Below are 57,671 nucleotides of genomic sequence, written 5' to 3'. Positions count from 1 at the left end.
TCAGGTGCAGGATCGGCAGCACCGCGCCGTCGTGCACCGGGTCGAGGAACTTGTTGGCGTGCCAGGAGGCGGCGAGGGGTCCCGTCTCCGCCTCGCCGTCGCCGATGACGCAGACGGCGAGCAGGTCGGGATGGTCGTAGGCGGCGCCGTAGGCGTGCGACAGGCAGTGCCCCAGCTCTCCGCCCTCCTGGAGTGAGCCCGGGACGGCGTGGCCGGTGTGGCTGCCGAGGCCGCCGGGGTGGGAGAACCGGCGGAACAGGTGTGCCATGCCGTCGCCGTCACGGGCGGCGTCCGGGTCCCGTTCGCCGAACGTCCCGTCGAGCCACGCGCCCGCCAGGACTCCGGCCGCGCCGTGGCCCGGCCCCCACACGCACAGCGTCCGCCGGCCGCGCTCGCTGATCAGCCGGTTGAGGTGGGTGTAGACCAGGGTCAGTCCGGGGCACGTGCCCCAGTGCCCGAGGAGCCGCGCCTTGACGTGTTCGGGGCGCAGGTCCTCCCGCAGCAGCGGGTTCCCCCTGAGATACAGCTGTCCGGCCGCGAGGTAGTTCGCAGCGCGCCAGTGCGCATCGAGCTGCTCGCAAGCGCGTTCGGTGAGACGATGGATGCCTGTCATGGGCCCTCCGGCGAAGGGGTGTGCGTCACGGCGGTTCCGGAGCGGGTTACCGCGCTGCTCCGGCCCACACACCCGCCTCCGCGCGAGCCGCGACCGGGGCAGGCCCGGCCAGGCGCAGGTCCGGCGAGGCGAGGAGGCCCAGCGATGCGGACGATGACCGGACTGCTCGGCTCACTGCCGCCGGGCCACAGCGAGCGACTCCGTGCCCTCGGTCGCCCCGTCTCCTTCCCGGCCGGGGCACGCCTCTTCGAGGAGGGGGCCAGGGCGGATCGGTTCTGGATCATCCACACCGGGTCCGTCACCCTCGACCAGCACATTCCCGGCCGGCGTCCGCAGGCGGTGGAGACCGTCGGGCACGGCGAACTGCTGGGCTGGTCCTGGCTCTTCCGCCCGTACACCTGGCACATGGGCGGCGAGGCGGGCAGCCCGGTGCGCGCACTGGAGTTCGACGCGGCCGAGGTGCGCGGGCTGTGCCAGGAGGACCACGAACTGGGCTACGCGCTGGCGCTGGCCGTCGGTGAGATCATCTCGCACCGCCTCCAGCGCTCCCGCGCCCGGCTCCTGGAGGCCTTCGGGCCGTACGGCTCGGGCTGATCCGCCCGGCCGCGGCTCCCCGGCCACACCGACCCGAGCCGACGCCGCGGTGCTCACCGACTGGGTCAGCGGCCCCACGGCGAGGAGGACCCGGCCGCCTGGGAAGCACTCCTGGCCGTTCCCCGGCGGCCGGGTGCCGGGCGCCTCAGCCGAGGACGCGCAGTTCGTCTCCGCGGCGCACCGTGCCCGCGGTCCGCGGGACCAGGTTCTGGCCGAAGATCAGCCGGTCCCCCGACCGGCGGTGGAGGGCCAGGGTGCGCAGCGGCTCCTTGCCCCGTCCGCCCGTCGCCTGGTCCGTGGTGGTGACCACACATCTCCCGCTCGGCCTGACCACCTCGAACTCCACCTCCCCCACCCGCAGGCGCCGCCAGCCGTCCTCCGCCCAGGGCGCCGTGCCCCCGACGACGAGGTTGGGCCGGAAGCGGTTCATGGGCAGCGGGCCCTCGTCCGCGTGATCCCCCTCGGCGATCAGGGAGTTGAGCGCCTCCAGGGACGACTCGGCGGTCAGCAGCAGCGGATAGCCGTCGGCGAAACTCACCGTGTCCTGTGGGCGTCCGAAGCGGGGATCGACCGAGCGGTCCCGTTCCGGGGCCGTCATCCGGACCAGCCGTACCGGCGTGCCGATGTACCGGGACAGCCACGCGTCGGCCCGCGCGCCGGCACTCCCGGCCCGCACCGGGCTCCCGAAGACCGTCACGTCGAGCGCCGCTCCGGCCGGCCCGGGCGCGTCCACCGTGAGCCGCGGCATCCCCGGGGCGTCCAGCGACACCCCGCCCTCCGCACGCTCGAGTGCCACGACGAGGGCGAGGCGGGGTGCGTCCCGCTGCGTCAGCTGACGGCCCTCCCGCACCACCATCCAGCGGCGGTCACCGGCCAGCCCCCACGGTTCGACCTCGGCTTCCCGTCGGGTGGTACCGGCCAGCGACTTCACCGGATAGACGTGCAGCGCGGTCAGTATCGGTGTCGGCATGGTGACATCGTGCCACCCCGCCGCACTCAACCCACCGCCTCGGCGGGGCCGTTGCGGTGCGCGGGAGGGTCAGTAACCGGCCCCCGGGTACGCGCGCCCGTACGGGTCGCCGTACGCACCCGGCGCGCTCGGTGCCGGCATCTGCCGGGGCGCCGCCGGACGCGGGGCGACCGGCCGCATCTGCGGCTGCTGCTGGTAGGGCTGCTGTCCGTAGCCGGGGCCGCCGTGCTGCGGGCCGGGATGGCCGTAGCCGCGTTCCCCGGTGTTCTGCTGCGGGACGAACGGCGCGGGCGCCTGGTGCAGGGGGGCGGGCTGCGGCGCGCCCGGCTGGGGGGCCGCGGCCTGCGGGTGGCCGTAGCCGCGTGGCGCGGTGTGCTGGGCGCCGGAACCGGCGGCCAGCGCCGGCAGGGCGGCGGGCAGAGCGGGCAGGTGGCCACCGGTGTCGTACGCGGCCGGCACGCGGATGGGGGCTATCTGCGGTGTGCCCCGCTCAGCCACGAGGCTGTCGTAGATCGGGGTGTCAGCAAAGGCGGGGGCACCGTAGTAGCCACCACCGTAGGTGCTGCGGGGGGAGGGGGAGGTCATGCTCCATAAGTTAAGCCGAAGATGTGCCGTCTGAGGAGCCTGGTAAGGGGGCATTTTACGAGGTCTGGAGAGTCGGCCTCTGCTACATCTGAGCGAACCGGGGAAAATCGGTCATCCCGTTCCGTAGGGATGTTGTAAAGAGTCGATCTTCCTGCGGTAACGCGCGGAACCCCGCACCCGCGGTGTCCGCTCCCCGGCCGGGCGGTGGCCGTCCCGGCGCCCTCGGGCCCGCATCCGCGCGGCGTGCCCCGAGCGGCACCTGCCACCGCGCCCCGGCGTTCTCCGCGTACGCTTCTCCGCGTGAAGATCGCACTCGTCGACTCCGGAATCGGGCTCCTCCCCGCCGCCGCCGCGGTGCGCCGGGCACGCCCGGACGCCGGGCTCATCCTGTCCAGCGACCCGGACGGCATGCCCTGGGGTCCGCGAACCGCGCACGACATCGCCACGCGCGCCCTCGCCTGCGCCCGCGCCGCCGCCGAACTGGACCCCGACGCGCTGATCGTCGCCTGCAACACCGCCTCCGTCCACGCCCTGCCGGCCCTGCGCGCCGCGCTGGAACCCGCCCTGCCCGTGATCGGAACCGTCCCGGCCGTCAAGCCGGCGGTGGCCGCCGGGGGGCCCGTCGCCGTGTGGGCCACCCCCGCCACCACCGGGAGCCCCTACCAGCGGCGGCTGATCGCCGACTTCGCCGACGGCGTCGACGTCACGGAGGTGCCCTGCCACGGCCTGGCCGACGCCGTCGAACGCGCCGACGAGGCCGCCGTCGACCTCGCCGTACAGGCCGCCGCGGCGCTCACCCCGTCCGGGGTCCGCGCGGTCGTGCTCGGCTGCACCCACTACGAGCTGGTCGCCGGGCGCATCCTGGCGGCCGTGCGCACCCCGGGCGCCCCCGAGCCCGTGCTGCACGGCTCGGCGGAGGCCGTCGCCGCGCAGGCCCTGCGGCGCGTACGGCCCCGGAACGACGCCTCGGCGCCCGGGGAACCGTCGCTGGTGGTCCTGCGCAGCGGCCGCCGGGAGAGCCTGACCGACGCGGCGCTCGGCTACGCCGCCGGACGCGGCCTCGTCGTCCCGAGCCCCGCCTGACCGGGCGGCGCGTCCCGGCGCCCCGCTCCACCGCGCGGTGGACGGCGTAGGGTCGGCGCATGCCCGTGCCCGAGTTCATCCGCGCGTTGCGGGACGTCGTGGGGCAGCGCCTGCTCCCCCTCGTCGCCGTGACCGCGATCGTCCACGACGACGCGGGACATGTCCTGCTCGGACGGCGAGCCGACACCGGGCTGTGGTCCGTCATCAGCGGCATCTGCGAACCGGGGGAGCAGCCCGCCGAGACGGCCGTGCGCGAGGTCCTCGAAGAGACCGGCGTGCACTGCGTGCCGGAGCACCTCGTGCTCGTCGAGAGCAGGGAGCCCATGCGCTACCCGAACGGCGACGCCTGCCAGTTCCTCGACATCACGCTGCGCTGCCGTGCGGTGGGGGGCGAGGCACGGGTGAACGACGACGAGTCGCTGGAGGTCGGCTGGTTCGCCAGCGACGCCCTGCCGCCGCTTGAGGAGTTCGACCTCTTCCGCATCAACCAGGCCACCGGCGATGGCCCCGCCTGGTTCGCCCCCGCCCCGCCACGCTCCGCGCCCGGGTAGCGGGTCCCGCTCGCGGTCAGTCGTGCCGGTCTGCCCGCGGGGCGCCGTCCACCGTGGTCGGGGGAACGTCCTCGGTCTGCGACGGCTGGTCGTCCCGCATGGCGAACGACGCCAGGCAGACGATGAGTCCCACGCCGGCCGCGGCGAGAAACCCTGTCGCTATCGATGTCGCTCCGATCACCGGTCCTACGATCAGCGGTGCGATGAACTGACCCAGGAAGTTGGCGGTGCCCGACAGAGACATGACCTGTCCGCGGAGGGCGGGCGGGGCGGACTCTCCGATCATCATCGCCAGCGCCGGAACCGCGACACCGCTGCCCAGGCCGAACAGCACGGTGGCCAGGGTCAGCAGCGCGGGGTGCCCCGCCATGGCGATGATCAGCAGCGCGAGGGTCCACAGCGCGAGGGCCGCACGCAGCAGACTGACGTAGCCGAGTCGACCCTTCAACGTGGCGTAGCACAGGCCGACCAGACTCCCCGAGACCGACGTGCTCGTCACCACGAGGGAGATCACGAAAGGGTCGGCGGTGCCGAGCTCGGTGAGTCGTTGCGGAAGGAAGACCGCCAGTACGTACAGCAAGAAGGAACTGAAGAGGGAGAGCGCGTAGAGGGTCAGAAGACGGGGCTGTCGTCGGATGAATGCGATCGCCCCTGTGCCGGCCTGCCGCGGCGGAGGCGCCGTCCTCGGCAGCGTGGCCAGGACCGCGATGCCCAGGGGGATGCCGAGCAGGTACACGGCGAAGGGGCCGTGCCAGGACAAGGTCCCCAGCCCTCCACCGACGAGCGGCCAGACGATGCCGCCGAGGCTGATGGCGGTACCCCGCCATCCCGCCACCTTGTCGCGCATGGTGCCCCGGTAGAGCGCCAGCAACGCCACCGTGGTGCCGCTGAACAGGGCAGCGGCACCGACGCCGAACACGAACCGGCTGATGATCAGCGTGGTGTAGGACTCGATGAAGACGCCGGCGCCACCTGCGATCCCGTAGAGCACCAACCCGCCCGCCAGCGGTAACCGCACCCCCCAGCGGTCGATCGCCCACCCCACACAGGGGCTGACGATGGCGAGGGAGAGGCCGTGCGCAGTGAGGATCAGTCCAGCCTGCGTGCCACTGACCCCCAAATCGCCCCTGATGACGCTGACCACCGGTGCGATGACCGTTCCTGCCATGATCGTCAACGTCGAGCCGAGCAGCAGGACGAGCAGAGCTCCCCGGCCGGGGCCGAGGGATGTGGATGCGGCCGATGGTGAAGCTGGCGTATGCACGGACACTCCGTAGGCGATGCGGAAGAAGCGAATGGTCGGAAGGGCGGCCCCATGAAGTGCCGTGAGAGCCGAGACGGTGCGGAACTCAGCCGATCCGTGCGGTTCGCTCATCGACCGGGGAGACGGCAGACTGCTCGAGCATGGCCACTAGGGAGGCTGGAGGAGGCATGCTTTCCACCTCTAGACGCAGGCGCCGTGCCGCGCCGCGGACAACGGAGTCTTCTAGCGCGGACCGCACCACTTCGGCAAGTCCTCGGTGCTCGTGTCCGCTGTGCAGCTGTAGGGCCCCACCGTAGGTCGGCACGACTGCGTTTCGGTGAGCTCGGCTTCCTCCTGCCGGGAGAACGATCTGCGGCACGCCCGCGGCCATACAGTCGAGGGCGGTGGCTGCGTCCGCGCTATGGGCGACGGCGTCGCAGGTCGCGATCAGGGCAGCCACCGGAAAGCGGCCGACACGTGCGTCGAGCGGCAGGAATCCGCTGAACTCGTCCGGGCCCGACGTGCTCGCTATGAGGAGTTCGACATCAAGGTGAGCGGCTGCTTTGATCAGCCGCGTCGTGTGGTGGTGGGCGGCGGACACGCCGTCTGTCTCCGGGAGCACGAACAGTACGCGTGGGCGATCGCCCTTGAGGTGCATCCACGGTTCGACGAGCTGTTGCGTTCCGCAGATGATGTGGCGCATGGGGAGTGTCGGTTCGGCCCCCTGCTGACTTATGGAGCGCGGCATGACGCTGATCGTCGCCGTGAACCGCGTCCGGAAGTTCGGCCCCCCTGCCCGCAGCCTGTGTGCGAGGTCGGAAGCCTTGGCTTCCTCGACGCCTCGGGCCTCGTGGAGCCCTAAGGCCAGGTGCATCCATGGGAGCTCTTCGTGCCCCGCGAGGGGCCTCATCGTCGCAGCGGTGCAGGAGACGACAAGGTGTGGTGCCCATGAGTTCACGAGTTCGCTGAGTGATTCCGCCGGTTGCGTGGCGATTTCGGTCTGGGTGCGACTCGTCTCGGACGCCGGTCCAGTGGAAGCCGCAGTGTTGTGAGGGGGAGTGTCCCACCGAACCACAGGGGACGCCGGCAGACCGTAGGAGAGGATGAGGGGAACCGCGGAGGACGGACCGGCCATGATGACGTCGTGCCCTGCGTTGCGGGCGGCTTGGGCCAGCGGGGTACTGGCAGAGATCGCTCCCGGCCGGTGGTCAACCGCGAAAAGGATCCTCATAGGGCGATGCTGACGCACTCTTCTGGAGGACTGATCGCGTCTCGGTGGAGAGCACGTCTACGGAGCGGCCCGTCAGTGGTGCAACCAACGGGGTGGCCCGAGGGCACCTCTGCCGTGCTCCCGCCACCGGCCCAGGCGCGGTTCCCGACGGACTCCGCGACTGCGCCTCGAACGCGATTCGACTACCCCTTGCCAGCGTCAGACCCCCATGGCACACGTGGGAGGGATGGTGCCCGATGGCCGAGCATGACGCGCTTACCCCAGACGAGGTCGGCGAGTTCTACGATGACCGGGGCTGGCTCTGGGAAATCTTCATGGGGCAGAACCTGCACATCGGCTACTGGGATGACAAGAGTCCCGGAGTGGATCCGAAGGACCGCTTGACCGACGTGATGGTCGAGCGTGTGGGGATCGGGCCCGGACAACGATTACTGGATGTCGGGTGCGGTCGGGGCCGACCGGCGATTCGTCTGGCGAAGTCCACCGGCGCAAGCGTGAAGGGCATCACGGTGAGCGCGGATCAGGTGGAGGGCGCGACGCGGGAGGCCGAAGCAGCCGGAGTGGCTGAGCGGGTCGACTTCGAGCGGGCGGACGCAATGGCCCTGCCGTTCGGTGACGCCACGTTCGATGCCGTGTGGGCCATGGAGTGCGTGATGTATCTGACCGATCGGCAAAAGGCGATCGAAGAGATGCAGCGAGTCTTGGTGCCTGGCGGTGTGCTGGTTCTCTCGGACTACGCGGAAACGATGCCACTTTCCCCCGAATGGCGTGATGTCCTCGCCGAGAGCTTCACTGTGGACGCACTCCCCACACCACAGGACTACCTTCGGATGCTTACCTCTGCCGGTTTCACCGTGCAGCACGACGAGGACGCCGGATACCACCTGCGCAGGTCGGCCGCCCGGATCGACCGCACAGTCGAGGAGAACTATCACAAGGTCGTCTCCAAGGGCGGCGCCGAGTTCGCTGCCGAGTTCAAGGCCATGATCGGCAAGGTTGCTCAGTTGGAGCGGGATCTCCTGGGATATCGCATCATCACTGCGCTCAAGAGTGCCTGACCATGAGGGTTCTCTTCGTCGCTGGCGGGACTTCGGGAGTGATCTTCGGAATCGTTCCTCTGGCTCAGGAGATGCGCAACGCCGGCCATGAGGTGCTGATGGCCGCTCCGGAGAACTGCATGCCGACCATCATGAACGCGGCCCTGCCCGCTGTGCCGGTGTCCTCGAAAGCCATGCAGGAAGCGTTGGTCGACCGGCGGGGGGTGCGCGTTCCCATCCCGGAAGATCTCCACGAGCGGTACATCTTCAACGGACGAACCTTCGGCCGGTATGCGGCCTCCTGTCTCGAGGGACTGTTGGCGCTGGTCGACCGTTGGCCTCCTGACGTGGTGGTGGGCGGGGCCCTGGCCTTCGCCGCTCCGCTCGTGGCGGCCTATGCGGGCGTTCCCTATGTCAAGCAGGCCATCGACATGGGGGAGCCTCGGACCATCGATCTCGCCGCGGCTGCGGAGTTGGCCCCGGAGATGGAACAGTTGGGCCTCTACGACATGCCGCGGCCCGACTTGTTCATCGACATCTGCCCGCCCAGCCTGCGACCTTGGGACGCGCCGGTCGCCCAGTTGATGCGGTATGTGCCTTACTCGACCCAGCGACCTGTGCAGAGTTGGACGTACCGCAGGAGTGACAGACCGCGGGTCCTGGTCTCCGCAGGGAGCCGAGTGACACCCGACTCCGACTTCGGGATCCTGCGAGGACTCGTCGACAAAGTCTCTCAATTGGATGTCGAGGTCCTTGTCGCCGCTCCTGAGGACGTCGCTCAGCGGCTTCAGCCGCTTCCCCCTCATGTCCGGGCGGGGTGGATCCCCTTGCCCCAGGCGGCGCCGAAATGTGACCTCGTGGTACATCACGCCGGAGGGAATACGACGATGGGGTACGCCTCTTATGGTGTGCCGCAGATACTCGTGCCCTATCTGCCGTATTGCGTGGACTACAGCGAGCGCTTGAGTCGGTACGGTGCCGCGACGATGATCCTCCCTGAAGAAGACTCGGCGGAGAATATCGTGCAGGCCTGTGCCCGAGTGCTGACAGACCCGGCCTACCGGGAACGCGCTGCAGATCTCGCCGCCGAAATATCCGGCCTGCCGAATATGTTTGAAGTGGTCGGTACTGTGGAATCGCTGGTCGCCCGGCACGTCAAGGCCTGACTGTACAAGGAAGCTGCCATGCGACTGCTCTTCATAGCCACGCTCGCTAAAACTCTGCACGAGCTGACGGTCGGGACCGATCTCGCCGATCAGTTGAGCACTGTCGGAATCGAGTCGCATTTCGTCGTTGATGCGGGCAACGAGGACGCAATCCGGTCCGCCGGTTACCCTTACTCCCTGGTCCACGACGGCATGGGGCCGCGGGTGCGTGAGACTGTAGCGGCCGTGGTGCGTCGTGTGGCCCCGCGCGCCATCATACTCAGTGACTACCTCGGTCATTGGCTCCAGCACAGACTGAACTACGAAACCGATCCTTGGTATGTGTGTGACCTAGGCCCGCCGGTCGTACCCATCGATTTGTACGACCTCCCCCGTACCGGTCGCCGCGTGGAGGTACTCGGCCGAGTGGTCGACATCGACCGGCACGACGAGGACATGCCTACACGTCTCCTGCCCGTTCCCGTCAACCGCCCTCAGACGCCGTACAAGCGAGCCGGCCAGTTCGTGCTCCCCTACCGAGCCAATGGCGACATCGTTCCTTCGACAGCCGCTGAGCGATTCGAGGTGCGACGTTCGCTCGGTGCGGCGCCAGAGGAGCGTCTCCTGATGTTTCCTACACTTCCGTGGCAGCACGCGATGCGCACGCGAGCAGGCCCGGCGACTCGTGAACTCGCCGAGCGGGTGCCCCGGCTGTTCGGTCACTACCTCCGGCGCCTTCCCCAGCAGACCCGCTTCGTCATGACGGGCCCCTATCTGGAGGGTCTCGGCCTCCCCTCGGAACGGTGCCATGTGGAACCAGCTCCTACGGTGGCGCGGTACCACCAGATTCTCGGTGCGGTCGATGGGATTTCGTCGGTCTTCCTCACCTCCTACGCGCTGGAGCGGGCCATTCTTGCCGATGTGCCGGGCGTGCTGACCGTCAACTCTGTCAGAGCCGACGGGCCTGAGGACGTCATGGCACTGAAGGGTCGATTGGGTGGGCCGACATCCGCCGTGCACAGCTGGCTGAACTCCTTCCCCGGGCCCGTACCTCCCTTCTACGCCTGGCCGCTTCGGTGGACCGCCTTCCTGCGGGGGATGCTGCGAGACAATCCCTTCACTGAGACCGTCCTGCTCACCGAACTCCTCGACGAGGAGGCGGTCGTCGGGGGGCTCGAGGCAGTGCTGTACGACATCGGTACGCGAGAACGACTCGCCGAAATGCGAGCACGCTATCGCGACGCCATGGGCGGGCTCCCTCCTGTCGCGGAGGCCTTCCTGTCAGCCATTGAGACGGGGGTGTAGCCCGCCGAGCCGGTTCGCCACGCCTTCCGTGACCTCGTACGCACTCCCCAAAGGAACTAGCCGATGGTCCACGTATCCTCTCTCGCCTCGCCCGCCTCCGCAGCGGACGCTACCGCTGTTGCCGCTCGGTACGCGGATGTAGCTGACACCGAACGCCGCCTGGCACCGCCCGTCGTCGAGGCCGTGGTGAATGCTGGCTTTCCCGCGCACTTCGCACCAGTTGTCCATGGTGGCGCGGAAGGTGATTTCGCGACTCTTCTCACCTCGGTGGCGACGGTGGGGCGGGGCTGCACGTCTGCGGCGTGGTGTGCTTCCGTCATCGCGAGCGCCGGACGCCTGGTCGCCGCGCTTCCGGCCCCGGGCCCCGAAGACGTTTGGGAGAAAGGGGCGAGCACCGTCATCAGCGCGGGTCTCGCACCGACGGGCACGGCGCGACCGGTGCGGGGAGGGTGGCGGGTTAGCGGCGGTTGGGCGTACGTCAGTGCTGTGGACTTCGCAGACTGGGCGCTGCTGGCCGCGCGGGTGCCCGAGCACCGAGGGGGCGCCGCCCACGTGCGGGTATGTGCCGTTCCCCGCTCCGACTACCGAGTCGAGGACACATGGCGCACCATCGGTCTACGGGGGACCGGCAGCCACACGGTGACACTCGACTCCGTCCTGGTACCGGAGTACCGCTCCTTGCCTTTGGACGTCCTGTTGGCCGGCTCGGCTCCTGGGGAGTCATCGGCATGCCACCGGATTCCGTTGAAGGCGGCGAACGGTCTTACGCTTGCCGCCCCGCTGCTCGGCTCGGCGCGTGCGGCCTTGTCCCGTTGGTGGCAGATCGTCGGCAGCAAGGTCACGGCCTCGAGGGAAGGTGTCACTCCGCCTGCGGAAGCCGCCCCCTTCGAGCATCAGTATGCGCGGGCTGAGGGAGAGATCGATGCTGCCCTTCTTCTGCTGGAAAGTGTGGCACGGCGTGTCGATGAGGCGCACTGGTCTGCTCACACCATTGCCCGCAACGGACGTGACTGCGCCTTAGCTGCAGACCTTCTGGCCGGCACTGTGGGGAAGCTCGTGCGCACGGCGGGGACCCGTGCACAGGACGAGTCTGAGGAACTGCAACGTCGGTGGCGGGACGTGACCTGCGGTGCGGGACACAGCGGCTTGCAGTTCCCTCCCGCAGCCACCGCCTACGTGCGTTTCATGACCGGATGGGAACCACCGCGCACCCCGTGAGACGAGGAGCTGAAGCTGCAGGGCCCGCCGCACGGCTCCCCGTGCGGCGGGCCCTGCAGCACAAGCGCCTCAGAAGATGTGGTCGTGCGTGATCAGACGCGAGGCCACACGGACGGTGGTTCCCTCGACCGCGAGAACGTCGTGCACCAGGCAGCTCGGGTTGATTTCCGGTCTCTCACCGGGCCGAATGGTCGTGACGAGCGCGTAGGCAGTGGACTTCACCGTGCCGTCGCATTGAGCCGTGAGCGCTATCTGGTTGAACCAGTGGCGCCGACGGACGGTGGCCGGATCGTATTTCCGGTGGAAGTCTACGAGTTCCTGCACGATTGCCGGGCGCCCCACGGCCGGTTCCGCGTGTGGGGAGTGGCGGAAGACGCCGCTCTCGGTGAACGAGGCTGCGTAGTCTTCGAACCTCCGGGCGTCCAGGCTCTGCATCTGGTGAGCGTAGAAGTGCAGTACTTCGGAGTAGAGCGAACCGGTGATGATGATCGCGCCGGTCGGCCGTCCGTTCGTCGCTATGGTCATGGCTCTCCGTAAGTTGTTAGGCGGCCCGGGAGGGCCGGGTGTGGCTTATGGTTCTCTGCCATCAGTGGCTTCGAAGGAGTGGCCGCCCGGCTCTCCGGGGCGCCCTGGCTGCTGATTGAGATGTGCGCGCTTCGTGCGGTCGCTGATTACGGAGATGACAGCGGGGCGTTCCTCGGGCCGACGGCATGCCGTGCGGAACGAGGAGGGGTGAGTGAGCGAGCGAAGGACCCAGGTCTGGGCCGGCATCGATGCGGGTAAGGGCCACCACTGGGCCGCAGCGGTCGACGAGACCGGCTCGACGCTGTGGTCGAAGAAGATCGACAACGACGAAGCGGCGATCCTGACCGCGATGGGCGAGATCCTGGACCTCGCGGACAAGATGTCCTGGGCGGTGGACATCTCCGGAACGTCCTCCGCGCTGCTGCTGGCCCTGCTCGCAGCCCACGGCCAGCAGGCCGTCTACGTCCCCGGCCGCACCGTCAACCGCATGTCGGGCGCCTACCGGGGCGAGGCGAAGACCGACGCTCGCGACGCCTAAGTCATCGCCGAGACCTCCCGCCAGCGACGGGACTTCGCCACCATCGACGTGCCCGCCCAGCTGGCCGCGGACCTGGCGCTGCTGACCGCCCACCGCTCGGACCTGGTGGCCGACCGGGTACGGATGATCAACCGCCTCCGCGACGTACTGACCGGGGTCTTCCCCGCCCTGGAACGGGCCTTCGACTTCAGCTCGCACAAGGGCGCGCTGGTCTTGCTCACCGGGTACCAGACGCCAGCCGCCCTGCGGCGCCGCGGTCGGGCCCGGCTCACCGCCTGGCTTGCCGGCCGCAGCGTCCGGGGCGCCGACACGGTCGCGGCCACCGCCCTCGAAGCGGCACAGGCCCAGCAGACTTCCCTGCCCGGTGAGGACGTCGCCGCGCAGATCGTGGCGGATCTGGCGGCGCAGATCCCGGCACTGGACGACCGGCTGAAGCGGGTCGACCAGCAGATCCGTGAGACGTTCCGCAGTCATCCGCAGGCCGAGATCATCGAGTCCCTGCCCGGCATGGGTCCGATACTCGGCGCCGAGTTCGTCGTCGCGGCAGGCGACCTCACGGCCTACACGGACGCCGGCCACCTGGCCTCGGCGGCCGGCCTGGTGCCCGTCCCTCGCGACTCCGGCCGACGCACCGGCAACCTGCACCGCCCCCAACGCTACAGCCGCCGCCTGCGCCGGGTGTTCTACATGTCCGCGCAGACCAGCATCATCCGCGACGGGCCGAACCGGGACTTCTACCTCAAGAAGCGCGCCGAGGGCTGCAAGCACGTCCAGGCCGTCATCGCCCTCGCCCGCCGACGAGCCAGCGTGCTGTGGGCCCTCCTGCGTGATGAACGAGTCTTCACCCCCACCCCACCCGCCACGCAAGCGGCTTGACTTCGTCATTGAGACTCCTTCTCTGGTCATGCCGCGCACGGCACCGCGTGTCACAGGCCGCTGACGACGACGGCCGAGTTGAAACCGTGCCGCCCACGGGCGATCACCATGGCGTGGCGAACTCTCTGTTCGCGGGCCTCCCTGACGAGGTCCAGACCGTACTTGGCTGGCACTTCCGAGCGCGTAGGCGTGGCGGGAACCGTGCCATGACGCATCGACAGCAAGGCGGTTGCCACATCCAGCGGGCCGCCTCCGGCGTAGAGACGGCCGTAGTGCGCCTTCGGCACCGTCACCGGTACACCGTGAGCACCGAACACCGCACACAGAGCCTCGGCCTCCGCGGCGTCGAGTTCGGCGGTTCCGGCGCCGTCGGCGAAAACGGCGTCGATGTCCTTCGCCACCAGGCCCGCGTCCTGCAGCGCGGCGGCCATCGCACGACCGAGATTCGATTGGCGACCGGTGCCGGGTGCCGGATCGAAGGTGGAGGCGTATCCAGCCAGGACACCGTGGTGCAGCTTCGCTTCCCGCTCGACGGCGCATTCCGCGTCTTCGAGGACCAGAAAGGCACCGCCTTCCCCCGGCACGAAGCCGGAGGCGTCCGTCCCGAAGGGTTGGTAGGCCAGGGACGGGTCCTTAACGGTGGAGACGAAGCCACCGGCGAGTTGCGATGCGTATCCCCACGGGTCGAGAGCCGAATCGACCCCACCTGCGACGACGGCCCTGGTGCCGTGCCGTATGGAGCGGCGGGCCTGTCCCAGCGCGTCTAGACCGCCGGCCTGCTCACCCACCAGGGCGGTACCCGGCCCGCGCAGGGCATGGCGGATCGACACCTGGCCCGTGTTCACGGCGTAGAACCAGGCGTAGGACTCGTACACACTGACGGATCTCGGGCCCTCGTTCCACAGAGCGTGGAACTCCTTATGGGTGAACGCGAAGCCACCGAGGGCGTTGGAAGTGACTACACCGATGTCGTAGTCCTGCGTCGTGGTGTTCGGGAGGCCGGCCTCGGCCAAGCCCCGCTGGGCGGCCACGAGCGCCAATTGAGTCGATCGGTCGGTGCCGGGGAGTAGTCGGCCCGGGAGGTGTGCCCCTGCGTCGAAGTCGTCGATTTGCCCGGCGAGGGACGAGGGAAAACCAGCGACGTCCAAGTTCTCAAGCGGGCGTATGCCACAATTGCCGTCGAGCAGTGCTTTCCAGTACGCGTCCGTCTCGATGCCGTTGGGCGCCAACAGCCCTAGACCGGTGATGAGGACCGTCGTCATATCCTAGCCCCTTCCGCCGCGCGCAGCACCATGGCACTTTGGAAGCCTCCGAAACCGCTGCCCACGGTCAGCACGGTGTCGATACGCTTCTCTCGCGCGTGGAGTGGCACGTAGTCGAGGTCGCACTCGGGGTCTGGGGTGTGCAAATTGGCGGTGGGAGGAATCACGCCGTGCTGGATCGCGAGGGCGCTGGCGGCGATCTCGAGTGATCCGATGGCCCCGAGCGAGTGGCCGATCATGGATTTGATGGAGCTCACTGGCACGTCGTAGGCGTGGCTACCCAGTGCTCGCTTGAAAGCGGCTGTCTCATGCCGGTCGTTCTGCTTGGTGCCCGACCCGTGGGCGTTGACGTAGTCGACCCGCGATGCCGGAACGCGGGACTGGTTCATCGCACTCCCGATCGCCGCCGCCATTTCCCGACCGTCCTTTTTCAGCCCCGTCATATGGTACGCGTTACAGCGTGTAGCGAATCCGGTGATCTCCGCATAGACGTGTGCGTCGCGGGCTCTGGCGTGCTCGTACTCCTCCAGCACGAACATTGCGCATCCCTCGGCGAGGACGAAGCCGTTGCGTGAGCCGTCAAACGGTCGAGAGGCCGCCTCCGGCGCGTCGTTCCGCGGAGTCGTCGCCTTGATCGCGTCGAAGCAGGCCAGCACGATGGGAGTGATGGGTGTGTCCGTGGCCCCCGCGAGCATCATGTCGGCGGTGCCTTCGCGAATCAGCTCGACGCCGTGGCCCACGGCGTCGAGGCCTGACGTGCAGCCGTCGGAAACCATGGTCACCGGACCCTCGGCGCCGCAGACCCAGGCCACCTCGGCCGGCATGATGCCAGGGCTGAGGTAGTCGAACATGTGGGGTGAGAGGTATTGCGGGTCCACCACCCAGTCCCGACCACTGTCCGACATGACGAGGTACTCGTTCTCCAGACTTGTCGCCGAGGCCACCGCACTGCCCAGGGCGACACCGACTCGATGGGCCTCGACGTAGCCCTTGTCCAGCCCGCTGTCGGCCAGAGCCTCACGGGTGCAGACGGCAGCGAACTGAGTGGCCCGGTCCATACGGCGGATCTCGCGTGGAGTGAGCCCGTTCTCTCGCGGGTCGAAGTCGACCTCTGCGGCGACCTGCGACCTGAAGGACGAAGCGTCGAACGAAGAAATGGAGCGCGTCGCCGTTCGCCCGGAACGAAGTAGGTCCCAGAACGCTTCGACGTCCGATCCCCCCGGAGCGCGCACGCCCATTCCCGTGATGACGACACGACGTCTCATCGGTACCCCCTGAAGACAGACATCAGTGGTCCCCTCCTCGGGCTGCTCACGTGGCAGCCGTGTTCCCCCGGCGTGGTCGTGATGAGGCGACGCTGCGTTGCCCGTCTCAAGAACGGCTCGCGATCGGGTCGTTTGGTGCAATACAGGCCACAGCGGCTCAATCGAGATGCTGTGTGGCGAGTCGATCTCGCCTCGAGGGCGGCTCGAGAAGTTGCTGCCATCCTCTGCCCGGCGCTGCTCGGCCCGCCGCGCGGCGACGAGTCGGGAGCGGGCCACGTCACCTTCGGAGCGGAGTTGGGTATGAGTGTGCACAACGGCAGAGTGGCGCTCGTCACCGGAGCGACGAGCGGTATCGGTCGTGCGGTCGCTGCTCGCCTGGCTGCGCAGGGAGCGTTCGTCTACATATGTGGCAGGGATGAGCAGCGTCTGGCCGAGACGCTCGTCGACCTACGGGCCGCCGGCCTGCAGGTCGACGGAGCGGTGTGCGACGTCACCGACCGGGGAGATGTCCAACGGTTGGTGCAGGGCGCGGTAGGTGGCCACGGGGCGATCGACGTCCTCGTCAACAACGCTGGTCGCAGTGGCGGAGGAGCTGTGGCCGAGATGTCGGATGAGCTCTGGTACGACGTCATCAATACCAACCTCCACAGTGTCTTTCTCGTAACCCGCGAAACGCTCAGCGCCGGGAACATGCTGAGCAGGGGGTGGGGGCGCATCGTCAACATCGCGTCAACCGCTGGAAAGCAGGGAGCGGTGACCGCTGCCCCGTACTCCGCTTCGAAACACGGCGTGGTGGGTTTCACCAAGGCTCTCGGACTCGACCTGGCCAAAACCGGGATCACGGCGAACGCCGTATGCCCTGGCTTTGTCGAGACACCGATGGCCGAACGGGTGCGTCATCACTACGCACAGTCCTACGGGATCTCCGTTGAAGAAGCCGCCGAGAAGGTCACCGCGCGGGTACCGATCGGACGATACGTGGACGTGGACGAGGTGGCCGCGATGGTCGGCTATCTTGCGTCCGAGGAAGCCGGATCGGTGACCGCCCAGGCGCTCAACGTCTGCGGTGGGCTGGGCAATTACTGAACACCTCCCCGGTTGGGGTCGACGACCCTGGCACGGGGCCGAGCGAGAATGAGGCATTTTCATGAAGGCAGCTGTGTTTCACGAGTTCGGCGGACCTGAGGTGCTCGTCACCGCAGACGTCGACATCCCCGAGCCCGGCCCCGGTCATGTGCGTGTACGCGTGCGGGCAGCTGGAGTCCAGGCCTATGACGCGGCCGTACGCGGCGGTTGGACTCCGCCCGGAGCGTCGATCACCTTCCCCCAGATCGTCGGCAACGACTTCGCCGGCACGGTAGACGCTCTCGGCGACGATGTCGGTGAGTTCAGCGTGGGGGATGAGGTCCTCGGTTGGGCGATCCTTTGCTGCTACGCCGAATACCTCGTCGTTCCGACGAGCCAGGTCGTCAAGAAGCCCGCCACCATGCCGTGGGAGGTCGCCGGCGCCTTCTCGGCCTCCGCGCAGACGGCTCACACCGCACTGGAGGCGCTTGGTGTGCGTGCTGGCGATACCTTCCTGGTGCACGCCGCAGCCGGTGGGGTCGGCAGCGTAGCTGTGCAACTCGCAAAACTGCGGGGTGCGCACGTTATCGGCACCGCGAGTGAGAGCAATCATGCCTTTCTTCGTGACCTCGGCGCCGTTCCGATCGTCTACGGCGACGGATTGACCTCGCGCGTCCGTGCTGCTGCCCCTCAGGGCGTCTCCGTGGCTCTCGACGCGGTGGGCGGCGCCGCCCTGGACACGTCCGTGGAGCTGATCGAAGACAGGAAGAGAATCGCCACACTCGTTGACTTCGGGCGGGTCGACGAACTCGGGGTGCGTGCCGTGTTCAGCCAGCGGGACAAGTCCCGTCTCGCCGAACTCGCCGAAATCTACGCGCGGGGCGAACTCCGTATCGAGGTGTCCCGTACGTTTCCCCTCGATCAGGCACACGAGGCTCACCGTCTGATTGAAACCGGTCACGCTCGCGGCAAGACCGTCATTACGGTGGCATGACGTGATGCCCCCGTGCTCGACGATGAGGCCGTCAATGGACATCGACCTGCATTTCGACGTTCTTTGCCCGTGGTGCTACATCGGCGAGCGTCGTATCGCGGCAGCCATAGAGAGTTTTTCCCACCGGGAGGCAGTGAGACTCGTCCGACGCGCCTACGAGCTGGCGCCCGACCAGTCCGCGAGCCCGGGAGTGACCGCAGCCGGGGCGATGGAGCACTGGATGAGTCCGGCCGACGTGCCGGCGAGAATCGCACTCATCCGTTCCCAGGGAGCGGACGAAGGAATCGAGTTGAACCTTCATCTGTCCCGCCCGGTGAACACCTTTGACGCGCATCGCCTCGTTCAACTGGGTGAGGCCCGTGGTCGAGGCAGTGAGGTCGTCGAGGCCTTGTTCCAGGCGTACCACACCGACGCGGTGAACGTAGCGGACCCCGACGTGCTCGCCGAGCGTGGAGTGAGAGCGGGCCTTGATGTCACTGAGGTCTGGCGCTTGCTCGACGGCGACGAGTACGCGGAGCGGGTCCGTTCCGACGAGGCTCTCGCGGCTGCTCGTGGGGTCCGCAGTGTGCCCTCGGTATGCGTTGACGGTGCTCGCCCCGTTTCCGTAGTGAAGAAACCGGGCGATTTGCTGCTGGAACTCGAGAAGGCCTGGTCGAAGTGGCAGAAGAAGGCCGATACATCCGGCTGAGACAAATGTGCTGTGAACGCTGGACCGACATTCCAGCACCTTTCCAGGGTCAACGTCAAGGGTGGCCACGGGCGGTCTGCTCCGCCCGTGGCGAGAGAGAAAGGACCACTTGTGCGACGTACAACGATACTGGGGGGCTTAGTCGCCTCCCTCGGTATGGTGACGGCTTCCGCCCTCCCTGCATCGAGCTCGACGGCAGGAGGTTCCGAAACGGTGGCTGACAGCGTCGGTTCGACGGTGCCGTACGTTTGCCGGACTCGCTACGCCGGTGAGTGGATACCCGTCGAGTACTCCCGGACCTTCACCACCACCGCTCCCGCCCAAGTGGCGCCGAGGCAGTACTTCAAGGTGACGTTCGACTCGTCTCCGATCAAGGCGGTCGCCGACTACAACAAGTTGCTCAACAGTGTGTCCATGAACTACGAGACGCCAGCCAACGCGAAGATCATCGGCTACTGGCTCTCGGGGGGCAGCAACCTGGGATCGGCACACCAGTGGGTTGAGCGCAGCGGAAGCGAACTGCGTGTCAAGTCCGACGGTGAATGGGCTGGTGGCGTCGAGTTCGACTTTCCGAACCTGAACGTCATTCTGCGTGCTCCCGCAGGGCCGGCTTCTTTGACGACCGGCGTCGGTGGCTCGGGGTTCGACGACACCTCCTTCGGCTGGTATCGACTTCAGCCCGTCACGAACGAGTGGGACCCTTTCGAGTGCTATGCCGACCCGGCCGAGCCCGTGGTGTTCTCCACCACACAGGTCGCCCCCTGACCTGATCGGTGACGGGGGCCGGGTGCCGACACGACGTGGTGCTCGCCCCCGGCGCCACCCAGGGCTTCTCACCCGCTGTTCTGACACCTTGTCCGGAGGAACGTCCACATGCGTGCCGTTCGCATCCACGAGTACGGAGCCCCCGACACCCTCCAGGTGGAGGAGGTGCCCATTCCCCAACCCGGGCCCGGTCAAGTTCTGATCAGGACGGAGGCCATCAGCGTCGGCTTCGCTCAGACTCAGATGCGCCGCAACATCTTTCCCGCACCGATGTGGCGGCCCGAGTTTCCCATCGTTCTTGGCGGCGACGTCATCGGGCGGGTGGCCGCTGTCGGCCCGGACGCGCCCGGAGTGGGTGTGGGCGACCGGATCGGCGCCTTCACTCTGCACGGCGCCTACGCTGACTACGTGGTAGTGGACGCAGCCACGCTGGTGTCCGTTCCTGAGGGCTTGGACGCAGCGGTGGCGACGGCAATCCCCTCGCCAGGCCCCATCGCTGCGGGAACCCTGGCAACGGCAGCGTTGCGGCCCGGCGAATCCGTTCTTGTGCACGCGGCGGCCGGAGGTATCGGGCACTTGGCGGTCCAGCTGGCCAAGCGTGCTGGAGCCGGGCTCGTCATCGCGACCGCAGGCGCTCCGGGAAAGCGAGAGTTCGCCCGGAGTATCGGTGCGGACGTCGTCGTCGACTACCGCCAGGAGTCGTGGGCCGAGACGGTGCGGGAGACGGCCGGTGACCGTGGGGTCGACGTCATCCTGGACAGCGTCGGCGGCGAGGTTCTGCGTCAGGGCGTCCAGCTCTTGGGCCCCTTCGGCCGTCTTGTGTTCTACGGTTCGGCGGGTGGAGGGCTCGATGTGCCCCGAATCTCTCCCATGGAGCTCATCGGCATGAAATTCCTGACAGGGTTCGCGTTGTCCCAGTGGCGCGCGGCCCGTCACGCCGATTACCTACGCCACCACGGGGTGCTGGCCGGGGCGCTCGCCGAGGGATCGATCACGCACGCGATCCACGCCACGCTGCCCTTAGAGCGTGTGGCCGAGGCGCATCGCATGATCGAGGAACGCTCTCACATCGGCCGGATCGTCCTCCTCACGGAAGCGACGGTTTGACTGCCGCTCCTGTGGGAGGCCGGGCACCGCGGTTCGGACGGCAATTCTGCGCTCTGCCGTACCGGTCGCTCCGTGAGGCCCTTCCATCCGCTTGAGGCGCTATGTGGCGGGGCATGTCGGTGTCCACGTCGCCAGGCCGCGCGGCTACGTCTTGCGGTAGGTGTAGGCCTCCTCGGCGGCGGCCGCCACGGCGGCGGCGTCGGCACCGGCCGAGGCCGTCACCAGCGCGGCCACGGCCCCCTCCACGAAGGGGGCGTCCGCCAGCCGCGCCCCCGGGGGGAGTTCGTCCCCGTCGGCCAGCAGCGTCCGGACGGTCAGCACGGCGCTGCCCAGGTCCGCCAGCAGGACCACCCCGGCTCCCCGGTCGGCCCGTCGGGCGGCGTCCGCGATGAGTTCGGCGCTCGTGCCCAGCCCGCCGTCGGGTGTACCGCCGGCCGCCACGGCCGGCGCCGTCGCGCCTCCGGCGGCCAACCCGGTGGCCAGCCGGGCGACGGACTCGGCCACCTCGCGACTGTGGGAGACCAGCACGAGGCCCACCTGCGGCTGAGCGGTCACGGGGTACCACCCTCTCCGTCCGCCGCCCGCGCGGTGCGCGCCAGGGCGGTGAACAACAGCGCCGACGACGTCGCCCCCGGGTCCTGGTGGCCGATGCTGCGCTCGCCCAGATAGCTCGCGCGCCCCTTGCGGGCCCGCATCGGGACCGTGTCGCCCGCGCCCTTCTCCGCAGCCCGCGCCGCGGCGTCGAGGCCGTCGCCGAGTGCGTCGAGCGCGGGCAGCAGCGCGTCGAGCATGGTCTTGTCACCGGCGGTGGCGCCCCCGAGTCGCGCGACGGCGTCCACGCCGGTGCGCAGCGCCCCGGCCAGCTCCCCGAGATCGACCTCGGGGGCGTCGTCGAGCGCCTTGCCCGTCCGGCGCAGGAGCGTGCCGTACAGCGGCCCCGACGCCCCGCCGACGGTGGAGACGAGGGTGCGCCCGGCGAGCACGAGCACCGCTCCCGGTGTGGGCGGCCGCTCCTCCTCGACGGCCGACACCGCGGCGGCCAGCCCGCGCCGCATGTTGGTCCCGTGGTCGGCGTCCCCGATGGCCGAGTCGAGCTCGGTCAGCCGGTCCGCCTCCTCCTCGACGGCCTCGGCGACTGCCGTCAGCCAGTGCCGGAAGAACGCGGCGTCCCGAGGTGCTCCCGTCGGCTCCCGCCCGTCGCGCATGTCCCGCTGTTCGCCCACGAACCCGCTCACCGTCCCCAGCGCAGCGCGGGGGTGGCGACCGGCGCGTCCCACCACCGCAGCAGCTCCTCGTCCACCTGGCAGAGCGTCACCGAACAGCCGGCCATGTCGAGCGACGTGACGTAGTTGCCGACGAGCGTGCGCGGCACCGCGACGCCGCGCTCGCCCAGTGCCCGCTGTACCTCGGCGTTGAAGCCGTACAGCTCCAGGAGAGGCGTGCCGCCCATCCCGTTGACGAGGGCGAGCACGGGGCCGTTCGGGGGATCGTCGGCCAGCAGCGCGTCGACCGTCGCGTCGGCGATCTCGCCGGACGTCATCATCGGACGGCGCTCGCGTCCCGGTTCGCCGTGGATGCCGATGCCCAGCTCCAGCTCACCGGGCGGCAGGTCGAACGTGGGCCCGCCCTTGGCCGGGGTGGTGCAGGCGGTGAGCGCCACGCCGAAGCTGCGGCAGGCTTCGGCCACCCGCCGGGCGACGCGCTCCACCCGCTCCAGCGGTGCCCCCTCGGCCGCGGCGGCACCGGCGATCTTCTCCACGAAGAGCGTGCCGCCGGTGCCCCGCCGCCCGGCCGTGAACGTGCTGTCGGTGACGGCCACGTCGTCCTGCACGAGCACCTTCGCGACCCGCACGCCCTCGTCCTCCGCCAGCTCGGCGGCCATGTCGAAGTTGAGGACGTCGCCGGTGTAGTTCTTCACGACGAACAGCACGCCCTCGCCGCTGTCCACGGCTGCCGCCGCCCGGGCCATCTGGTCGGGGACCGGGGAGGTGAACACCTCGCCGGGGCAGGCGGCGTCGAGCATCCCCGGGCCGACGAACCCGCCGTGCAGCGGCTCGTGCCCGCTGCCGCCGCCCGAGACGAGCGCGACCTTGCCCGCCACCGGCGCGTCGCGCCGGACCACGACGCGTCGCTCCACGTCCACGGACAGCTCCGGATGGGCGGCGGCCATACCGCGCAGCGCGTCGGTCACCACGCGTTCGGGCACGTTGATCAGTTGCTTCACGGCAAGACTCCCGTCGGTCCCGGCGTAGGCGGTCCACCGGTCACTCTTCCACTCGGACGGCCGTCCCACCACAGCACCACGCGGGTCCGGCCGTCGCGTCGACGGCACGCGGGACGGGGTCCTCCGCGCGTGCCCGGCTTCCCCCGGCATAGGGTGGCAGCGTGTCAGGCGAACGTGATCTGTCGAAACTGCTCAGCGACATGCGGCCCGATCTGCGCCACGGGGCCTACGTCTTCACCACCGTCGTGGGCCCGGCGCCCGACGGCGTGCGGCCCGTCGCCTCCGTCACCGAGGACGAGGGCAGCACTCTGGTGATCACCAAGGAGGAGGCGGACGCGGCGGGCCTCCCGTACGACTACGTCGCCGGGTGGATCACGCTGCGCGTGCACTCGGCGCTGGCGGCGGTCGGGCTGACGGCCGCCGTCTCCACCGCCCTCGCGGAGGCCGGGATCAGCTGCAACGTCGTGGCCGGATACCACCACGACCACCTCTTCGTGCCCTACGACCGCTCGTCCGTGGCCGTCGCCGTCCTGGAGGACCTGGCGGGCCGTCCGCGCTAGCGGCCCGCGTACCATGGCGGCATGTCCTTCCTCCGCCGCCGCAGCCCCGCGTCGCCCGCCGGTCCGGACTTCGACGTCCTCGCCATGGACCCGGAGGACTGGCCGGGAAACCTCGGAGCGGGGCTTCTCCCGGCGCCCGACGGCAGCTGCCAGGGGGTCTTCCTGCGGTACGACCTGTTCGGCGGCCGCGGCCCCGCCATGATCATCGGCAATCTGCCGGACGGCTCGCCCGCGCGGGACATCGAGGAGGGCGAGGTGCCCTTCGAGGTGGCCCAGCTGCTCGCCGCGCTGGAGATGGACGAGCCGGTGACCGTCACCGGTACGGAGGACTGCCCCGTCATGCATGACGGGAACCTGCTGATCGTGCGCCGCATCACCTGCACCGAGGGCCGGATCGCCTGCGTGCAGTTCGACCGCAGCGACGGGGTCCTCGTGACCATCGCCAGCTGGGACCGGCCCATCACCGACGACCTCTACCAGCTGCTCAAGCCGCTCCCGGCGGAGCTGTTCCAGCAGCGCTGACGGTGGCCGGGCCGGGGAGCCGTCACCGCTCCCCGGCCTCCACCAGCCGCACGTCGGCCGCCCTGACGAACGCCGTCCGGTGCCCGAACTGGATCTGCCGGTAGGGCTCGCCCCGCACGACGACGTGGCCCGAGGGGTCGAAGGTCCGCGCGACGTAGTACTCGCTCGGGACCCGCGGCCCCGCCGCGTACCGCTGCCCCGCCCGCAGCCGGTAGGGGAGGGGCGAGACCTCCTGGGGCGGGACGCCGTCCGGGTAGGCATCCGCCTGCGGGTAGGCCCGCCCGTAGACCGGAACGGAGTCCGCGCCCGCCCGGGGGGTGACCGCCGTTCCGCGTGCCGGTACGGCGGCCGGGCGGGAGGCCGGGTCGTGGAACCACGCCTTCGCCCCCAGGTACCAGATGGCCGTCCAGTCGCCTTCGCGTCCGGCCACGGCGTACGTCTGCCCGGTCGAGGCGCGGGCTCCGATGTCGCTGACCCCGTCGGTCGCGTGGCCGCCGTCCGGGTGGAGCCCGACGTCCCGGACGAGGGGCGCGTCGGCCCGTGGCGCGGTGTGCAGCCGCACCGCGCCCGAACCGTGCGCCGGGCACCTCGCGCCGGTGCCGTCGCACCGCGTGAAGACGGGCCGGTGCGTGGCGTAGTCCGGGCGGATGGTGACCAGCCCGGTGTCCGACCCCGTCCGCTCCGCCGGGGTGAACGGGGCGCCGAGCAGCTCGAAGTAGTGCGCCCAGTCCCAGTAGGGGCCCGGGTCCGTGTGCATGCCCCGGATCGCCGCCGTCGTGACGCCCGGTACGTTGTCGTGGCCCAGGACGTGGTGCCGGTCGAGCGGGATGTCGTTCTGCTCTGCCAGGTGGCGCACGAGGCGGGCGGACGACCGGTACATCGCCTCCGTGTACCAGGCGTCCGGGTCGGTGAGGAAGCCCTCGTGCTCCAGCCCCACCGACGTGCTGTTGACGAACCAGTTCCCGGCGTGCCAGGCCACGTCCTCGGTTCGCACGTGCTGGGCGATGTGCCCGTCCGAGGCGCGCAGCGTGTAGTGCCACGAGACGTAGGTGGGGTCCTGCACGAGCGAGAGGGCACTCTCGTAGGAGCCCTCGATGTCGTGGACGACGATGTAGCGGATCCGCTGCCCGGCGGGGCGCTCGGCCTGGTCGTGGTTCCCGTAGTCGGGGGAGCCGTCGTCGCCCCGGAACTCCTCGTAGGGAGCGGGCACCCAGGAGCAGGAGAGGTCGCTCGGGCACTCGGCGGCCGTGCTCTCCCGCGCGGCTCCGGCCCGCTCCCCGCGTACGGGGCGCAGCCCGGGGGAGGCGGGGAGCACCACCCGCTGGCCGGTGTCGGTGGTGCGGGCGGCACCCCGGCGCAGCAGGGCGACCACCTCGTCCGCGAAGAAGGTCCCGCCGCCCTCCTCCGCCGCACCGGTGTAGGCGGCGACGGCCCCGTACCAGTCGGCGGCGTCCGCGCTGAGCGGCCGGCCCAGCTCTCGTTGGGCGGCGGCCAGCAGCGCCGCGCCACCGTGCACGTTGGCGGCCGCGTCGCCGCGCAGCCGCTCCGGCGGGAGGCCGGTCAGTCGGGCGGCCCGCTCCAGGGTGCGCAGCCGGACGGGCGGTCGGCGGGCGTCCGGCACGGGACGGGGGCCGGTGCGGTGGGGGCGTGCCGTGTCCCCGCGCGGGTCCTCGGTGCCGTTCCCGTGGTGCGGCCGGGAGCGGGCGAGTGCGGTGCGGGCGTCGGTGAGGTGCATCGGCCCGTAGCCGCCCGAGACGCTGGGCCTCCCGCCGTGCTGGTCCCACCGCGACTGCAGGTACGCCACGCCGAGCAGGACGTTCTCCGGCACCCCGTGGCGTCCGGCCGCCTCCGTGAAGGCGGACCGCAGGGCGTCCCGGCCGCCTGCCGCGGCGTCACCCGGAGCGCCGGGCGGGAGTGCCGACACCAGGGGGAGCAGCAGTGCCGCCGTGACGACGCCGACGGCCGCCCTGCGCGGCCGCCGCTCCCGACGGCGGTGCGGCGGGCGGCTCGGGGGGCGGGGGGAGGGAGCGGTACCTGGCACGACGGCCTCCTGGCGCGGGCCCGGAGGTGGGGGTGGCGGCCCGCCTGCCTCACAGGTAACGCGCGGTCGACGGTGCGTCAAACACCGTCGACCGCGCGCCGTCCCGCCCGATGACCTTCAGGGAACGTTTCTTCCCGTCTGCGTCATCCTCTCCGTCACCGTGCCCCAGGCAGCCCGTCCGCCCGTCAGCGCGTGCCGACCGCCGCCCGCACCGCGCGGCGGGCCAGGGCCACGTCGTCGTGCAGCCGGCGCAGCAGCAGACGCTGCTCCTCGCCCGCCGACAACGCGCCGTCCCGCTCGACGCTCGTCCCGGGGGCCGGCGCCGGACTCCGCATCGTGCGGTGGACCGCCGTCTCGCAGCTGCGGATCTCCCGGGTCAGGACGACCATCAGGTTCACCAGGAAGGCGTCCTGCGCCGCCGGACCCGCCGCCTGCGCGATGACGCTGATCTGCCGCCGCGCCAGCGGCGCCTCTCCCAGCACGGACCACAGGGTCGCCAGGTCGTACCCCGCCAGGTACCAGCCCGCGTGCTCCCAGTCGACCAGGACGGGGCCGCTCGGCGCGAGCAGGACATTGGCGGGCAGCGCGTCCCCGTGGCAGAACTGCCGGGCCGACTGGCCGCCGCCCTGGAGCGCGCTGTGCAGCAGCTTGTGCAGGTCGCCCATGTCCCGGTCGGTGAGCAGGCCGAGGTCGTGGTAGCGGGTCAGCCGGGCGCCGTAGTCCAGCGGCTGCTCGAACAGTCCGGCCGGCGGCTGCCAGGCGTTCACCTGTCTCAGCGCGCCCAGCACCGCCCGCACGTCGCCGGCGGGCACCGGGGCCGAGGGGTGGCGCTGCAACGCCGCGGGACGGCCGGGCATCCGCTCGATGACGAGGGTGCAGCTGTCCGGGTCCGCCGCGACCAGCCGTGGCGCCCGGACCGGCGGGCGGTGACGGACGAACGCCCGGTACGCCGCTATTTCGTGCCGGTACCGTTCGGCCCACGCGGGGGAGTGGTCCAGTAAGCACTTCGCCACCGCCGGGGTGCGCCCGATGTTGCCCACCAGCAGGGCCGAGCGGCCGCTGTGCCGCAGTACCTGCACGGCCCGGAAGTCCGGGCAGATGCGGTGGACGAGGGCGAGGGCGGAGCGCAGGCGTGCGCCCTGGGCACCGGACAGGTCGAGCCTCCCGCTGATCGGCTGGCGGCCGCCCAGCGGGACGGGTCCTCGGACCCGGTGCGATCGCTCCGGGGCCCCCGCGCCGGGGAGGTGCGCGGTGAGGCCGGTCCGGGGCGGGGCGGACACGGGGGACGTTGCGTGATACATGCGCGAGCCGGATCCCTTCGTGCGCCGACAGGTGTGTGCGCAGCCCCGGTCCGGCCCGCGTCCGGCGGGTCCCGCACCCTGGGGAATGCCGGTCGGTCACCGGACGGCGACAGAGCCGGGGCGGCGCTCTTCTACATCACACCGCCCAGCGGGTGGCAGACCATGTGGCGGACCCTGGCGAAACCCTGGCGAATGCTCCCGGCCCCCGCTCGGGCCGTTACTGTCAACTCAGCCGAGAACCTGGGGGCTTGACGTGAACAAAGGACCCAACACCCGTCTCGCGGATCTGTTCGAGCTGACCGGATGGTCCAAGGGCGAACTCGCCCGGATGGTCAACCGGCACGCTGCGGCCATGGGGCACCTCCAACTGGCCACGGACACCTCGCGGGTGCGGCGCTGGATCGACCGGGGCGAGAGCCCGCGCGATCCCGTTCCCAGGGTGCTGGCCTCTCTGTTCACCGAGCGACTCGGCCGTGTCGTGACCATCGAGGACCTCGGGTTCGGCAGATCAGGGCCATCGGCCCGGCGGCAGTCCGTGACCGGCCTGCCGTGGGCTCCTGATCAGACCGCCCTGGTCCTCACCGAATTCACGGGAATGGACCTCATGCTCAACCGACGCGGCTTGGTGGGCGCGGGTGCCGCGCTCGCCGCAGGATCAGCCCTCCACAACTCCCTCAACGACTGGCTGCGGAGCGACCCGGCCGGAGCCCCGGCCGGCCGTCCGGCCACCGCCGAACACGCCGCCTTCGACCTCGACGACGTCCCACCGGTCGGTGCCGAGGAGATCGAGGCCCTGGAACGCTCGGTCGAGGTCTTCCGCGCCTGGGACGCCTCCCGGGGCGGCGGGCTCCAGCGCAAGGCCGTCGTCGGGCAGCTCAACGAGGTCGGCGGCATGCTCGCCACCGACCACCCGCCGCACCTGAAGCGCCGACTGTGGGGCGTCGCCGCCAACCTGGCCGTCCTGGCCGGGTGGATGTCGCACGACGTCGGCCTGGAACCCACCGCGCAGAAGTACTTCGTGCTCGCCACCCACGCCGCCCGGGAGGGCGGCGACCGGCCGCGCGCCGGTGAGGCGCTCTCCCGGGCCGCACGCCAGATGGTGCACCTCGGCCGGCCCGGGGACGCTCTCGACCTCATGAAGCTGGCACGCTCCGGCTCGGGCGGGGAGACACTGCCCCGCACCCAGGCCATGCTGCACACGATCGAGGCGTGGGCCCAGGCGTCCATGGGGCGCGGCCAGGCCATGCGCCGCACCCTCGGCGAGGCGGAGGAGCTGTTCACCTCCGACCGGGGGGACGTGCCGCCGCCCGGCTGGATGCAGAACTTCGACGAGGCCGACCTGCACGGCATGCAGGCGCTGGCGTTCCGCACGCTGGCCGACCACGACCCCGGCGCGGCGGGCACCGCCGAGTTCCACGCCAAGCGGGCCCTGGAGCTGCGGGGCAAGGGGCACCAGCGGTCTCAGATCTTCGACTACATCTCGCTCGCCTCGGCGTGCTTCATCGCCGACGACCCGGAGCAGGCGGACCGCTACGCACGGCTCGCCCTGGTGTCGATCGGGGAGACCTCCTCGCACCGCACCTGGGACCGGCTGCGGGAGATGTACCGGCTGACGGCCCAGTACGCCGGCTACCCGAAGATCGAGAGCCTGCGCGAGGAGCTGGAGTACGCCCTGCCGAAGGCCCCCGCCAAGCCGCGTACGGCCGCGGTCAGGAGCCCGGGAGGTCTCGACGTCTGATCCGCCACGGGGACGTCACCTGCCGGGCGCGGGCGCCCCGGGCAGCGGGACGGGCACGCGGGCGATCAGGGCACAGGCGTCGTCCTCGCGTGCTGCTCCGCCGAACTCCTCCACCACCAGCCGCAGGCCCTCGCGCGCGGAGCGCGCCGCGGTGAGCCGGCCGCCCAGCCCGAGGAGTCGGGGCGTGGCGTCCGCTCCGTCCGGGGCGGGGAAGGGGGCGTGCGGGGCGAGGGCGTCCGTGTGCAGCACCAGCAGGTCGCCGGGGGCGAGCCGTTCGTGGTGCTCGGCGTAGACGGCGCCGCTCGTCGCACCCAGCAGCACGCCCTCGGGCGGATCGAGCCGGCGCCCGTGCCCGGCGCGGTAGTGGACGGGCGCCGGGTTTCCGGCCTGCGCCCAGGTCAGCGTCGCCGTGCGCGGATCGTAGCGGCAGCAGACCGCGCTCCCGAGCGCGGGCTGGGCCGCCCCGTCCAGCAACTGGTTGAGGTGCCCCATCAGCGGGCCCGGACGCACCCCGGCCAGCGCCAGTCCCCGCACGGCGCCGAGCAGCGTCGCCATGCCGGAGGTCGCTTCGACGCCGTGCCCGGTGAGGTCCCCGACGGTCAGCAGGGTCGAGCCGTCACCGAGGGCCATGGCGTCGTACCAGCTGCCGCCGATGAGGTCGTTGGAGGCGGACGGCAGGTAGCGCGCGGCGAGGTCGAGGCCGCCGCCGGTGGAGCCGTGCGGCCCCGGCAGCCGCAGCTCCTCCCGCCACGGGGGCAGCACGGCCTCCTGGAGCTCGACCGCCAGTCGGCGCTCGGTGCGGGCCAGTTGACGCTGCTGCCGCACCAGATCGCGGGACTCGCGCGCGGTGCGCTCCCCTCGGCGCAGTGTGCTGACGTCCCGCACCACGGCCCAGACCGAGGCGGCGCGCCCCTCGGCGTCGAGGACGGGTTCGCCGCGCATGTGGAGGGTGCGCAGCGTTCCGTCGTCCCGCAGGATGCGGAACTCGCCGTCGATCGGCCGGGCGTCGACGAGACAGTCGGTGACGGCGCCCATCAACCAGGTCTGGTCGTCGGGGAGCAGCCAGGTCGGCAGTTCGTCGAGCGGCAGGGGGCCGGTCTCGGGCGTGCGACCGAAGATCGTGTAGAGCTCCGGGGACCAGTCCACCTCGTCGGTCAGGAAGTTCCACTCGGCGTTGCCCACCCGCTCCGCCGGGGCGGGCGGCGGAGCGCACACGGCCGGGGGGTCCGCCACCTCGGGACCGGCCGGAGCGGTGGACAGCCCGTCGCGCAGCTGGTCGAGCCGCAGGCCCAGGTCGTCCAGATGCAGCATGGCGAGGTCGCACAGGGCGCGCTGCCAGCGGCGTTCCGGATCGGTGCCGCGCCCCCCCTCCTCCTGCTCGGCCCCGCGGCGGACGGCGTCGACCTCGCCGCGCAGGCTGTGCGTGCGCGAGATCAACGTGTCCAGGGTGCCGGGACCGGGCACCGGCGCGGCCGGGCTGTCCGCCGAGGAGTGTGAGGGCATCGCGTACTCCGATACGAGCAGTGAGCGGCGTGCGCCGGGGAAGAGTCCGGTAACGACTCTTGCACAGACCGCGACCTGCCGTAAGCCGTTTGGCAACACCCGATACGGTGTTGCCTTCGGCATGTGCCAACGGTTGGCGGGACGTCCCACCCCGGCCCGGCGGAATCCGCTCCTCCAGTAGGCTGCGGCCTCGGCGCCCGCCCCGGCACGCGGGATTGGGCGGCCGTCTCACCGGCAAGAAGCCCTCCGACGGAAATCCCGTTGCCAGCCACTCACCCCGCACCGGATGCTGACCTCTATGTACGCGGAAAATCTCGGCCAATACGTCGATCCAGACATAGCGCCCAGCGGTACGCTGCTCGGCCTGCTGCAGCGGGGCCGTGGTGACGGCACCCTGCACGCGCTGGCGGCGCCCCGTGCCGAGGCCCTCGCCGCCCTGCACCACTGCCTGGCCAACGACCCGCGCCGTGACTGGCAGGTCGAGCACCGCTCCCTGTACTACGCCCGCCTGCACCGCGACCTCGACGCCGGGCTGGACGCCGTCGCCGCCCACCTCTTCTCGGCGCAGGACCAGCTGGACACCCGGGAGGAGCGCACCGGGCTCGCCCTCTCCGTGCTCGGGCACCTCGCCTCCTACGGCAACGTCGGGGCGCTGCGGCTGCTGCGCGAGTACACCGCCCGGGGCGCCAACTGGCCCTGGGCCCTGGACGAGCTCGCCGTCCGCGACGACGACGCCGCACTGCGCAGGCTGGGCCCCGCCGTCCTCAGCCGCTTCCCCCGCACCCCCGACGGCGACGCCGAGCTGGCCGACGCCCTGCGCGGGGCGTTCGAGCCGCGCCCGTGGCGTCTGTGGGAGGAGGACCCCACCCGCCCCGAGCAGCGCGAGCGCCTCTCCCGGGCCCGTGAGCGGCACTCCTTCGACCGCTGGTCCCGCCAGCTCCGCTCGGCCGGCCCCCGCCCCGGCTGGAGCGTCCGCGAAGTCCTCGCCTGGGCGGAGGAACCGCCGACTCCGCCCGGCGAGGAGTCCGCGGACGCCGAGCCCTTCGACCCCGATCTCGCCAGGCAGCAGCGGGCTGCAGCGGCGGCCCGCTGCCTGGCGGCCGTGGCGGGGCCGGAGGACCGGCCCGCGCTGCTGGCCGCCGCCCGCGGCGGCACCGACACCGCCCGCCAGGCCGCCCTGCGTCACCTCGCGGAGGGCTGCGACCCCGAGGCCCTCGACCTCGTCGAGTCGGCCGTGGCCGACGGCTCCCCGCAGGTGGTGCGGGCCGCCGCCGCCGCCGCGTTCGCCCGGATGCGCGACGGCGCCGCCGTCGTACGCGCACGACGCTGGGCGGGCCGCGACGACGTCCTCGGGGTGGAGGCCGCCGCGATGCTCGCCTGCCGCGGCGACGCCCGGGACGCCGACGCCGTCCTGGCGGCCCTGCGGCGCACCGTGCGGGCGGCGGGCTGCGACAGTGACGCCCTGTGGCCGCTGGTGGACGGCGTCGGACGGCTCCGGGTCCATTGCGCCGCGCCCGTGCTGCGGCACCTCTACCGGGAGACGACCTCCTCGCAGCTGCGCGGCCGCACGGCACGGGCCCTGGCCGCCACCGATCCGGCCTTCGCGGCCTCCTTCGCCGTCGAGTGCCTGTGGGACTGCGAGGAGTCCACCCGGGAGGTCGCCGCGCGCGCCGCCACCACGGGCGACGACCGGGTCGTGGAACGGCTGCGCCGACTGGCCGCGGACCCGGCCGAGGAGGCCGGTGTCCAGAGCGCCGTGCGCGGCCGGCTCGAACCGGGTGCGCAGAGCGGCTGCTGAACCGGGACGGGGTACGCCGCGCCGCGCCGGGGGCAAGCGCTCACGGTGCGTTCCGCTGCCGGACACGCCGTCGCCGCCCCCGGCACGCACGGGGCGGCGAGAAACCCCGTATGAGAGTCGCCATCGTCACCGAGTCCTACCCGCCCGACGTCAACGGCGTCGCCCACAGCGCCTGGCAGACCGCCCGGCACCTGGAGCGGCGCGGCCACGCCCCGCTCGTCGTCGCCCCGGCCCCGCCCCCGGGGGCCCGCCACCCCCGTGCCGACGGGCCCGCCCCCGTCGTGCACGTCCCCTCCCTGCCGTTGCCGGGCTATCCGCAGGTGCGCGTCGCGGTGCCCAGTCGCCGCCTCGCCGCCGCCCTCGCCGGCCACCGCGCCGATCTCGTCCACCTGGCCGGACCGTTCGTGCTCGGTGTCCGGGGCATGGCGGCGGCCGCCCGGCTCGGCCTGCCCACCGTCGCCGTCTACCAGACGGACCTGGCCGGGTACGCCCGCACCTACCTCGGGGCCGGGGAGGCGGCGGCCTGGCGGCGGATCCGGGCCGTGCACGCCGCGGCCGACCGCACCCTGGCGCCCTCCACGGCCTCCGCCGCCGAGCTGGGCGCGCACGGCGTGCCCCGGGTGCACCTGTGGCCGCGCGGCGTGGACACCACCCGGTTCGACCCCCGGCACCGCGACGCGGGACTGCGCCGTGCTCTGGCGCCCGGCGGTGAACTGCTCGTCGGCTACGTCGGCAGGCTCGCGCCGGAGAAGCAGGTCGCCCTGCTCGCCCAGGTCTGCGAGCTGCCCGGCACCCGGGTCGTCGTGGTCGGCGACGGACCGAGCGGACCCGCCCTGCGGGCGGCGCTGCCGGGAGCGGTCTTCCTCGGCCGCCGCACGGGGGCCGAACTCGCCCGCATCTACGCCAGCCTGGACGTCTTCGCCCACACCGGCCCGTACGAGACGTTCTGCCAGACCGTGCAGGAGGCGCAGGCCAGCGGGGTGCCCGTCGTGGCGCCGGCGTCCGGCGGCCCGCTGGACCTGATCGACCACGGCCGCACCGGGCTCCTGACGCCTCCGGGCGACGCCGTCGCCGTACGGGAGGCCGTCTGCGCCCTGCGCGACGACCCGGCGCTGCGCGTCCGGCTGGCCGACGCCGGGCGGGCGGGTGTCGCCGCGCGCACCTGGGAGGCGGTCGGCGACCGGCTCCTCGTCCACTACGAGCAGGTTCGCGACGCCCGCGCCGGCCTTCCCGTCTGACCGGCCGCGCCCCACCTGACACGATGGGGCGATGAGCGGACGCTGGGAGTTCTGGATCGACCGGGGCGGCACCTTCACCGACGTCGTCGGCCGACGGCCCGACGGGCGGCTGGTCACGGCGAAGCTGCTGTCCCACGACCCCGGCCGCTACCGGGACGCCGCCGTGGCCGGTATCCGCCGCCTGCTGGAGCTCGGTCCGCGGGAGCCGGTGCCCGCCGACCGCGTGGCCGCCGTCAAGATGGGCACCACCGTCGCGACGAACGCCCTGCTGGAGCGCACCGGTGAGCCGACCGTCCTCCTCACCACCGCGGGGTTCCGCGACGCGCTGCGCATCGCCTACCAGAACCGCCCGCGCCTCTTCGACCGGCACATCGTGCTGCCGGAAGCGCTCTACGACCGTGTCGTCGAGATCCCCGAACGCGTCGGTGCCCACGGCGAACCGGTCGCCCCGCTGGACACCGCCGCCACGGCGCGGCTCCTGCGGGAGGTACGGGCGGACGGCTTCCGCTCGGCCGCCGTCGTCCTGCTGCACGGCTACCGCCACCCCGACCACGAGCGGGAGGTCGGCCGCCTCGCGGCCGAGGCGGGCTTCACCCAGGTCAGCTGCTCCCACGAGGTCAGCCCGCTCATCAAGCTCGTGCCGCGCGGTGACACGACCGTCGTCGACGCCTACCTGTCCCCGGTGCTGCGCCGCTACGTCGAGCAGGTGGCGGCCGAGCTCAGCGGCGTCAACCTGATGTTCATGCAGTCCGGCGGGGGCCTGCGGGAGGCGGCGCACTTCCGCGGCCGGGACGCCGTGCTCTCGGGTCCGGCCGGCGGCGTCGTCGGCATGGCCCGGAGCTGCGCCGAGGCCGGCCACCACCGGGCCATCGGCTTCGACATGGGCGGCACGTCCACCGACGTCTCGCACTACGCCGGGGAGCTGGAGCGGACCTTCGACGCGGAGGTGGCCGGGGTGCGGATGCGCGCGCCCATGATGGACATCCACACCGTCGCCGCGGGCGGCGGGTCCGTCCTGCACTTCGACGGCGCCCGCTACCGCGTCGGTCCCGACTCCGCCGGAGCCGTCCCGGGACCGGCGGCCTACCGGCGGGGCGGCCCCCTGACCGTCACCGACGCCAACGTGATGCTCGGGCGGATCCAGCCCGAGCACTTCCCGCACGTCTTCGGGCCACAGGGGGACGAGCCGCTCGACTCCGCGGAGGTCCGGCGCCGTTTCACCGCCCTCGCGGAGGAGATCACCGCCGCCACCGGGGACCGGCGCACCCCGGAGGAGGTGGCCGCCGGCTTCCTGGAGATCGCCGTACTCAACATGGCCAACGCCGTCAAGCGGATCTCCGTCCAACGCGGCCACGACGTCACGCGCTACGCCCTCGCCGCGTTCGGCGGCGCGGGCGGCCAGCACGCCTGCGCCGTGGCCGACGCCCTGGGGATCGACACCGTCCTCGTGCCCCCGCTCGCCGGCGTGCTGTCCGCCTACGGCATCGGGGTGGCCGACGCGACGTCGATGCGGGAGCGATCGGTGGAGGCCGAACTGGATGACGCCACGCTGCCCGCCGTCGTGCGGGTCTGCGCGGAACTGGCCGAGCAGACCGCCGCCGAGCTGCGAGCGGACGGCTTCGCGGCGCGGGACGTCGCCACCCGGGCCCGGGTGCACCTGCGCTACGCGGGCACCGACGCCGCCCTGCCCGTCGAGCTCGGCGACCTCGCCTCGATGCGCGGCGCGTTCGAGGCGGCCCACCGCGCCCGGTACGGGTTCACCATGGGCAAGCCGCTCGTCGCGGCCACGGCCGTCGCCCTGGCCACCGCCCGGGCCGGCGCGTACACGCCGCACCGCGACGCGCGTGCCGCCCGCCCGGGCGGGCCGGTCCCGGCCGCGCGGGTCCGAGCCCACGGGCCCGAGGGACCACGTGAGGTCCCTCTCTACCGGCGCGCGGACCTGCGTCCCGGCGAGACCGTCCGGGGCCCGGCGATCATCGCCGAACCCGACGCCACCACCGTCGTCGACGACGGCTGGCGGGCGGGTGCGGGGGAGTGGGGGCACCTGGTCGTCACCCGGGCCGCGCCCCGGCCCCGCACCACCGCCGTCGGCACCGAGGTCGACCCGGTGAAGCTGGAGGTCTTCAACAACCAGTTCATGGCCGTGGCCGAGCAGATGGGGCTGCGCCTGGAGAACACCGCCCACTCCGTCAACATCAAGGAGCGGCTGGACTTCTCCTGCGCGCTCTTCGACGCCGACGGGAACCTCATCGCCAACGCCCCGCACATCCCCGTCCACCTCGGGTCGATGGGCGAGTCCATCAAGGAGGTGCTGCGCCGCAACCACGGCACCATGCGGCCGGGCGACGTGTACGCGATCAACGACCCGTACCACGGCGGTACGCACCTGCCCGACGTCACCGTCGTCACCCCCGTCTTCGCCGAGCCGGGGACGGCCGACGCCGCCCGCCCGCCCGAGCTGCTGTTCCTGGTCGCCTCGCGCGGGCACCACGCCGAGATCGGCGGCCTCACCCCCGGCTCCATGCCCGCCTTCAGCCGCACCGTCCACGACGAGGGCGTCCTGTTCGACAACTGGCTCCTCGTCCGCGACGGCGTGCTGCGCGAGGACGAGACCCGGGCCCTGCTCGGCGCGGGCCCCCACCCCTCGCGCAACCCGGACGCGAACCTCGCCGACCTGCGCGCGCAGATCGCCGCCAACGAGAAGGGCATCGGCGAGATCCGGGCGATGATCGGCCACTTCGGACTCGACGTCGTACGCGCCTACATGGGGCACGTGCAGGACAACGCCGAGGAGTCCGTGCGGCGCATCATCGCCGGGCTGCGGGACGGCTCCTGCCGGTACACGACGGACAGCGGAGCCGTGATCGCCGTCTCCCTCCGCGTGGACCGCGAACACCGCAGCGCCGAAGTGGACTTCACCGGCACCTCGCCCCAGCGCGACGACAACTTCAACGCGCCCAGCTCGGTCGTCATGGCCGCCGTCCTGTACGTCTTCCGCACCCTCGTCGCCGACGACATCCCCCTCAACAGCGGGTGCCTGACACCGCTCACCGTCCGCATCCCGGCCGGCTCCATGCTCGCCCCCGCCCACCCGGCCGCCACGGTCGCGGGCAACGTGGAGACCTCGCAGGCCGTCACCGGTGCCCTGTACGCCGCCCTCGGCGTCCAGGCCGAGGGCTCGGGCACGATGAACAACGTGACGTTCGGCAACGACCGCGTCCAGTACTACGAGACGGTGGCCAGCGGCTCCGGAGCGGGCGACGGCTTCCCCGGCGCCCACGCCGTCCAGACCCACATGACCAACTCCCGCCTCACCGACCCCGAGGTCCTCGAATGGCGCTACCCGGTGCGCGTCGAGGAGTTCCGCCTCCGCACCGGCAGCGGCGGCGCGGGCCGCTGGCCGGGCGGCGACGGCGTCGTGCGGCGGCTGCGCTTCCTCGAACCCGTGACGGCCGCCCTGCTGACCGGCCACCGCCGCGTGCCGCCCTACGGCATGGCGGGCGGCGCCCCCGGCGCCACCGGACGCAACGGCGTGGAACGGGCCGACGGGACGGTGACACCGCTCGACGGCGTCGCCTCGGTGGACCTCGGCGCCGACGACGTGCTCGTCGTCGAGACACCCGGCGGCGGAGGGTACGGCCGGCCCTGACGCATGCCCCGGGCCTGCGCGGCGTCCGGTGTCGTCGGCAGCGCCTACGCTGTGCGTCGTGAGTTCCGCCGTACCCGTCCCGCGCCCCGGACCGTTCCGTCCGGCCCCCGGCCCCGCCGCCGACGAGGGCCTGGCCCGTCGGCTGCGCGCCCTGGCCTGCACCGCGCCCCTGCACGACCTGGACGCCCGCAAGGTCAACCTCGCGGGGGAGTACGGCACCTACGCGATGGCCGAGGTGGCGCTCGCCGCCATCGACCTGGTCACCCTCCAGATGGACTTCGACACCGGCGCCGACCACGAGGACGTGGTCTCCCGGCTCCTGCCCCGCGTCGCCGCGCAGGCCCCGGGGCGGCCGGCGGCCGAACACGAACGCGTCGCCCGCTGGGTGCTGGAGAACCTCATCAACGTCGGCAGCGTGGACCGCGGCTTCCGCGCCGTCTACGGGACGTTCGGCCCCGACGGCGGGTACGTGCGCCGGGACTACGACTTCAAACTCGTCGAGGAGGTCCCCGGTCCCGGCGGCCGGGTGTACCTGCGCACCACGGACGAAGCGGTCAACGTCCTGGTCGGCGCCCTGGACACGGACGTCACCAGTGCCCAGATCGCCGCCGAGGTCAAGCTGGAGGTGCTGGTCAGCCGCGGCCGGCTCGCGGACGCCCAGCTCGCCGCCGAGCAGGCCCGCTACCGCACCGTCCAGTACGCCGAGACGCTGCGCCGCACCCTGGAGGCCACCCGGCGCGACGTGCGCGCCGTCGACTGGCTGCACACCGTGCCCGACCTCATCGACGAGGCGCTGGACCACGTCGCCGACCGCTACCGGCACGAGAACGCGATCCTCACCAACATCCGCCGCGCCCGGGACGAGACCGGCGAGGACAAGCACCCCGACCACAAGCTCCGCGCCGCCGAACTGGTCGACATCGTCAAGGACTGCATCCGGCGCCACACCCAGCTCCAGTCCCGGCTGCTGGAGGCGGGACCCCTCTTCCGCGCCGAACAGGACCGCCAGGCGTTCGCCCCGCCCGCGGCCCGCGTCGGGCTCGACCTCTACGGGCAGCTCCTGGCCCCCCTGCTGCCCGAGCCGCTGGAGCGGGCCGCCCGGGTCACCGACGCCTTCTTCGCGGCGGGCTCCGGCCTGCGCACGCCCGCCGCCGTACGCCTGAGCGATCTCACCGACCTGCTCCTCACCCCGCCCGCGCCGCGCGAGCACCTCGGCGCCGAGATGCCCGAGCCCGACCTCGTGGCGACGCCGGACGACAGCCGCTTCAGCGAGGAGCAGTTCGCCGCCGCCCACGAACTGCTGCGCCTCCCGCCCGACGCCCCGCGCCGGCTCTCCGGACTCCTCGCCGACGCCCGGCGCCGCGACCCGGAGCTGCCGTACCTCGTGGCGCTGCTCGCCGTGCACGCCGCCAGCCCGCCCGTCGGCACGGCCTACCGGCAGGGCGAACGGCAGCTGCTGTTCGCCGTGGACGACGGCACCGAGCTGTCGGACGAGGGGTTCGGCGGTGCCGACCTCATCGTCGGCACCGCGCTGCTGGACGCCGCCTCCATGGCCGCCGCGCGCAGCGAGGCCGCCTCGTGAACCCCGCGCCCACCACCCCGCTCGACCGCACCACCCCCGAGGAGCCCCTGCCGTGACCGACACCGGCACCGAGGCCGCCCCGCGCGGCACCCAGGACGGGCCCGCCGCCCTCACCCCGGCCGACGCCGCGGACGCCGCCCGGCTGGTCGCCTTCGGACTCCAGCCCAAGCTGGTCCCGGCCCGCGACGCCGACTACGCCGAACTGCTGCGCCGCCACCGGGACGACCCGGGCTTCGCCCGGCTCACCGACGCCGTCGCGGCCGGGCTCGGCCTCATCGTCCTGGAGGTCTCCGCGCGGGCCGGGATGGCCGTCACCGCCGCCGAGGACTCGGTGTTCGCCGTCCGCATGGGCGACTACGCCCGCCGCGCCGCCACCGACGCCACCGACCGCTTCCTGCACGGCCTGGCCCACCTCGCCGTCGCGGCCCTGGCCTTCCCCCGGCCCGAGGACCTGGCGGACGACGGCTACATCGGCCGCGTCTCCGTCAACGGGGTGGACGCGTTCGTCCGCCAGACCTGCCGCCGTCTGGAGGAGCGGGCCGAGGAACAGGGCGAGAACACCGACCCCGCCACCGACGCCCCCGGCCTGGAGGCCGCCTGGCGGGTCTACGCCCGGCGCAGTGCCACCGGGGCCACCAAGGACGCCCGCCGTCTGGCCGGCTCGACCACCGGCATCGTCGGCAAGGCGGTCGCCTTCCTCGTCGACTCCGGCTTTCTCCAGCGCACCGGCGACGAATCGGGCGGCACGTTCCGCACGACGGCCCGCTACCAGCTCCAGGTGCGCGACATGGCGGGGGGCGCCGCCCTGACCGAGCTGCTGGAGCTCGGCGTCGTCCCCGTCAGCGACGGCACCGGAACCCTCCTCCCGCCGGCCGGGGACCCGGAGGCCGAGCTGGCCGACGGCGCGGGCCTCCCCTTCCACTCCTGACCCCACGCCCCGCCCGACACCCGCACCCGCCCGACACCCGCCCCCGCCGACCGCGCCGCAACGAGAGTCCGCCCCCTCATGTACGAGCTGTCCCGCATCCGCCTGTACTCCATCGGCCCGGCCGGTGCACGCTACGCCGACACCGTGCTGGACCTGCGCGGTGTCGGCGAGCCGGTGCCCGCCCCGGCCCCCGCGCAGGCGGACTTCTTCGAGGACGAGCCCACCGGCCCGCCCCGCCGCCCCGCTCCCGCCGGGGTGCTGTTCCTGGAGAACGGCGGCGGCAAGTCGGTGCTGCTGAAGCTCATCTTCTCCGTGATGCTGCCCGGCCACCGCAACACCCTGGGCGGGGCCAGCTCCGGGGTGCTGCGCAAGTTCCTGCTCGCCGACGACACCGGGCACGTGGCTCTGGAGTGGCAGCACACCCGCACCGGCGAGAGCGTCGTCGTGGGCAAGGTCAGCGAGTGGCGCGGGCGTCAGGTCTCCGGCGATCCGCGCAAGTTCGCCGAGGCCTGGTACTCCTTCCGCCCCGGCCCCGGCATGACGCTCGACTCGCTCCCCGTCGCCGAGTCCACGGCCCTGCGGCCCGCCGAAGGCGCCTCGGGAGCCAGGGGGCGCCGACGCACCATGAAGGGCTTCCGGGACGTCCTGACCGAGACGGGCAGGGCCTACCCGAACCTCGACGTCGTCTGGGAGGAGATCCACGACCGCTGGAAGGAGCACCTCGGTGCCCTCGGCCTGGACCCCGAGCTGTTCCGCTACCAGCGGGAGATGAACGCCGACGAGGGCGAGGCGGCCGGCCTGTTCTCCGTCAAGAACGACTCGGACTTCACCGACCTGCTGCTGCGCGCCGTCACCGACACCCGCGACACCGACGGTCTGGCCGACCTCGTCCACGGCTTCGCCCACAAGCTGGGCCGCCGAGCCGAGCTCACCGCGGAACGCGACTTCACCGCCGGGTCGCTCGATCTCCTGCGCCGCATCGCCGACACCGCCGAGCAGCGCGACCGCAGCCGTGCCGTGCACGCCGGGGCGGAACGCCGCACCCGTACCCTGGCCGCCCGGCTCACCGCACGCGGCGTGCGCGAGCGGGGCGACGCCGCCGAGCTCGCCGACCGCACCGAGCAGGCGGCCCGCGCCGTCGCCGACGCCCAGCGGTGCCGCACCCGTGCGGCGGACGTCGCCGCCGAGCTGGCCTACCGGCACGCCTCCCTGGCCCTGGCGGCCGGCGAGAAGGCGGCCGCCGCCCAGCGCCGCGAACTCACCGAGGCCCGCACCCTCCACGCCGCCTGGCAGGCCGCGGAGACGGTGCTCCGGCACCGCGCCGCCGCCGACCGTGCGGCGCGTGCGGCGGCCGCCATCCAGGACGCGGAACGGGACGCCGCCCCCGCCCTCGCCGCCCGCTCGAAGGCGGCCCACGCACTGGTGCGCGCCCTGCACGCCGCCGCCGCCGACGCCGAGGAGCAGGCGACCACCGGTGAGGAGCGGTCGGCCGCCCTCCAGCGGGAGGCGGAGGCCGCCCACCGCGAGGCGACCACCGCCGCCACCGAGGCCCAGCGGGCCCGCAGCGAGAGCGACCACCTGCGCGAGCGGCTGGCCGAGGTCGAGCGGGAGACCGCCGAGGCGCTGCGTGCGGGCTGGCTGCCGAACGCCGCACCCGACACCGACCCGGCCCGCGCCGCGCTGGCGGCCGAGGACGCCGAACGCGAGGCGACGGCCGCGTGGGACGCCGCCCGGGAGGCGGCCCGCACGGCCGCCGAACGGGAGCGGGAGACCGCCGCCGCCCTGAGCCGGGCGGAGCTGGCCGCCGCCCGCGCCGCCGACGCCGCACGGTCGGCCGAAGCCGCCTGCGCCGCCGAGCAGGCGACCGCCGAGACGCTGGGCGCCGAGCCCCGCGTCATCGAACTGCTCGAAGCCCAAGGCCCGTTGCCCGCCCGGGAACTGGACCGTGCCGCCGATCCGCTCGGTGAGCTGCTGGAACAGCGCGTCACCGACGCCGAGCGGCGGTTGTTCGACCTGCGCACCGCCGCCGCCGACGACGCGCGCATCCTCGCCGCGCTCGGGGACGGCGGTCTCCTGCCGCCCGGCCCCGACGTCCTGGCCACCGTGGAGTTCCTCGGCGAGCACGGCGTACCGGCGCTTCCCGGCTGGCGCTACCTCGCCCAGGCCGTCGCGCCCGCCGACCACGCGGCCGTGCTCGCCGCACGGCCCGAACTCGTCGACGGCGTCGTCATCACCGACGAGGACAGCCACGCCCGGGCCCGCGAGGTCCTGGCCGACGCGGCGCTGCTGCCCCGCTCCGCGGTGGCCGTGGGGACGGCGGCGGCCCTCCTCGCCCCCACCCCCGCCGGCCCGGACGGGGACGGTCGCGGTGTCTTCCTCGTGCCGCCCAACCCGGCGATGCACGACGAGGGCGCGGCCGACGGGGAGCGGCACGTCCTGCGCGAGCGCGCGGCCGGGCGGGACGCGGAGATCCGGGCCCTGGCCGACCGGCTCTCCGAGGACCGGGCGCTCGCCGCCCGGCTGGCGTCCTGGCGCACCGGCTGCCCCGCCGGGCACCTCGCCGAGCTCACCGCCGCCGCCGAGTCCGCCCGCGAGGCGGCCGACGAGGCCGTGGACCACCACACCCGCACCGCCGCCGAGCGGGAGGAGGCGCAGCGCGCCGCGGCGGAGACCGCCGCCGTCCGGGAGGAGCGGCAGGAGGACGCCGCCCGGGCCCGCCGCTGCGCCGACGCCCTCGCCGGCCTCGCCTTCCGGCTGCGGGAGCGCTCCGCCTGGCAGGCGCGGCTACGCGAGCTGGCCGACGACGCCGCCGACGCCGAGGGCCGTGCCGCCACCTGCCTCGAACGGGCCCGCGCCGCCGACGAGGACCGTCGGGCCGCACAGCGCGCCGCCGACGACGCGCACCGCACCGCCCGCGCCCTGCGGGCCGAGCGGGCCGAGATCGCCGGTGTCACCGAGGAGCCGTCCGCCACCGGCGAGCCGTGCGCCGAGGCGCCGGACGACGCCGCCGACGTCTTCGCCACGTCCCTGCCCGCGCGGCGCGAGGCGTACCGCTCCGCCTCCCGGCTCTACGAGAAGGTCGGCGTGGGGGCCGACCTGCGCGCCGAACAGGCCCGCGCCGAGGGGGACGAGAGCGCGGCCCTGGCGGAACTGGAACGCCTGACCAACAAGGTCCGCACCCGCGCCACCCAGTTGCTCCGGACCTCCGACGGCGCGGACGGCCCCTCCCGGCAGGCCGCCGCCTCACGGGCCGAACAGGCCGTCCAGCTCCTGGAGTCGCGCGCCGCCGACGCGAGCGAACAGCTCGGCCGGCTGCGCGGCGAGGCCGAACGGCTCGCCCCGACCGAGAACGCCGTCCACGCCGACCTGCCCGAGGAGCAACGCCCCGGCACCGCCGAGGAGGCCCAGGCGCTCCTGCGCACCGCCACCACCGACCTGGCCTCCCGCACCGACGCGCTGGAGGCCGCGCGGCTGGCGCACGAGGACCTCCTCCACGCCCGCCGCGCGGCGGAGGACGCGGCGGGCGCCTTCGAGGAGACCGCCGCGCTCCTGCGGGACCTCCTGCGCGACCCGGCACCGGCCGATCCCGACGGTGTCCCGCCGGAGCCCTACCCCGGCGCCCCCGCCGAGGCCCGGCAGGCGGCGGCCGAGACCCGGCGCTCCCTGCGCGGCTGCGCGGCCGACCTGTCGGCGGCCGAGACGGCGCTGCGTGAGGCGGGCGACGTCCTCGTGCGGCACGCCAACGCGGCCCGCTACGAAGCCGTGCGGACCCCCGCCCGCCAGCAGATCCGGGAGCTCCCGGCCGCCGCCCTGCCCGACCACGCCGCGGCCTGGGCGCAGGCGTTCGCACCCCGGCTGCGCGTCCTCACCGACGAACTGGAGCAGCTGGAACGCAACCGCGACAGCATCGTCGACCGGCTGCGCGGGCTGACCGAGTCGGCCCTGGCCACCCTGCGTTCGGCCCAGCGGCTCTCCCGGCTGCCCGAAGGGCTCGGCGAGTGGTCCGGTCAGGAGTTCCTGCGGATCCGCTTCGACGACCCGGACCAGGCGACGCTCACCGAACGCCTCGGCGAGGTCATCGACGAGGCCACGCGGGCGGCCGTCCGCAAGAACACCGACCTGCGCCGGGACGGCATGACGCTGCTGCTGCGCGGGGTGCAGGCCGCGCTGGCGCCCAGGGGAGTGAGCGTGGAGATCCTGAAGCCCGACGCCGTCCTGCGCGCCGAGCGCGTCCCGGTGGGCCAGATGGGCGACGTCTTCTCCGGCGGGCAACTGCTCACCGCGGCCATCGCCCTCTACTGCACGATGGCCGCTCTGCGCAGCAACGACCGGGGGCGGGACAAGCACCGGCACGCCGGCACCCTCTTCCTCGACAACCCCATCGGCCGGGCCAACGCGACCTACCTCCTGGAGCTGCAACGCGCCGTGGCCGACGCGCTCGGCGTGCAACTGCTCTACACCACCGGCCTGTTCGACACCACGGCGCTCGCCGAGTTCCCCCTGGTGATCCGGCTGCGCAACGACGCCGACCTGCGCGCGGGGCTGAAGTACATCAGCGTCGAGGAGCACCTGCGCCCGGGGCTGCCGCGCACCGAGGCAGAGGCCGAAACCGTCCACGGTGAGATCACGGCCACCCGCGTGTACCGCCGTCCTCCCGCCGAGAGCCCGGTGGTGGCGCGGCCCACGGGGTCGTCGGTCATCCCCGCACAGGTCAACGCCCCCGAGCCGTCGCCGAGTTCTCCGGAGGGGTCCTGAGGGGCGCATCGCGGGTCACCGGGGGGCGCGGTCCGTTCACCACGGCACCGCGGTCCCTCACCCCGTGCCGGAGCGGCGGCGCAGCAGCTTCTCCCGCGCCACGCTGCTCGGTTCGGAGAGCACACCGTGCCGCTGGACCCACATCTGGCGGGTCACCCACACGTCCAGTACGGCCCAGGTCGCCACCACCGCGCCGCCGAGTGCGCACAGGACGGCGGGGAACGCCAACCACACGCCGGCGACGGCGCTGAGCACCGCGACCAGCACGATGACCAGCACGAGCGCGGTGACGATGACCGCGCGCACGGCGGCGGCCCGCACCGGGTCGGGCAGCCGCGGCTTGTCGTACATGGACCGTTCTCCTCCTCGTGCACCGACGGACCGGTGTCCGGACCGACAGGTGCTCTACCACAACCGGGCCGTGATATCCCATGATGGTCCGAAACATCCGGACGGTTCTCTTCCGATCGTCCGTTCCATGGCTCGGACTCCTCTACGAGTTCCCCACATCGCAGTAGTAGGCTCGCGCCGTTCACCGGTGGCGCGTCCCCCGAAGGCCGGAAGCGGCCTCGGGTGGCCGAGGAACGCCGCAGGAGCCGGGACCGCCCCGACGGGCGGGCGTGCCGGGATGCAACGCCAGTGTCGCGTACGGACGGTGTCGACGTAGGGGAGGCCATGCGCTTTCGCGGGAGCAGCATCCGTCGGAAGATCGTGGCGCTGATGCTCGTGCCCCTGGTGACGCTCGTGTCCATCTGGGCCTTCGCCACCCACCACACCGGCAGTGAGGCCAAGCGCCTCCTGGACAGCTCGCGGCTCATCACCGAACTCGGCCGCCCCGTGGCGGACACCGTCCAGGCCGTGCAGGAGGAGCGCCGGCAGGTCCTGGTGCACCTCGCGGACCCCCGGCGTTCCGACGCGCTCGCCCGTCTGGAACGCCGGCAGGGCGCGACGGACGCCGCCGTCGGTCGGCTGCGCGAGCGATCCTCCCAGGTGCGCGGGGACCTCTCCCACGACGCCCGCGAGCGGCTCGACGCGCTGCTGGCCGAGGTGGACCGTCTGGGCTCCCTGCGCGGTCAGGTGGAGCGCAACACCGCCACCCGCGAAAGCGCCTACGCCTCCTACAACTCCATCGTCGACCCCTGCCACGCCCTGCTCATCACCCTGCACTCCCTGCACGACGGCGAACTGGACCGCGAAGGCCGCGCGCTGGTCGCCCTCAGCCGGGCCAGGGAACTCGTCGCCCGCGAGGACGCGCTGATGGCCGCCGCGCTCGCCGCCGGCCGGATCACCCAGGCCGAACTGCGGGCCGTCTCCGACCGCGTGGCCGAGCGCGACATGACGTACGGCAACAACCTGGCCATCCTCCCCGACGAGGACCGGCGCCTGTACAGCGAGTACTGGGCGGGCCCGGCCGGGACGACGCTGACCGGGCTGGAGAACGCGGCCGTCGACGCCGGACCCGGGGGCGCGCTGGACGCCGTCAACGCCGAACGCTGGGACGCCGCCGCCACCACCGTCCTCGACGACCTCAAGCGGATGGACCGGGAGGCAGCCGATCGCTACGCGGAGCGGGTGGAGCCCGCCGCCGCGCACGTACTCCTGCAGGCCGGGATCGCAGGCGTCCTCGGCTTCCTCGGCGTGCTGCTCTCCGTGGTCGTCTCCTTCCGCATCGGTCGCCGACTCGTGCGCGACCTGGGCACCCTGCGACGGGAGGCGCACGAGGTCTCCGGCGTGCGGCTGCCCGGCGTCATGCGGCGGCTCGCGGCGGGCGAGCGGGTGGACGTCGAGACCGAGGCACCGCGTCTGGAGTACGGCTCCGACGAGATCGGCCAGGCCGGGCAGGCGCTGAACACCCTCCAGCGGGCCGCCGTCGAGGCCGCCGTCAAGCAGGCCGAACTGCGCCGCGGCGTCTCGGAGGTCTTCGTCAACCTCGCGCGCCGCAGCCAGGTCCTCCTGCACCGGCAGCTCGCGCTCCTGGACACGATGGAGCGCCGCACCGAGGACGCCGACGAACTCGCCGACCTCTTCCGGCTGGACCACCTCACCACCCGGATGCGGCGGCACGCCGAGGGCCTGGTGATCCTCTCCGGCGCCGCGCCCTCTCGGCAGTGGCGCAAGCCGGTGCGGCTCATGGACGTCGTCCGCGCCGCGGTGGCCGAGGTCGAGGACTACGAACGCATCGAGATCCGCCGCCTACCCGAACTCGCCGTGGACGGCCCGGCGGTGGCCGACCTCACGCACCTGGTCGCCGAACTGCTCGAGAACGCCACCTCGTTCTCCCCGCCGCACACCGCCGTGCAGGTCAGGGGGCAGCGCGTCGCCAACGGATTCACCCTGGAGATCCACGACCGCGGCCTCGGCATGACGCCCGAAGCGCTTCTGGAGGCGAACCTGCGGCTCGCGGAAACGCCGGAGTTCGAGCTGTCCGACACCGACCGCCTCGGTCTGTTCGTCGTCTCCCGCCTGGCGCGACGCCAGGCGGTGCGGGTCTCGCTCCAGCCCTCACCCTACGGCGGCACCACCGCCGTGGTCCTCATCCCCGGCGCGGTGCTGAACGAGGCTGGGGCGCCCGGGGGGCCGGAGCTGGACGACGCACGCCGCGACGGCCCCGGACGCGCCGCCGAGCACACGCTCACCCGGGTGCCGTCCGCACCGCGGCGCGACCTCGCCGCAGCCCTCGGGGTGGGCAGCCGCCCGCAGAACACGCCCGGTCTGCACGGCCGGGGGCGGCCCGTCGAACTGGACGGGCCGCTGGACCTGGACGCGCTGGACGGCCCGGCCACGACCGACACCCCGGCGCACGGCATCGGCAGTATCTTCCACGCACTGAACGAACGCGCCGAGCAGGGCACGGGCCGCTCCCACGCCGAGGAGGCGACCGGTGCCGAGGCGCCGCGCGGCGGGCGGACCGACGCGGCCGGCGGCCGGCCCGGAGAGCCCGGGGACCCGGCCGCGCCCCCGGAACTGCCGCGCCGCCGCCCCGGTGCCTCCGGCCGCCCCGTCCTGGTCTCCGACCACGGGCGGCCCGTGGCCGCTCGGGAGCCCCAAGGCGTCCCCGACCCGGCCGAGTGGCCGGCACCCCGCGGGCTCCGGCCGGTGCACCCGCCCGAGGACCGGGCGTCTTCGGGCGGACCCGCCCCCGACGGCGCCCCCATCGACGGGCTCCACCCGACCACGGCCGACGGGCTGCCCCGACGGCGCCGGACCGCACCCGCCGAACAGCCCCGGCACGACGGCCGGGGTCCCGGCCGCTCCGCGCCCACCACCGCCCCCGGACCGCCCGGCGACCCGGCAGGGCCCGCCACGGACCGGGACGCCGACGAGGTCCGCGACCGGATGGCGGCGCTCCAGCGCGGCTGGCGGCGCGGACGCGAGCACAACGACGGAACCACACCGGAGGGGGACGGTCGATGACCGCACCGCAAGCCCATGCCCACCACGCCGGCGGCCAGGGCGGCGATGACCTGAACTGGCTGCTCGACGACCTCGTCGGACGCGTCGGCAGCATCCGCAAGGCGCTGGTCCTCTCCGGCGACGGCCTTCCCCGCGGGGCCTCGCAGGACCTCTCCCGAGAGGACGGGGAGCACCTGGCGGCGGTCGCCTCCGGATTCCACAGCCTGGCGCGCGGCGTCGGCCGGCACTTCGGGGTCGGCGGCGTCCGGCAGACCGTCATCGAACTGGAGGACGCGTTCCTCTTCGTCACCGCCGCCGGGGACGGGAGCTGCCTCGCCGTCCTCGCCGACGCCGACGGTGACGTGGGCCTGATCGCCTACGAGATGACCCTCCTGGTCAAGCGGGTCGGCGCCCACCTCGGCACCGCTCCCCGGTCCGACCTTCCCGGCGGCGGGTGAAGGGCGGGCCCATGAGCGAGGCCTGGTTCGACGACGCGGCGGGGCCGGTGGTCCGGCCCTACGCGATGACGCGCGGCCGCACCCGCAGCGACGCCCGCCTCCGCCTCGACCTGATCTCCCAGGTCGTCGCGGAGGACGGCGCGCTGCGGGACGCCGAGTCGGCCGAGGCCGCCGGACGACCGGAGACCGCACGGCTCGGACCCGAGCACCTCGCGATCCTCCGCGGCTGCGCGTCCACCTCCCGCTCCGTCGCCGAGCTCGCCGCCGACCTCGACCTCCCCGTCGGCGTGGTGCGCGTCCTGATCGGCGACCTGGTGGACGCCGCGCTCGTCCGCGTCACCCGTCCCGTCCCCCCGGCCGACCTGCCCGACGAGGGCATCCTGCGGGAGGTGATCGATGGCCTCCGCGCACTGTGACCCGGCCGGGGCCGAAGCGGCGGCACCGGTCGCCCTGAAGATCCTGGTGACCGGTGGGTTCGGGGTCGGCAAGACCACCTTCACCGGTGCGGTCAGCGAGATCCGGGCGCTGCGCACCGAGGCGGCGATGACCGAGGCGGGCCGTCCCCACGACGACCTCGTCGGGGTGGAGGCCAAGGCGACCACAACGGTCGCCATGGACTTCGGCCGCATCACCCTCGGCGGGTCGACGGTCCTCTACCTCTTCGGCACGCCCGGACAGGACCGGTTCCGCTTCCTGTGGGACGAGCTGGCCGCCGGTGCCCTCGGGGCCGTCGTCATCGCCGACACCCGCCGCCTGGCGGACAGCTTCCCGGCCCTGGACGACCTGGAGCGGCGTGGCCTGCCCTTCGCCGTCGCCGTCAACCGCTTCGACGGCGCCCGCGCGTACCCGGTCGGCAGCGTGCGCACCGCCCTCGACCTCGACGACCACGTACCCGTCGTCCCGTGCGACGCCCGCCGCCGGGAGTCCGCCCGCGACGTCCTGGTCACCCTTGTCGACCACGTCCTGCGCACGGGCACCGCCCTGCGCGGCACCGCCCCCTGGGACGAGGGCCGGGCCGCCGGACTCAGAACGCCGCGTTGAAGACCACCGCCGCCACGGCACCGCCGATCAGCGGCCCGACCACGGGCACCCACGCGTACCCCCAGTCGGACGTGCCCTTGTTCGGGATGGGCAGCACCTGGTGCACGATCCGCGGCCCCAGGTCGCGCGCCGGGTTGATCGCGTACCCCGTCGGCCCGCCCAACGACAGGCCGATACCGACGACGAGGAGTGCGACGATCAGCGTCTGCGTGCCCGAGGTGCCGAGCCCCTCGGTGAGGCCGAAGGCCAGCACGGGCAGGACGAGCGCGATCGTCGCGATGATCTCGGTGACGAGGTTGACCCCCGGACTGCGGATCTCCGGAATGGTCGCGAACCCGCCCAGGGTCGGCTGCGAACGCTCCGCGTCCGCGTTCGCCCGGTACTGGGCCAGATAGGCCAGCCAGGCCAGCACGGCGCCGAGCATGGCCCCGACCATCTGGCCGGCCACGTACACCGGCACCTTGTCCCACACACCGCTCTCGACCGCGATGCCGAGGGTGACGGCCGGATTGATGTGGCCGCCGGACAGCGGGCCGGCGGTGTACGCCCCCGCCAGGACGCCGAACCCCCAGCCGAAGGAGATGACCACCCAGCCGCTCGCCCGGGCCTTGGAGTGGTGCAGCGTCACCGCCGCGCACACCCCGGCACCGAAGAGGACCAGGATCGCCGTGCCGATGATCTCGCCGATGAAGATGTCGCCGGATGGATAGTCCATGACCGCTCCTCGTGGATGCACATCTGCCACCAGCATGACCGAAGGCACCGCGATCAGCGCGTCGCGGACCGCCCGCCGCCCCTCAGCCGGACAGCGCGGAGCGGGAGACGGGGAAGTCGAACCGGCGTCCCGGATACGGCTCGTTGCGGTAGGTGAAGTGCCACCACTCCTGCGGCAGGTTCTCGAACCCCGCGCCCTCCATCAGCCGCCTGAGCAGCAGCCGGTTCGCACGCTGCTCCCCGGTCAGGCCCGCGTGCGCGGTGTGCGCCTTCGCGTCGAAGCAGTCGTAGCCGGTGCCCATGTCCACCGAGCGGTCGGGGAACCGCGCGACACGGGGTGCGAAGCACGGCACCAAACGCTCACCCGGTACGTAGGGCCGTGCCGGGGGCGCGGAGCGCGGCACCAGCGTCACGTCCACGGTGCCTCCGCTGCTGTGCCCCGAGCGCCGCGCGATGTACCCCTCGGCGAAGAGGCGGTCCTTGGCCACGCGGGGGTAGAACTCCGCCTTCATCCGCCGCCGCTCCGCCTCGGCCGCCCACCGGACGAAGTGGTCGACCGCACGCTGCGGCCGGTAGCAGTCGTACACCTGAACGGCGAGGCCGTGCCGCAGCGCCGCGCGCTGGACCCCGCGCAGCGCCCGGGCCACCGGACGGGTGACGAGACAGACGTCCTCCACGTACCCGTCGATCCGTGTGCCCACGAAGTTGTGCGGCCCCGTGTACCGCATCTCCCGCACCACCCCCGGGGCCACGTCGGACAGCGCCACGAAGCCCGACGGTGCCGACTCCTCCGGCCGCGGACCCGCCCCCGTGACGGTCACCGCCACGCCCAGGGCCACCGCCATCGCCACCGCACGTCTCATGCCCGCAAGCCTCCCCCCGGCCCGCGCGCGCCCCGGGCCCCCACACGTCCCCCTACCCCCGACGGGTGACACCCCTGGCCCGATCGCCGCGCCCGCGCCGTCCCCGGCCCCGTCGCCGCTCACCGGCCGTCGGCCTCGCCCCCCGTCAACCCGACCCACTCCCGTACCGCCCGCTCCACCGGCCCCATCAGGACCCAGTACGCCACCGGCCCGGCGGACATCCGCACGTCGCACCGGCCCGGCCGGTCGTGGGCCGAGCCGTCGCCCGGGACGCCCTCGCGGAACCTGAGCCCGCCCTCGGCGCCGGAGGAGTGGACCACCAGGTGCGTGCCCGCGCCGGAGACGACCAACTGCGCCGGGACCCGGCGCCCCTCCGTCCCCAGCGGGCTGCCCCCGGGGTCGAGGAACCGGGCGTCGGCGCGGACCCGGGACCGCTGCCTCCAGGGCCCACCCGCCCCCGGTTCGGGCTCCCACCAGCGCGGCGGGGTGTCGTGCCGCAGCAGCACCCCGCCCGGCGTCCGCAGGCGGACGGACCCCTCCCGGCCGACCGTCACGAGCACGCGCTGGGACACCACGCGCCAGCCCCCGGCGGTATCCGGCTCCAGTGTGGCCCGGGTGTCCGGCGGCGGGCAGGCTCCGCCGCCCGCCCCGGCGCCGTCACGTGGCTCGGGCTGATCGGGTCCCGCCGCGTCCCAGCCCACGAAGACGGCGCCGCCCTGGGCCACCACCACCCGCAGCACCGACCGCTCGCAGTGCACCAGACCGCCCCCGGGCCCCGGCTCGGCGGTCAGCACCGCTCCCGGGGCCCGGACCCGCAGCGTCGGTCCGGGCGCGCGCGCCGTGGCGAGGGCCGCCCGCCGGGTCCGCCACCACGCGACCACCGCCCGGCCCGCTCCCACCCGACCGGCCGACCACCCCAGGCCCCCAGCGTCCATGCTGCTCAGCCTGCCACCGTCCGCACGTGGCACCGCATCCGTTCGCCGAGAGTTCACCCGGAACTCCCCGGACGTTGCACCCTGCCCACCACATGTCCGAGCCGTCCGATATGGGGTGCCGCCCCTGGTGTCGCGAACGATCACGTGGCATCGTCCTGCACAGCCGCGTCACGCGCACACCCCGCCCGTGCGCGCGCCGCACGCACACCCTCGCGTACCGTCCGGGAGCCGCCCATGACCGCCGCATCCACGCCCCCGCCCAGCCCCCTGTGGCAGCCGGGCCCCGACCGCATCGCGCGGGCCCGGCTCACCCGCTTCCACACCTGGGCGGCCGAGCACCACGGCGCCCCCGCCGCGGCGCCCGGCGACCCGGCGGCGAGCTACGCCGCTCTGCACCGCTGGTCCGTCGAACAGCTGCCGGCCTTCTGGACGGCCGTCACCGAATGGTTCGACGTCCGCTTCTCCACGCCGCATGACACGGTCCTGGGCGACCGGGCCATGCCCGGCGCCACCTGGTTCCCCGGCGCCACCCTGAACTACGCCGAGCACGCCCTGCGTACGGCCGACGACCCCGGCCGCGTCCTCGATCCGGCCATCCTGCACGTCGACGAGCGGCAGGAGCCGCAGGCCGTCAGCTGGCTCGAGCTGCGCCGCCGGGTCGGCTCCCTCGCCGCCGAGCTCCGGCGCCTCGGGGTCCGTCCCGGCGACCGCGTCAGCGGCTACCTGCCCAACATCCCCGAGGCCGCCGTCGCCCTCCTGGCCACCGCCGCCGTCGGCGGCGTCTGGACCTCCTGCGCGCCGGACTTCGGCGCCCGCAGCGTGCTCGACCGCTTCCAGCAGGTCGAGCCCGTCGTCCTGTTCGCCGTCGACGGGTACCGCTACGGCGGCAAGGAGCACGACCGCACGCAGACCGTCGCCGAGCTGCGGGCCGAGCTCCCCACCCTGCGGGCCGTCGTCCACGTCCCGCTGCTGGGCACGCCCGCCCCCGACGGTGCCCTCACCTGGGATTCCCTCACCTCCGCCGACGTCGAGCCCGTCTTCGAGCAGGTTCCCTTCGACCACCCGCTGTGGGTGCTGTACTCCTCGGGCACGACGGGGCTGCCCAAGGCGATCGTGCAGTCGCAGGGCGGCATCCTGCTCGAACACCTCAAGCAGCTCGGCCTGCACTGCGACCTCGGTCCGGACGACCGCTTCTTCTGGTACACCTCCACCGGCTGGATGATGTGGAACTTCCTCGTCTCCGGCCTGCTCACCGGCACCACGGTCGTCACCTACGACGGCAGTCCCGGGCACCCCGGCACGGGCGCCCAGTGGGACATCGCCGAGCGCACCGGCGCCACCTTCTACGGCACCTCCGCCGCCTACGTCATGGCCTGCCGCAAGGCCGACGTCCACCCCGGCCGGGACAACGACCTCTCCGCACTGCGCTGTGTCGCCACCACCGGCTCCCCGCTCCCGCCCGACGGCTTCCGGTGGCTGCACGAGGAGGCCGGAGCGGACCTGTGGATCGCGTCCGTCAGCGGTGGCACGGACGTGTGCAGCTGCTTCGCCGGAGCCGTGCCCACCCTCCCCGTCCACATCGGCGAACTCCAGGCCGCCTGTCTCGGCACGGACCTGCGGTCATGGGACCCGCAGGGGAAGCCGCTGACGGACGAGGTCGGCGAACTGGTGGTCACCAACCCGATGCCGTCGATGCCCGTCCGCTTCTGGAACGACCCCGACGGCTCCCGCTACCGCGACAGCTACTTCGAGATGTTCCCCGGAGTGTGGCGGCACGGAGACTGGATCACGCTGACCTCGCGCGGATCCGTGGTCATCCACGGCCGCTCCGACTCCACGCTCAACCGCCAGGGCGTCCGCATGGGGTCCGCCGACATCTACGAAGCGGTCGAGCGCCTCCCGGAGATCCGCGAGTCCCTCGTCATCGGCGTGGAGGAACCGGACGGCGGCTACTGGATGCCGCTGTTCGTCCACCTGGCGCCGGGCGCCGTCCTGGACGAGGCGCTGACGGACCGCGTGAAGCGGACCATCCGCAGCAGCCTCTCGCCCCGGCACGTTCCGGACGAGATCATCGAGATCCCCGCCGTGCCCCACACGCTCACCGGCAAACGCCTCGAAGTACCGGTCAAGCGGCTGCTCCAGGGCACCCCGCTGGACAAGGCCGTCAACCCCGGCTCGGTGGACGACGTCGAGCTGCTCCGGGCGTACGAACGCCTCGGCAGGGAGCGGGCCCGCCGCTGAGGGAGGCCCGCTGTCAGACCCCCCGGCTACGGTGTGTGACGCATCGATCACCTGACCCGGGGGGCCCCGTGCACGACCACACCCACGACCACACCCACGACACCGACCGCACTCGGGAACGGCCTCCAGCCGGACGGCGGGCTCTCCGGTCGCTGCGCCGCGAGACGCCGAGCACGCTCGCCCTGCTGGCCCGGCCGTGCGACGTCGAGGCCATGCGGCGCTACCGTGGCTTCCCCCATCGGGACCACCCCGGCTATCTCCGCACGGTCGAGCGGTTGCTGCGCTCCCTGACGGCCCAGGGCGTGCACACCCGCCTCCTGCTCTTCGACCCCGCCCGCTACGCCCGCTTCTGCGCTGAGAGCGGGCTCGACCCGGACTCCCCCGGCGCCCGTGCGCGGTACACGGCCGACGCCGCCGCCGACGGACCGTCCCTCCCCTACGGGGGCGAGCCGGTGGCAGCCCTGATCCCACGGCTGCTCGGCGGGCCGGGCGGCCGCGGGACCGGCGGCAGGCGTGCCACCGCGCTCTCACCGGCCGTCGGTACCTGCCGGAGCTGCGGCCGTGGTCCGGGCCCGGGAACGACGGACCGGGCCCGCACGGCGCTCGGCCGACTGCTGGACGTCGCGGGTCCCGGGAGCCACCACCTCGTGTGCAGCGTCAGCCCGACCTCGGGTGGAACGGGCCTCCCGCTCGTCGCGGCCCTCGGCGTACCCCGGGGCGCGCCGGCATCCGCCGCCGCCCACCCCGCCGACGCGGAGGCCCTGCTGTTCACCACGGTGCTCGCCGCGGGCCTCGCCACCGGCGCACCCGGCGGAGTCGTGCTGCGGACGACGCACGCCGGGCGGCAGACGGTGCGCGGCTGGCGGCTCCACGGTGACTGGCTGTCGCCGCTCACGGAGGCCGAGGTCTTCGCCGCCTACTGCACGGACCCGGCCACCGGAGCACCCGTCCCGCCGGAGCCGGGCGTCGCCTACCGGCCCGGCGTCCCGCTCCCGCCACCGAACGGAACGTCACCCTGAAGCGCGGAGGCGTCTCAGGTCGGGCCGTCCCACCTCGGGCCGGCCCACGCCGGTCGGGACCGTGGGCGCGGCGCGGGCTACTCGCCGGAGAGCACCGCCTGGGCGGCACGGCGGGCGTCCTCGCCGCTCTCGGCGGCGCGGGCCGCCGCGGCCGCGCGTTCACACTGGGCGAGGGTGTGCTTGGCCAGGGTCGCCCGCACGTAGGGAAGGGCGGAGGCCCCCATCGACAGGCTCGTCACGCCGAGGCCGGTCAGCACGCACGCCAGCAGGGGATCGGAGGCCGCCTCACCGCAGACGCCGCAGCTCTTCCCCTCCGCCTTCGCCGCCTCGGCCGAGAAGGCGACGAGGTCCAGCAGCGCCGGTTGCCAGGGGTCCTGATGGCGTGCCACAGCCCCCAGCTGCCGGTCCGCGGCGAAGGTGTACTGCGCGAGGTCATTGGTCCCCAGCGACAGGAACTCCACTTCCTGCAGCACCGAACGCGCCCGCAGAGCGGCGGCGGGGATCTCCACCATCGCTCCGAACTTCGCCCGCAGACCGGCGCTCCGGCAGGCGTCGGCGAACGCCCTCGCGTCGGCCCGGTCGGCCACCATCGGCGCCATGACCTCCAGGTACACCGGAAGTCCCTCGGCGGCTCTGGCCAGGGCGGTGAGCTGGGTGTGCAGCACGTCGGGGTGATCCAGCAGCGTCCGCAGTCCGCGTACGCCGAGGGCCGGGTTCGGCTCGTCGGCCGGCGTGAGGAACCCCAGAGGCTTGTCGGCCCCCGCGTCCAGGACCCGCACCACCACCCGGCCCTCCGGGAACGCCTCCAGAACCTGACGGTAGACCTCGGCCTGCCGGTCCTCGGACGGTGGCCGGGAGCCGTCGTCGAGGAAGAGGAACTCCGTCCGGAACAGCCCCACACCCTCGGCCCCGGCCTCGACGGCGGCCCGCACGTCCCCCGGACCTCCGACGTTCGCCAGGAGCGGCACCTTGTGCCCGTCGGATGTCGCGCCCGGCCCCCGCGCCCCCTCCAGCGCGGCCTTCCGCTCCGCCGCGGCCTGCGACAGTGCGGCCCGTTCGGCCTCGTCCGGGTTGACCACGACCTCGCCCGTGCTCCCGTCCACCGCGACGAACAGCCCCTCGGCCAACGCACCCGCGCCCGGCACCGCCGCGACGGCGGGGACCCCGAGCGCTCGCGCGAGGATGGCGCTGTGGCTCGTCGGACCGCCCTCCTCCGTGACGAACCCGAGGACCAGAGAGGGGTCGAGCAGCGCCGTGTCCGCAGGAGCCAGGTCGCGGGCGATCAGGACGTACGGGCGGTCACTGTCCGGAACGCCCGGCACCGGGACGCCCAGCAGGCGGGCGACGACGCGGTTGCGGACGTCGTCCAGGTCGGCCACCCGCCCGGCGAAGTACTCACCCGCGCCCGCCAGGACGGCACGGTAGGCGGCGAAGGCGTCGTAGACGGCCCGCTCGGCCGTACTGCCCACCGTGATCCGACGCTCGACGTCCGCCATCAGCTCCGGGTCCTGCGCCATCAGGGCCTGTGCCTCCAGAACGGCCTGCGCCTCCCCGCCGGCCAGATGGCCGCGCGCCATGAGGTCGGCCGCGACGGCGTCGACCGCCCGTTGCGCCCGCTGACGCTCGCGGGGTGCCTCCTCGGCGGCGATCCGCCGGGTCGGCGGCTCCAGCACGGCCGTGCCCATATGCCGTACCTCGCCGATGGCGACGCCATGGCTGACGCCGACACCCTGCAGTTTCGTGTCCATACGACTGTCTCCGTCTCGGTGCGGCCACACGCGCTCCACCGCTGTACGCCTGGGGGAGCTGGTTGTCCGGGTGGGGGAGGGGCGCGCGTCAGTCCCAGGTGAAAAGGGTCTCCCCGGCACGGACCACGACGCCATCGGACAGGCCCGTCAGCGCGTCGGCCGTTCCGTCCAGCGCCACCACGGGGGTGACGGGCGACTTGCCGTCCTCCTCCACGGCCGCCGGGTTCCAGCGCACGAGGGCGTCGCCACGGCGGACGGTCTCACCCTTCGCCCTGAGGAGGTCGAAGCCCCGCCCGCCGAGTTGCACGGTGTCGATCCCCAGGTGGACGAGTACGCCGTGTCCCTCCCCGTCCACGACCACGAACGCGTGGGGATGCAGGGAGACGAGGACACCGTCCACGGGGGCGAGCGCGTCACACGGTTCCCGTACGGGGTCGACGGCCGTTCCCGGGCCGACCATCGCGCCGGAGAACACCGGGTCCGGTACGGACCCGAGGCCGACGACACGTCCGGCCAACGGAGAGGTCACGGTGGTCATGGCTGCCTCCCGGGGGGCGCGGATCGTTCAGCCGCCGCGGAGGGGTCGGTGTTCCAGACCGCGGCGTACCGCTCAGCAGCCTAGAACACGGACCCCTCGGAACCCCGTCACCGGCCGATTTGCCTGCCCGGTGGCGATCGCTGTACTGTCGGCCGTCTGCTCGGGCCGAACAGGTCGGGCAACCCGATGAATCAGTACCGAATTCGAAACCACGAAATCGAA

47 protein-coding genes and 1 pseudogene (1 of these 48 running past the window's edge) are annotated in these 57,671 nt (G+C 72.9%); 28 read left to right on the top strand and 20 right to left on the bottom strand.

Translation table 11 applies throughout. The features are described from left to right. A protein-coding gene (locus IF129_RS05540) for a phosphoketolase family protein (protein WP_191208343.1) crosses the window boundary here: on the bottom strand, positions 1-613 show its 5' portion. 1,781 nt of this gene lie to the left of the window's left edge; 613 of the gene's 2,394 nt are visible here — the first part of the coding sequence; the start codon lies at positions 611-613; the stop codon falls past the left edge of the window. Positions 614-757: 144 nt separating this feature from the next. Here IF129_RS05540 and IF129_RS05535 point away from each other — a divergent pair, with 144 nt between their 5' ends. Further along, positions 758-1,207 (top strand): Crp/Fnr family transcriptional regulator, encoded by a 450-nt coding sequence (locus IF129_RS05535; protein WP_191208342.1) that lies wholly within the window; start codon positions 758-760, stop codon positions 1,205-1,207. A 145-nt stretch (positions 1,208-1,352) separates the two neighbouring features. On the opposite strand, the gene IF129_RS05530 is transcribed toward IF129_RS05535, so the two are convergent. Continuing rightward, the gene (locus IF129_RS05530; RefSeq protein ID WP_191208341.1) at positions 1,353-2,177 is read right to left on the bottom strand and encodes an MOSC domain-containing protein; all 825 of its coding nucleotides are present in this window, start codon (positions 2,175-2,177) and stop codon (positions 1,353-1,355) included. 69 nt (positions 2,178-2,246) lie between these two features. Beyond that, on the bottom strand, positions 2,247-2,762 hold the full coding sequence (locus IF129_RS05525) for a DUF6643 family protein (protein ID WP_191208340.1): 516 nt from the start codon (positions 2,760-2,762) through the stop codon (positions 2,247-2,249). A 300-nt stretch (positions 2,763-3,062) separates the two neighbouring features. Here IF129_RS05525 and IF129_RS05520 point away from each other — a divergent pair, with 300 nt between their 5' ends. Beyond that, a complete protein-coding gene (locus IF129_RS05520) occupies positions 3,063-3,845 on the top strand; it encodes a glutamate racemase (RefSeq protein WP_191208339.1) in 783 nt (260 codons plus the stop codon). Positions 3,846-3,904: 59 nt separating this feature from the next. Beyond that, positions 3,905-4,396, top strand: a complete 492-nt coding sequence (locus IF129_RS05515; protein WP_191208338.1) for an NUDIX hydrolase — start codon at positions 3,905-3,907, stop codon at positions 4,394-4,396. Between the two features lie 16 nt (positions 4,397-4,412). Here the strand turns inward: IF129_RS05515 and IF129_RS05510 are convergent, their stop codons facing one another. Together IF129_RS05510 and IF129_RS05505 are read right to left on the bottom strand one after the other, a co-directional pair. Continuing rightward, positions 4,413-5,771 (bottom strand): MFS transporter, encoded by a 1,359-nt coding sequence (locus tag IF129_RS05510; RefSeq protein ID WP_191208337.1) that lies wholly within the window; start codon positions 5,769-5,771, stop codon positions 4,413-4,415. Continuing rightward, positions 5,746-6,342, bottom strand: a complete 597-nt coding sequence (locus tag IF129_RS05505; RefSeq protein WP_381480541.1) for a glycosyltransferase — start codon at positions 6,340-6,342, stop codon at positions 5,746-5,748. Before IF129_RS05505 ends, IF129_RS05510 begins: the two co-directional genes overlap by 26 nt. Positions 6,343-7,106: 764 nt before the next feature. On the opposite strand from IF129_RS05505, the gene IF129_RS05500 reads away from it, so the two are divergent. The 4 genes from IF129_RS05500 (at position 7,107) to IF129_RS26880 (ending at position 11,575) form a co-directional block, all read left to right on the top strand. After that, positions 7,107-7,928, top strand: a complete 822-nt coding sequence (locus tag IF129_RS05500; RefSeq protein ID WP_191208335.1) for a methyltransferase domain-containing protein — start codon at positions 7,107-7,109, stop codon at positions 7,926-7,928. 38 nt (positions 7,929-7,966) lie between these two features. Further along, positions 7,967-9,073, top strand: a complete 1,107-nt coding sequence (locus tag IF129_RS26885) for a glycosyltransferase (protein ID WP_318153568.1) — start codon at positions 7,967-7,969, stop codon at positions 9,071-9,073. Positions 9,074-9,091: 18 nt separating this feature from the next. Then, on the top strand, positions 9,092-10,357 hold the full coding sequence (locus tag IF129_RS26150) for a DUF6365 family protein (RefSeq protein ID WP_224754479.1): 1,266 nt from the start codon (positions 9,092-9,094) through the stop codon (positions 10,355-10,357). A gap of 486 nt (positions 10,358-10,843) precedes the next feature. Next, the gene (locus IF129_RS26880) at positions 10,844-11,575 is read left to right on the top strand and encodes an acyl-CoA dehydrogenase family protein (protein ID WP_318153566.1); all 732 of its coding nucleotides are present in this window, start codon (positions 10,844-10,846) and stop codon (positions 11,573-11,575) included. Between the two features lie 69 nt (positions 11,576-11,644). On the opposite strand, the gene IF129_RS05480 is transcribed toward IF129_RS26880, so the two are convergent. Then, a complete protein-coding gene (locus IF129_RS05480) occupies positions 11,645-12,100 on the bottom strand; it encodes a nuclear transport factor 2 family protein (RefSeq protein ID WP_191208332.1) in 456 nt (151 codons plus the stop codon). 211 nt (positions 12,101-12,311) lie between these two features. Between IF129_RS05480 and IF129_RS05475 the strand changes: the two are divergent. Continuing rightward, positions 12,312-13,514, top strand: a pseudogene (locus IF129_RS05475) (IS110 family transposase). A gap of 50 nt (positions 13,515-13,564) precedes the next feature. On the opposite strand, the gene IF129_RS05470 reads toward IF129_RS05475, so the two are convergent. Together IF129_RS05470 and IF129_RS05465 are read right to left on the bottom strand one after the other, a co-directional pair. After that, positions 13,565-14,776 carry a beta-ketoacyl synthase N-terminal-like domain-containing protein gene (locus IF129_RS05470; protein WP_191208331.1) on the bottom strand — a complete coding sequence of 404 codons (1,212 nt, stop codon included), beginning with the start codon at positions 14,774-14,776 and terminating at the stop codon, positions 13,565-13,567. Next, positions 14,773-16,041 carry a beta-ketoacyl-[acyl-carrier-protein] synthase family protein gene (locus IF129_RS05465; protein ID WP_191208330.1) on the bottom strand — a complete coding sequence of 423 codons (1,269 nt, stop codon included), beginning with the start codon at positions 16,039-16,041 and terminating at the stop codon, positions 14,773-14,775. The genes IF129_RS05470 and IF129_RS05465 overlap by 4 nt, the downstream gene beginning before the upstream one ends. A 300-nt stretch (positions 16,042-16,341) precedes the next feature. Between IF129_RS05465 and fabG the strand changes: the two genes are divergently transcribed. From fabG to IF129_RS05440, 5 genes are all read left to right on the top strand, one after another. Next, the gene (gene fabG, locus IF129_RS05460) at positions 16,342-17,127 is read left to right on the top strand and encodes a 3-oxoacyl-ACP reductase FabG (protein WP_191208329.1); all 786 of its coding nucleotides are present in this window, start codon (positions 16,342-16,344) and stop codon (positions 17,125-17,127) included. A gap of 61 nt (positions 17,128-17,188) precedes the next feature. Then, entirely contained in the window at positions 17,189-18,100 is a 912-nt protein-coding gene (locus IF129_RS05455) for an NADP-dependent oxidoreductase (protein ID WP_191208328.1), read from the top strand. A gap of 34 nt (positions 18,101-18,134) precedes the next feature. Beyond that, the gene (locus IF129_RS05450) at positions 18,135-18,788 is read left to right on the top strand and encodes a DsbA family oxidoreductase (RefSeq protein ID WP_191208327.1); all 654 of its coding nucleotides are present in this window, start codon (positions 18,135-18,137) and stop codon (positions 18,786-18,788) included. A 213-nt stretch (positions 18,789-19,001) separates the two neighbouring features. After that, positions 19,002-19,553, top strand: a complete 552-nt coding sequence (locus IF129_RS05445) for a hypothetical protein (protein ID WP_191208326.1) — start codon at positions 19,002-19,004, stop codon at positions 19,551-19,553. A gap of 108 nt (positions 19,554-19,661) precedes the next feature. After that, positions 19,662-20,660 carry a quinone oxidoreductase family protein gene (locus IF129_RS05440; RefSeq protein WP_191208325.1) on the top strand — a complete coding sequence of 333 codons (999 nt, stop codon included), beginning with the start codon at positions 19,662-19,664 and terminating at the stop codon, positions 20,658-20,660. Positions 20,661-20,804: 144 nt separating this feature from the next. Here IF129_RS05440 and IF129_RS05435 read toward each other — a convergent pair whose 3' ends face one another. The 3 genes from IF129_RS05435 to dhaK are packed head-to-tail and all read right to left on the bottom strand — an operon-like array spanning position 20,805 to position 22,884. Beyond that, complete coding sequence (locus IF129_RS05435; protein WP_191208324.1) at positions 20,805-21,215, bottom strand: PTS-dependent dihydroxyacetone kinase phosphotransferase subunit DhaM; 411 nt, start codon at positions 21,213-21,215, stop codon at positions 20,805-20,807. Then, a complete protein-coding gene (dhaL, locus tag IF129_RS05430; RefSeq protein WP_191208721.1) occupies positions 21,212-21,865 on the bottom strand; it encodes a dihydroxyacetone kinase subunit DhaL in 654 nt (217 codons plus the stop codon). Before dhaL ends, IF129_RS05435 begins: the two co-directional genes overlap by 4 nt. A 26-nt stretch (positions 21,866-21,891) precedes the next feature. Next, positions 21,892-22,884 carry a dihydroxyacetone kinase subunit DhaK gene (dhaK, locus tag IF129_RS05425; RefSeq protein WP_191208323.1) on the bottom strand — a complete coding sequence of 331 codons (993 nt, stop codon included), beginning with the start codon at positions 22,882-22,884 and terminating at the stop codon, positions 21,892-21,894. 161 nt (positions 22,885-23,045) lie between these two features. Between dhaK and IF129_RS05420 the strand changes: the two genes are divergently transcribed. Both IF129_RS05420 and IF129_RS05415 read left to right on the top strand, forming a co-directional pair. After that, complete coding sequence (locus IF129_RS05420; RefSeq protein WP_191208322.1) at positions 23,046-23,444, top strand: ACT domain-containing protein; 399 nt, start codon at positions 23,046-23,048, stop codon at positions 23,442-23,444. Between the two features lie 21 nt (positions 23,445-23,465). After that, positions 23,466-23,966: a hypothetical protein gene (locus tag IF129_RS05415; protein WP_191208321.1), complete on the top strand. Its 501-nt coding sequence runs from the start codon at positions 23,466-23,468 to the stop codon at positions 23,964-23,966. Positions 23,967-23,988: 22 nt separating this feature from the next. Here IF129_RS05415 and IF129_RS05410 read toward each other — a convergent pair whose 3' ends face one another. After that, positions 23,989-26,007, bottom strand: a complete 2,019-nt coding sequence (locus IF129_RS05410; protein WP_191208320.1) for an N-acetylmuramoyl-L-alanine amidase — start codon at positions 26,005-26,007, stop codon at positions 23,989-23,991. Between the two features lie 185 nt (positions 26,008-26,192). Then, positions 26,193-27,308 (bottom strand): aminoglycoside phosphotransferase family protein, encoded by a 1,116-nt coding sequence (locus IF129_RS05405; RefSeq protein WP_191208319.1) that lies wholly within the window; start codon positions 27,306-27,308, stop codon positions 26,193-26,195. A 253-nt stretch (positions 27,309-27,561) separates the two neighbouring features. On the opposite strand from IF129_RS05405, the gene IF129_RS05400 reads away from it, so the two are divergent. Then, positions 27,562-29,046: a DNA-binding protein NsdB gene (locus IF129_RS05400; RefSeq protein ID WP_191208318.1), complete on the top strand. Its 1,485-nt coding sequence runs from the start codon at positions 27,562-27,564 to the stop codon at positions 29,044-29,046. 15 nt (positions 29,047-29,061) lie between these two features. Here IF129_RS05400 and IF129_RS05395 read toward each other — a convergent pair whose 3' ends face one another. Next, positions 29,062-30,549, bottom strand: coding sequence for a PP2C family protein-serine/threonine phosphatase (locus IF129_RS05395; protein WP_191208317.1), 1,488 nt, complete (start codon positions 30,547-30,549; stop codon positions 29,062-29,064). 298 nt (positions 30,550-30,847) lie between these two features. Between IF129_RS05395 and IF129_RS05390 the strand changes: the two genes are divergently transcribed. From IF129_RS05390 to IF129_RS05365, 6 genes are all read left to right on the top strand, one after another. After that, a complete protein-coding gene (locus tag IF129_RS05390; RefSeq protein WP_191208316.1) occupies positions 30,848-32,347 on the top strand; it encodes a HEAT repeat domain-containing protein in 1,500 nt (499 codons plus the stop codon). Positions 32,348-32,457: 110 nt separating this feature from the next. Next, the gene (locus IF129_RS05385; RefSeq protein ID WP_191208315.1) at positions 32,458-33,585 is read left to right on the top strand and encodes a glycosyltransferase family 4 protein; all 1,128 of its coding nucleotides are present in this window, start codon (positions 32,458-32,460) and stop codon (positions 33,583-33,585) included. Between the two features lie 31 nt (positions 33,586-33,616). Then, the gene (locus tag IF129_RS05380) at positions 33,617-37,234 is read left to right on the top strand and encodes a hydantoinase B/oxoprolinase family protein (RefSeq protein ID WP_191208314.1); all 3,618 of its coding nucleotides are present in this window, start codon (positions 33,617-33,619) and stop codon (positions 37,232-37,234) included. A gap of 58 nt (positions 37,235-37,292) precedes the next feature. After that, the gene (locus IF129_RS05375) at positions 37,293-38,816 is read left to right on the top strand and encodes a hypothetical protein (RefSeq protein ID WP_318153564.1); all 1,524 of its coding nucleotides are present in this window, start codon (positions 37,293-37,295) and stop codon (positions 38,814-38,816) included. 52 nt (positions 38,817-38,868) lie between these two features. Then, positions 38,869-39,744, top strand: coding sequence for a hypothetical protein (locus tag IF129_RS05370; RefSeq protein ID WP_191208313.1), 876 nt, complete (start codon positions 38,869-38,871; stop codon positions 39,742-39,744). 78 nt (positions 39,745-39,822) lie between these two features. Beyond that, a complete protein-coding gene (locus IF129_RS05365; RefSeq protein WP_224754478.1) occupies positions 39,823-44,499 on the top strand; it encodes a hypothetical protein in 4,677 nt (1,558 codons plus the stop codon). Positions 44,500-44,556: 57 nt separating this feature from the next. Here IF129_RS05365 and IF129_RS05360 read toward each other — a convergent pair whose 3' ends face one another. Then, entirely contained in the window at positions 44,557-44,850 is a 294-nt protein-coding gene (locus tag IF129_RS05360) for a hypothetical protein (RefSeq protein WP_191208312.1), read from the bottom strand. A gap of 324 nt (positions 44,851-45,174) precedes the next feature. Between IF129_RS05360 and IF129_RS05355 the strand changes: the two genes are divergently transcribed. From IF129_RS05355 to IF129_RS05340, 4 genes are read left to right on the top strand one after another with little or no spacing between them, the layout of a single operon-like run. Further along, a complete protein-coding gene (locus IF129_RS05355) occupies positions 45,175-47,913 on the top strand; it encodes a nitrate- and nitrite sensing domain-containing protein (protein WP_191208311.1) in 2,739 nt (912 codons plus the stop codon). Further along, positions 47,910-48,350, top strand: a complete 441-nt coding sequence (locus tag IF129_RS05350; protein ID WP_191208310.1) for a roadblock/LC7 domain-containing protein — start codon at positions 47,910-47,912, stop codon at positions 48,348-48,350. The genes IF129_RS05355 and IF129_RS05350 overlap by 4 nt, the downstream gene beginning before the upstream one ends. Before the next feature lie 11 nt (positions 48,351-48,361). Continuing rightward, a complete protein-coding gene (locus IF129_RS05345; protein WP_191208309.1) occupies positions 48,362-48,766 on the top strand; it encodes a DUF742 domain-containing protein in 405 nt (134 codons plus the stop codon). After that, positions 48,747-49,391, top strand: coding sequence for a GTP-binding protein (locus tag IF129_RS05340; protein ID WP_191208308.1), 645 nt, complete (start codon positions 48,747-48,749; stop codon positions 49,389-49,391). Before IF129_RS05345 ends, IF129_RS05340 begins: the two co-directional genes overlap by 20 nt. On the opposite strand, the gene IF129_RS05335 is transcribed toward IF129_RS05340, so the two are convergent. From IF129_RS05335 to IF129_RS05325, 3 genes are all read right to left on the bottom strand, one after another. Next, positions 49,375-50,106 (bottom strand): MIP/aquaporin family protein, encoded by a 732-nt coding sequence (locus IF129_RS05335; RefSeq protein ID WP_191208307.1) that lies wholly within the window; start codon positions 50,104-50,106, stop codon positions 49,375-49,377. The two genes, IF129_RS05340 and IF129_RS05335, sit on opposite strands and share 17 nt — an antisense overlap. Positions 50,107-50,188: 82 nt before the next feature. Beyond that, a complete protein-coding gene (locus tag IF129_RS05330; RefSeq protein ID WP_191208306.1) occupies positions 50,189-50,968 on the bottom strand; it encodes a M15 family metallopeptidase in 780 nt (259 codons plus the stop codon). Positions 50,969-51,087: 119 nt separating this feature from the next. Then, on the bottom strand, positions 51,088-51,903 hold the full coding sequence (locus IF129_RS05325) for a hypothetical protein (protein WP_191208305.1): 816 nt from the start codon (positions 51,901-51,903) through the stop codon (positions 51,088-51,090). Between the two features lie 234 nt (positions 51,904-52,137). Here IF129_RS05325 and IF129_RS05320 point away from each other — a divergent pair, with 234 nt between their 5' ends. Continuing rightward, on the top strand, positions 52,138-54,144 hold the full coding sequence (locus IF129_RS05320; protein WP_191208304.1) for an acetoacetate--CoA ligase: 2,007 nt from the start codon (positions 52,138-52,140) through the stop codon (positions 54,142-54,144). Positions 54,145-54,212: 68 nt separating this feature from the next. Continuing rightward, positions 54,213-55,163 (top strand): hypothetical protein, encoded by a 951-nt coding sequence (locus tag IF129_RS05315; RefSeq protein ID WP_318153563.1) that lies wholly within the window; start codon positions 54,213-54,215, stop codon positions 55,161-55,163. A gap of 77 nt (positions 55,164-55,240) precedes the next feature. On the opposite strand, the gene ptsP is transcribed toward IF129_RS05315, so the two are convergent. After that, on the bottom strand, positions 55,241-56,911 hold the full coding sequence (gene ptsP, locus IF129_RS05310; RefSeq protein WP_191208303.1) for a phosphoenolpyruvate--protein phosphotransferase: 1,671 nt from the start codon (positions 56,909-56,911) through the stop codon (positions 55,241-55,243). Between the two features lie 88 nt (positions 56,912-56,999). Further along, positions 57,000-57,449: a PTS sugar transporter subunit IIA gene (locus tag IF129_RS05305; RefSeq protein ID WP_191208302.1), complete on the bottom strand. Its 450-nt coding sequence runs from the start codon at positions 57,447-57,449 to the stop codon at positions 57,000-57,002. Between the last annotated feature and the right edge of the window lie 222 nt (positions 57,450-57,671).

It is taken from the genome of Streptomyces chumphonensis (assembly GCF_014779715.1).
Classification (GTDB): domain Bacteria; phylum Actinomycetota; class Actinomycetes; order Streptomycetales; family Streptomycetaceae; genus Streptomyces; species Streptomyces chumphonensis.
This window is presented reverse-complemented; position numbering and strand designations above follow the sequence as displayed.

Excerpts from the sequence above, each read along its gene's own strand:
- IF129_RS05380 (WP_191208314.1), top strand. The coding sequence starts at position 33,617 with ATGAGCGGACGCTGGGAGTTCTGGATCGACCGGGGCGGCACCTTCACC.
- IF129_RS05325 (WP_191208305.1), bottom strand. The coding sequence starts at position 51,903 with ATGGACGCTGGGGGCCTGGGGTGGTCGGCCGGTCGGGTGGGAGCGGGC.
- IF129_RS05455 (WP_191208328.1), top strand. The coding sequence starts at position 17,189 with ATGAAGGCAGCTGTGTTTCACGAGTTCGGCGGACCTGAGGTGCTCGTC.
- IF129_RS05385 (WP_191208315.1), top strand. The coding sequence starts at position 32,458 with ATGAGAGTCGCCATCGTCACCGAGTCCTACCCGCCCGACGTCAACGGC.
- IF129_RS05340 (WP_191208308.1), top strand. The coding sequence starts at position 48,747 with ATGGCCTCCGCGCACTGTGACCCGGCCGGGGCCGAAGCGGCGGCACCG.
- IF129_RS05320 (WP_191208304.1), top strand. The coding sequence starts at position 52,138 with ATGACCGCCGCATCCACGCCCCCGCCCAGCCCCCTGTGGCAGCCGGGC.
- IF129_RS05415 (WP_191208321.1), top strand. The coding sequence starts at position 23,466 with ATGTCCTTCCTCCGCCGCCGCAGCCCCGCGTCGCCCGCCGGTCCGGAC.
- fabG (WP_191208329.1), top strand. The coding sequence starts at position 16,342 with ATGAGTGTGCACAACGGCAGAGTGGCGCTCGTCACCGGAGCGACGAGC.
- IF129_RS05350 (WP_191208310.1), top strand. The coding sequence starts at position 47,910 with ATGACCGCACCGCAAGCCCATGCCCACCACGCCGGCGGCCAGGGCGGC.
- IF129_RS05345 (WP_191208309.1), top strand. The coding sequence starts at position 48,362 with ATGAGCGAGGCCTGGTTCGACGACGCGGCGGGGCCGGTGGTCCGGCCC.
- IF129_RS05535 (WP_191208342.1), top strand. The coding sequence starts at position 758 with ATGCGGACGATGACCGGACTGCTCGGCTCACTGCCGCCGGGCCACAGC.
- IF129_RS05450 (WP_191208327.1), top strand. The coding sequence starts at position 18,135 with ATGGACATCGACCTGCATTTCGACGTTCTTTGCCCGTGGTGCTACATC.
- IF129_RS05305 (WP_191208302.1), bottom strand. The coding sequence starts at position 57,449 with ATGACCACCGTGACCTCTCCGTTGGCCGGACGTGTCGTCGGCCTCGGG.
- IF129_RS05465 (WP_191208330.1), bottom strand. The coding sequence starts at position 16,041 with ATGAGACGTCGTGTCGTCATCACGGGAATGGGCGTGCGCGCTCCGGGG.
- dhaL (WP_191208721.1), bottom strand. The coding sequence starts at position 21,865 with ATGCGCGACGGGCGGGAGCCGACGGGAGCACCTCGGGACGCCGCGTTC.
- IF129_RS05365 (WP_224754478.1), top strand. The coding sequence starts at position 39,823 with ATGTACGAGCTGTCCCGCATCCGCCTGTACTCCATCGGCCCGGCCGGT.
- IF129_RS05390 (WP_191208316.1), top strand. The coding sequence starts at position 30,848 with ATGTACGCGGAAAATCTCGGCCAATACGTCGATCCAGACATAGCGCCC.
- IF129_RS05330 (WP_191208306.1), bottom strand. The coding sequence starts at position 50,968 with ATGAGACGTGCGGTGGCGATGGCGGTGGCCCTGGGCGTGGCGGTGACC.
- IF129_RS05470 (WP_191208331.1), bottom strand. The coding sequence starts at position 14,776 with ATGACGACGGTCCTCATCACCGGTCTAGGGCTGTTGGCGCCCAACGGC.
- IF129_RS05440 (WP_191208325.1), top strand. The coding sequence starts at position 19,662 with ATGCGTGCCGTTCGCATCCACGAGTACGGAGCCCCCGACACCCTCCAG.
- IF129_RS05510 (WP_191208337.1), bottom strand. The coding sequence starts at position 5,771 with ATGAGCGAACCGCACGGATCGGCTGAGTTCCGCACCGTCTCGGCTCTC.
- IF129_RS05360 (WP_191208312.1), bottom strand. The coding sequence starts at position 44,850 with ATGTACGACAAGCCGCGGCTGCCCGACCCGGTGCGGGCCGCCGCCGTG.
- IF129_RS05525 (WP_191208340.1), bottom strand. The coding sequence starts at position 2,762 with ATGACCTCCCCCTCCCCCCGCAGCACCTACGGTGGTGGCTACTACGGT.
- IF129_RS05405 (WP_191208319.1), bottom strand. The coding sequence starts at position 27,308 with ATGTATCACGCAACGTCCCCCGTGTCCGCCCCGCCCCGGACCGGCCTC.
- IF129_RS05530 (WP_191208341.1), bottom strand. The coding sequence starts at position 2,177 with ATGCCGACACCGATACTGACCGCGCTGCACGTCTATCCGGTGAAGTCG.
- IF129_RS05395 (WP_191208317.1), bottom strand. The coding sequence starts at position 30,549 with ATGCCCTCACACTCCTCGGCGGACAGCCCGGCCGCGCCGGTGCCCGGT.
- IF129_RS05505 (WP_381480541.1), bottom strand. The coding sequence starts at position 6,342 with ATGCGCCACATCATCTGCGGAACGCAACAGCTCGTCGAACCGTGGATG.
- ptsP (WP_191208303.1), bottom strand. The coding sequence starts at position 56,911 with ATGGACACGAAACTGCAGGGTGTCGGCGTCAGCCATGGCGTCGCCATC.
- IF129_RS05355 (WP_191208311.1), top strand. The coding sequence starts at position 45,175 with ATGCGCTTTCGCGGGAGCAGCATCCGTCGGAAGATCGTGGCGCTGATG.
- IF129_RS05515 (WP_191208338.1), top strand. The coding sequence starts at position 3,905 with ATGCCCGTGCCCGAGTTCATCCGCGCGTTGCGGGACGTCGTGGGGCAG.
- IF129_RS05500 (WP_191208335.1), top strand. The coding sequence starts at position 7,107 with ATGGCCGAGCATGACGCGCTTACCCCAGACGAGGTCGGCGAGTTCTAC.
- IF129_RS05335 (WP_191208307.1), bottom strand. The coding sequence starts at position 50,106 with ATGGACTATCCATCCGGCGACATCTTCATCGGCGAGATCATCGGCACG.
- IF129_RS05480 (WP_191208332.1), bottom strand. The coding sequence starts at position 12,100 with ATGACCATAGCGACGAACGGACGGCCGACCGGCGCGATCATCATCACC.
- IF129_RS26150 (WP_224754479.1), top strand. The coding sequence starts at position 9,092 with ATGCGACTGCTCTTCATAGCCACGCTCGCTAAAACTCTGCACGAGCTG.